Genomic DNA, 55909 nt, shown 5'->3' with positions numbered 1-55909 from the left:
GAGGTGGTGGTCACCGGCGCGGAGCCCTCGGTCGACGCCGACGCCGTGCGAGCGCTGGTGCTCGAGGAGTCCGGGACGCCGTTGCCGCGGGTGGACACCGGGGCGCTCGACGAGCAGATCCTGCAGGTGCCGGGCGTCAAGGACGTGGCGGTGGACCGGTCGTGGCCGCGCGGGATCACGGTGTCCCTCACCTCCCGCGTGCCGGTGGCGGCGGTCCCGGACGACGGGCGGTACGTCCTGCTCGACGACGAGGGCGTCCGCCTGGACGAGCTGTCGGGCGCGCCCGAGGACCTGCCGGTGGTCTCCGTCCCGCTCGACGGCTCGGCGGCGACCCTTCGCGCGGCGCTGGCGGTGGTGTCGGCGCTGCCGCCGAAGCTGGCCGGTCAGGTCGAGGAGGTCAGCGCCCGGACCCAGGACGACGTCCAGACGGTGCTGCAGGACGGTGCGAGCGTGCGCTGGGGCGGTGCTGACCGACTGGAGCTCAAGGTGGAGGTCGTGCGCAGCCTGCGCAAGATCGCCGACGGCGCGAGCGTCATCGACGTGTCCTCGCCGGAGATGCCGGTGACCCGGTGACGGGGTGAGTGTGGGACGTCCGCACGCGACACGCCGGGGCACGTGCGGCCGCGGTCGCGATCCGCGACCTACCGTCGTGGACAGCAGCAATCTGACATAACTCTAACCCTCAACTATAACCTGAAGGTTGGGGCGGTCAGGACCCGAACGACCCGAGAGGCAACGACGTGGCAACTCCGCAGAACTACCTGGCAGTGATCAAGGTGGTCGGCATCGGCGGTGGCGGCGTGAACGCCGTGAACCGCATGATCGAGGTCGGCCTCAAGGGTGTCGAGTTCATCGCCATCAACACCGACGCCCAGGCGCTGCTGATGTCGGACGCCGACGTCAAGCTCGACGTCGGGCGCGAGCTCACCCGGGGACTCGGGGCGGGCGCGGACCCGGAGGTCGGTCGCAAGGCCGCCGAGGACCACGCCGAGGAGATCGAGGACGTCCTGCGCGGCGCCGACATGGTCTTCGTCACCGCCGGCGAGGGTGGCGGCACGGGCACCGGCGGCGCACCGGTCGTCGCGAAGATCGCCCGCTCCCTGGGCGCGCTGACCGTCGGGGTGGTGACCCGGCCCTTCACGTTCGAGGGACGTCGCCGCTCGGTCCAGGCCGAGCAGGGCATCGAGGCGCTCCGCGAGGAGGTCGACACCCTCATCGTCATCCCGAACGACCGCCTGCTGTCGATGTCGGACCGCAACGTGTCCGCGATCGCGGCGTTCCACTCCGCCGACCAGGTGCTGCACTCCGGCGTCCAGGGCATCACCGACCTCATCACGACCCCGGGCCTGATCAACCTCGACTTCGCGGACGTCAAGTCCGTGATGCAGGGGGCGGGGTCCGCCCTGATGGGCATCGGCTCGGCCCGCGGCGAGGACCGCGCGGTGCAGGCCGCCGAGCTCGCCATCTCCTCGCCGCTGCTCGAGGCCTCGATCGACGGTGCGCACGGCGTGCTGCTCTCGATCCAGGGCGGCAGCGACCTGGGACTGTTCGAGGTGCACGAGGCCGCCCGGCTCGTCCAGGAGGCCGCCCACCCCGAGGCGAACATCATCTTCGGCACCGTCATCGACGACGCTCTCGGCGACGAGGTCCGGGTCACCGTCATCGCGGCCGGGTTCGACGGCGGTTCGCCCAAGCAGCGGGAGGACTCCCGCGCGCTCGGTCAGGTCGCCGGCGCCGCGCCGGCACGCGTCGTGCCCACGATGTCCGACGCCGGCGGGCGGCCCCCGGCGCCGCCGAGCGGTTCCGGCCACGGCGCCTCGCCCGCCACGGCCCCCGTCCCCGCGGCGGACCCGGTCCGTCCGCGGCCCATCCCCGCCGAGCCCGACGACGTGCCCGCGAGCCTCGAGCCCGTGGGTGCCCACGCCCGCCCCGCCTTCACGGTCGTGGAGGACGGCGTGGGAGAGGGCGTCACCGTCGAGCGTCCGGTCGACGTCCCGCGCGTCGTCGACCAGGCGCGGCCCGCCGAGGACCTCGACGTCCCCGACTTCCTCAAGTGACCTCGTCGGCCACCTGGGACCAGGAGGCGCTCTTGCCCGCCGATCTCGGTGCAGGCCTGCTCCGCGTCGACCTGGGCCCGGGCGTCGTGGCCGGCTTCACGACCCGCCACGGCGGGGTCTCGCCGGCGCCCTGGGCGTCGCTCGACCTCGCCACCTCCACCGGCGACGAGCCGGCCCGGGTGCGCCGCAACCGCGACCTGCTCGAGGGGTGGGTCGGTGCGCCCGTGGCGTACTCCACCCAGGTGCACGGCGACGACGTCCTGGTCCTGGGACCCGAGGAGCGTGCGGAGTGGACCGCCGCGCCGCCGTCGAGCGCGGGCGAGGCGGACGCCCTGGTCACCGCCGAGCCGGGCCTCGGGCTCGGTGTGCTGGTGGCGGACTGCGTTCCGGTCGTGCTCGCGGACCCTGTCGCCCGGGTGGTCGGCGTCGCGCACGCGGGACGTCGCGGGCTCGTCGCCGGGGTCGTCGACCGCGCGGTGGACGCGCTGCTCGCCCAGGGCGCGAGCACGACGGGGCTGCGTGCCGCCGTCGGGCCCGCGGTCTGCGGGACGTGCTACGAGGTCCCCGAGGCGATGCGCGACGAGGTGAGCGCCGTCGTGGCGCAGACGTGGTCGAGCACCGAGCACGGCACTGCGGCGCTCGACCTGCCGGCGGGCGTTCTCGCCCGGCTGGCCGCTCGGGGGGTCGCTGCGGTGCGGGTGGACAGGTGCACCCGTACGGACCCGGACTTCTTCTCCCACCGCCGAGCCACCGCCGCGGGTGAGGTCACCGGGCGTCAGGCCGGTGTCGTCGTCCTCGGGTGACCTCGGCGTGTCGCGCACCGCTTACCGCGCCGGCGTCGCTACCGTCAAGTCACTGACGTACCGACGAACGGAGCAGGGCGATGGGCGGAGCGCTTCGCAAGACGATGCTGTACCTGGGGCTGGCGGACGACCAGCGCCCCGACGGGGAGTACCTCGAGGAGTACGACGAGGAGCTGGAGCCGGTGCGTGACGACGACTACCAGGCCGAGGTCACGCCGCTGCACCGTGACGGTGCGCCGGCCGGGGCCTACGCCGGCGGGGACCTGCGTCGGATCACCACCATCCACCCGCGCTCCTACAACGACGCGCGGCTCATCGGCGAGGCGTTCCGCGGCGGCACGCCCGTCATCATGAACCTCTCGGACATGAACGACGCCGACGCCAAGCGGCTCGTCGACTTCTCCGCCGGCCTGATCTTCGGCCTGCACGGGTCGATCGAGCGCGTGACGAACAAGGTCTTCCTGCTGTCTCCCGAGCACGTGGAGATCGCCAGCGAGGAGCAGGTCGCCACCAAGCGGCCCGACGGTCGCACGGGCGCCTTCTACAACCAGAGCTAGCTGTCCACGCATCACGACGCGCGGTCCGGGCACGCCCCCCGGGCCGCGCGTCGTGCGTCCGGTAGGTTGCAGGCGTGAGCGTGATCTTCGGCCTCGTCGCCCTCGTCCTCCTGCTGTTCATGATCTGCCTGATCGTGCGCCTCGTCTTCGACTGGGTGCAGGTCTTCGCGCGCGACTGGCGCCCGCGTGGACTGGTGCTGGTGATCGCCGAGGCGGTCTACACCGTCACCGACCCGCCGCTGCGGCTGCTGCGCCGGCTGATCCCGCCACTGACCCTCGGTCGGGTGCGCCTCGACCTGGCCTTCCTGGTCCTGTTCCTCGCCACGTCGATCCTGCTGCAGATCGCCAACGGGCTCTCGCGCTGAGCCCGACCGCCGCCCGCGTGACGCAGGCCACCCGAGTCGAGCGCGTCGGGGGACCGAGGTGTGAAGACACCGTGTGCGCCCGGATTCGAAAAGGCCGCCTCGACGGCGGTCCGCTACCGTGGTCATCCACGGACGCTCCGGGTCCGTGCACTGGACCGCGCAACCGCAACGAGGTGACACGATGGCACTGCTGACGGCAGAGGACATCCTCAACAAGAAGTTCTCGGCGACGAAGTTCCGTGAGGGCTACGACGTCGAAGAGGTCGACGACTTCCTCGACGAAGTGGTGCGGACGCTCACCTCGGTGCAGGAGGAGAGCGAGGACCTTCGCTCGAAGCTCGCCGCCGCCGAGCGGCGCGTGGCGGAGCTGAGCCGCAACGAGGCCGCCCAGCAGTCGACGGAGAAGCCCGACCTCTCCCCGCAGGTCGCCCCCGCGCCGGTGGCGGCCGCGGCGGAGAAGCCGCACGCCGAGCCCGAGTCGGCGACCGGCATGCTGCAGCTCGCCCAGAAGCTCCACGACGACTACGTCCGCTCCGGTCAGGAGGAGGGCGACCGCCTCATCACCGAGGCGAAGACCGAGGGCAGCCGCATCGTGCGGGAGGCCGAGGAGACCAGCCACCGCACGCTGTCGCAGCTCGAGCAGGAGCGGTCGCTCCTCGAGCGCAAGATCGACGAGCTGCGACTCTTCGAGCGGGACTACCGCACGCGCCTCAAGAGCTTCCTGCAGAACCTGCTCGGCGACCTGGACGCCCGGGGCTCGGCGCTCCCGCCGCAGCGCCAGAACGCCGGCGCAGGTCGCTCGAAGGACCTCTGACCTCTCGGATCACACCGCGCACGGTCCGGCCCGCACCGCCCATGCGCCCCTCGTGGCGCGTGCTGTTGTGCGGGCCGCTGTGCGCCCTTACGCTTCGGGCACCTCGACGAACTGAAGGGCTGCGAATGGCCAAGATCTCCACCACCCAGCGGGCGACCGTCCGCGAGGAGTTTCCCGACCTCGCGCGGGACGTCAAGCAGTTTCCCGTGCGTCCGGGCGAGGAACCGTGGACCCTCGCCGAGGTGACCGAGCTCGCGGTGCTCCTCCTCGACGACAAGGACCGGCTCACCGAGGAGCTGGCCGCGGCGGACGCCGAGCTGAGCGACCTGCTGCGCAACTCCGGGGACGGCGCCGGCGACGACCAGGCGGACTACGGTTCGAGCGCCCTCGAGCGCGAGCAGGAGCTGACGCTGGTCAACAACCTGCGCGACCTCCTGGCCCAGACCACGCACGCGCTGGCGCGCATCCGCAGCGGCACGTACGCGACGTGCGAGATCTCGGGCGCGCCGATCGGCAAGGCCCGGCTGCAGGCCTTCCCGCGGGCGACCTTGTCGGTCGAGGCGAAGGCGCGCGAGGAGCGTCGCTAGAGCCGTAGACTCGCCCCCGATGTCCACGAGTCCTGCCGGCGGCGAGCCGGCCCACGAGACCTCTCCCGACACCCCCCGGGTGACCTCCCACGATCTGCCCGGCGACGGTGCGCGCACCGAGCACGACCGGGCGACGGCACCGGCCGGCGTCTCCGCGGCGCGGCGTCGCCGGCTGGGTGCCGCGGCGTTCGGCCTGGCCGCCGTCGTCCTCGTCATCGACCAGCTGACCAAGTGGTGGGCCCTCGAGGCGCTCACCGTGGGGGAGCGCATCTCGCTGGTCGGGGACCTGCTCGGTCTCACGCTGGTCTTCAACGAGGGGGCGGCGCTCGGGATCGCGGGCGGGTACACCTGGATCCTCACCCTCGTCGTCGTGGGTGTCGTCGTCGTCATCGTCCGGGCGATGCGACGCATCGGGTCCGTGGGGTGGGCGGTGGCGCTGGGCCTGCTGCTCGGTGGCGCGCTCGGCAACCTCCTCGACCGGCTGTTCCGGGAGCCCGGGTTCGCCAAGGGCGAGGTGGTCGACATGATCGCCTACTACGACTTCTTCGTCGGGAACGTCGCCGACATCGCGATCGTGGTCGCCGCGGGCCTGATCATCCTGCTCTCGTTCCGGGGGGTCGCGCTCGACGGCACCCGCCACGGCGACCCCGACGACCCTGACGGCGGTGCCGACGGCGACCCGGTCGGCCGTCCTGACGACGGCCCTGACGACGGCCCTGACGACGAGCCCGGGTCCTCGGACGGCCCGGACGGGGGAACCGCCCGGAGCGGGGCGACGTCATGAGCCTGCGTGCGCTGCCCGTGCCCGACGGTCTGGCCGGCGAGCGCGTGGACGTCGCGCTGGCGCGCATGCTGGGCTTCTCGCGCACCCAGGCCGCCGAGCTGGCCGCCGCCGGTGCGGTGCGGGTCGACGGCCGGCCGGCCGGCAAGTCCGACCGCCTCCTGGCCGACGCCTGGCTCGAGGTCGACGTCCCCGACGCCAGGTCCCCGGTCGAGGTCGTGCCCGAGCCGGTCGAGGGCATGCGGATCGCCTACGAGGACGACGACGTCGTCGTGGTGGACAAGCCGGTCGGGGTCGCCGCGCACCCGTCGCCGGGCTGGACCGGCCCGACGGTCGTGGGGGCGCTGGCCGCGGCGGGCTACCGGATCTCCACCTCGGGCGCGGCCGAGCGGCAGGGCATCGTGCACCGCCTCGACGTCGGCACGTCGGGTCTGATGGCCGTCGCCAAGAGCGAGGCCGCGTACACCGGCCTCAAGCGGGCCTTCAAGGAGCGCACGGTCGACAAGGTCTACCACGCGCTCGCGCAGGGGCACCCGGAGCCGACCACGGGCACGATCGACGCCCCGATCGGCCGGCACCCGCACCACGACTACCGGTTCGCCGTCGTGGCGGACGGCAAGCCGTCGGTGACCCACTACGAGGTCCTCGAGATGCTGCCGGCCGCCTCCCTGCTGGAGGTGCACCTGGAGACCGGGCGCACCCACCAGATCCGCGTGCACCTCGCGGCGCTGCGCCACCCGCTGGTGGGCGACCTCACCTACGGTGCGGACCCGGTGCTCGCCTCGCGCACGGGGCTGGGACGGCAGTGGCTGCACGCCGTCCGGCTCGGGTTCACGCACCCGGTCACCGGCCAGGACGTGGTCGTCGGGTCGACGTACCCGCAGGACCTGGAGCAGGCGCTGGAGACGGTGCGCTCGGCCTACCGCTGAGCCCGCGGGCGCGGGTGAGCCTTGCCACGGTGAGGCGATCCCGGGTCGTCGGTGGGTCGGCCTAGACTCGCTGCCATGCCGGACGCCGCTGCACCCACCGACGACTTCGTCCACCTGCACGTCCACACCGAGTACTCCATGCTCGACGGTGCGGCGCGGATGAACGACCTGTTCACCGAGGTGGACCGGCTCGGCCAGAAGGCCATCGCGATCACCGACCACGGCTACCTGTTCGGTGCCTTCGACTTCTGGAGCACCGCGCAGAAGTTCGGTGTGAAGCCGATCATCGGCGTCGAGGCGTACGTCACCCCGGGCACCAGCCGCCAGGACCGCACCAAGGTGCTGTGGGGCGAGCAGCACCAGCGGCGCGACGACGTCTCCGCCGGTGGCGCCTACACGCACATGACGCTGTGGGCCCGCGACAACGTCGGGATGCACAACCTGTTCCGGGCGGCGTCGCTGGCGTCCCTGGAGGGCCAGATGGGCAAGTGGCCCCGCATGGACCGTGACCTGCTGCAGACGTACTCCTCGGGGCTGATGGCCACCACCGGGTGCCCGTCGGGCGAGGTGCAGACGCGGCTGCGGCTCGGGCAGTGGGACGAGGCCGTCCGCGCCGCCGGGGAGCTGCAGGACCTGTTCGGCAAGGAGAACTACTTCGTCGAGCTGATGGACCACGGCATCGAGATCGAGCAGCGGGTCACCAAGGACCTGCTGCGGCTCGCCGAGCACATCGGCGCGCCGCTCGTGGCGACGAACGACCTGCACTACACCAAGCAGGACGACTCCCACGCGCACGAGGTGCTGCTCGCGGTGAACTCCGGCTCGACGCTCGACGAGCCCACCTACGACCAGGGCGGCAGCCGCTTCGCCTTCAGCGGTGACAGCTTCTACGTGCGGTCCGGCGCCGAGATGCGCCGGCTGTTCGCGGAGATGCCCGAGGCCTGCGACAACACCCTGCTCATCGCGGAGCGCTGCGAGGTCTCGTTCGACACGGGCGCCAACTACATGCCGAACTTCCCGGTCCCCGAGGGCGAGGACGAGATCTCCTGGTTCGTCAAGGAGGTCGAGAAGGGGCTGCACGTGCGCTACCCCGCCGGGATCCCCGACGACGTGCGCAAGCAGGCGAAGTACGAGACCGAGGTCATCATCCAGATGGGCTTCCCGGGGTACTTCCTCGTGGTCGCGGACTTCATCAACTGGGCCAAGGAGCAGGGCATCCGCGTGGGACCCGGCCGCGGCTCGGCCGCCGGGTCGATGGTCTCCTACGTCATGGGGATCACCGAGCTCGACCCGATCGAGCACGGGCTCATCTTCGAGCGCTTCCTCAACCCGGAACGCGTCTCCATGCCCGACGTCGACGTCGACTTCGACGAACGTCGCCGCGCGGAGGTCATCCGCTACGTGACCGACAAGTACGGCGACGACCGTGTCGCGATGATCGTCACGTACGGCTCCATCAAGGCCAAGCAGGCGCTCAAGGACGCCTCGCGCGTGCTCGGCTTCCCGTTCGCGATGGGGGAGAAGCTCACCAAGGCGATGCCGCCGCCGGTCATGGGCAAGGACATCCCGCTGTCGGGGATCTTCGACCCGCAGCACCCGCGCTACTCCGAGGCCGCGGAGTTCCGCAGCGTCCACGACACGGACCCCGAGGCGCAGCGCGTGGTGGAGACCGCGCGCGGCATCGAGGGCCTCAAGCGTCAGTGGGGCGTGCACGCAGCGGGCGTCATCATGTCGAGCCACCCGCTGATCGACGTCATCCCGATCATGCGCCGCCCCCAGGACGGTGCCGTCATCACGCAGTTCGACTACCCGACGTCCGAGGGCCTCGGCCTGATCAAGATGGACTTCCTGGGCCTGCGCAACCTGACGATCCTCGACGACGCGCTCGAGAACATCACGATGAACGGCAAGGACGCCGTCGAGATCGAGACGGTGCCGCTGGACGACCCGGCGACGTACGGTCTGCTCGCCCGCGGCGAGACCCTGGGCGTGTTCCAGCTCGACGGCGGCCCGATGCGGGCGCTGCTGCGCCAGATGCGGCCCGACAAGTTCGACGACCTGTCCGCCGTCATCGCGCTGTACCGCCCGGGCCCGATGGGCATGAACTCGCACACCAACTACGCACTGCGCAAGAACGGCCTGCAGAAGATCGAACCGATCCACCGCGAGCTGGCCGAACCGCTCGCGGAGGTCCTCGACGAGACGTACGGCCTGATCGTCTACCAGGAGCAGGTGCAGCGCGCCGCACAGATCCTCGCCGGCTACACGCTCGGCCAGGCCGACCTGCTGCGTCGCGCGATGGGCAAGAAGAAGCCCGAGGTGCTCGCCAAGGAGTTCGTGAACTTCGAGGCGGGCTGCAAGGAGCGCGGCTACTCGGACGCCGCGATCAAGGCCGTCTGGGACGTCCTCGTCCCCTTCGCCGGGTACGCGTTCAACAAGGCGCACTCGGCGGGCTACGGCCTGGTCGCGTACTGGACGGCGTACCTCAAGGCGCTCTACCCGACCGAGTACATGGCGGGCCTGCTCCAGTCGGTGCGGGACGACAAGGACAAGATGGCGCTGTACCTCGGCGAGTGCCGCCGGATGCGCATCACCGTCCTGCCGCCGGACGTCAACGAGTCCGCGGCGAAGTTCACGGCGGTCGGCACGGACATCCGGTTCGGCCTGACCGCGGTGCGCAACGTCGGGGCGAACGTCGTGGACGCGATCATCACGGCGCGCGAGGAGCAGGGCGACTTCACCTCGTTCACCGACTTCCTGGACAAGGTGCCCGCGGTGGTGTGCAACAAGCGCACGATCGAGTCGCTCATCAAGGCCGGAGCGTTCGACTCGCTCGGTCACCCGCGCCGGGCGCTGCTGGTCGTGCACGAGCAGGCCGTGGACTCGGTGATCTCGGTCAAGCGCAAGGAGGCAGAGGGGCAGTTCGACCTCTTCGCCGACTTCGGGGGGCCCGCCGACGACGCCGTCAGCTTCGCCGTCGACGTGCCGGACCTGCCGGACTGGGACAAGAAGCAGCGGCTCGCGTTCGAGCGCGAGATGCTCGGCCTCTACGTCTCCGACCACCCGCTGTCGGGGCTGGAGCACGTCCTGGCGCGCGCGGCCGACACCTCGATCGCGAACCTCATGGCCGACGAGGGTCGCGCCGACGGTTCGATGGTGACGGTGGCCGGACTGCTGACCTCCGTCCAGCGACGCATGAGCAAGAACGGCAACCCGTGGGCGGCCGTGACCATCGAGGACCTCGAGGGAGCGGTCGAGGTCATGTTCTTCGGCGAGACGTACCTCGCCTACTCCACCGTGCTGGCGGAGGACCAGGTGGTCACGCTCAAGGGCAGGGTGCGACGCCGCGACGACCAGATGCAGCTGCAGGCGCAGGAGGTGACGCTGCCGGACACCTCGGCGGTCGCGGACTCGCCGGTGCAGGTCACCGTGCCGCACACCCGCTGCGTCGAGCCCGTGATGGTCCGTCTGCGCGAGGTCCTGGCCACCCACCCGGGATCGGCGGAGGTGCACGTGCACGTCGCCGAGCCGGGCAAACGGACCCTCGTGCGCGCGTCCGACGCCCTGCGCGTGGAGAAGTCCCCGGCCCTGTTCGGCGACCTCAAGGCCCTCCTCGGTCCGGCGTGCCTGTCATGACCGGCGCACCGGCGTCGTCGGCCGCGTGGGACGACGGCAGCGCCGACGACCGGTTCCGGGTCGTCCCGGCGGCCTACCTGTTCCTGCGGCGCGAGGGCCAGGTGCTCCTCCAGCTGCGGGCGCCGGAGCTGTTCATGGGCGGCCACTGGGCGGCCGGCGCCGCCGGTCACGTCGAGGCGGGGGAGTCGGCGCTCGCGGCCGTGGTCCGGGAGGCGGCCGAGGAGCTCGGCGTCGTCGTCGACCCCGCGGACGTGGTACCGCTGACCGTGCAGCACCGCGGCATCCCCGGCGGGCCGGCGCTGGAGCAGCGCGTGGACTTCTTCTTCGCCGCCACCCGCTGGGAGGGCACGCCGGAGCTGCAGGAGGCGGACAAGGCCACCGACCTGCGCTGGTTCCCCCTGGTCCGCCTGCCGCACCCGGTCGTCCCGCACGAGCTCGTGGTGCTGCGCGACCTGCACGACGGCGCCGTCGCGCCGATCCGCACCTTCGGGTTCTGACGGGGGACCGCCGCGCCGCGGGCGGCGGCGGGACGACGACGTAGGCTCGCACCCGTGATGCGCCTCAACCCCGAGCAGCTCGTGTTCGTCACCGAGCGGCACCTGGCCACGTTGACCACCCTGCGGGCCGACGGCACGCCGCACGTGGTGCCGGTGGCGTACACCTGGGACGCGGGCGAGGGCGTCGTGCGCATCACGAGCCGGCGGACTGCCGTCAAGGCACGCAACGCCCGACGCCGCGGTGCGGACGACGCCCCGGCCCGCGCCGCGCTGTGCCAGGTCGACGGCGGGCGGTGGCTCACCCTCGAGGGGACGCTGGAGGTGGCCGAGGACCCGGACGAGGTGGCCGAGGCCGTGCGCCGCTACGCGCTGCGCTACCGCACGCTCGAGCACGACCCGCAGCGCGTCGTGCTGCGCCTGACGCCCGACCGGATCATGGGCTCGGCGTACATGACGTCCTGACCGGTTCGCCCCCGCCGGGCCACGTGCCCGGGCTCACGGGGCCGGGACCCTGGAGATCATGCGACGACGACGGTCTCGTCCCCCTCGGGCGTGGCGACCGTCACCTGCGCACCGCGCTGGAGCTGCCGGCCGCGCCGGGTCTCCACCTCGCCGTCGACCCGGACGTCGCCGTCGGCGACGAGGTCGCGGGCGTGCGTGCCGGACTCGGCGAGCCCGGCGAGCTTGAGGAACTGGCCGAGCCGGATGACGTCGTCGCGGATCGGGACCTCGATCGGGGTGTGCATGGTGCCCATTGTCCAAGACGCACGGCCCGGGCGCCGACGGCGGACCTAGACTGGCCGGGTGATCCGACGCATCGACCTGAGGGGTCGCTCCTTGTCCCGCTCCGAGCTCACCGCGGTGCTGCCGCGCCCCGAGCTCGGTGTGCAGGAGGCGACCGCGACCGTGGCTCCGCTCATCGCCGACGTCCGCACCCGTGGTGCTGCCGCGCTGCGCGACCAGGCGGAACGTCTCGACGGGGTCCGGCCGGAGCATCTGCGGGTGCCCGCCGAGGCGATGACCACGGCGCTCGCCGACCTCGACCCGACGGTTCGCGCGGGACTGGAGGAGGCGATCGTGCGTGTCCGCACGGTCCACGCTGCCCAGGTGCCGACCGAGCACACCACGTCCCTGGCGGACGGCGCGCAGGTGCGCCAGCGCTGGATCCCGGTGCAGCGGGTGGGTCTGTACGCCCCGGGCGGTCTCGCGGTCTACCCGTCGTCGGTGATCATGAACGTGGTCGCGGCCCAGGAGGCCGGCGTCCTGGCGCTGGTGGTGGCCTCACCGCCGCAGAAGGACTCGGGCGGTCTGCCGCACCCGACGATCCTGGCGGCCTGTGCGCTGCTGGGGGTCGAGGAGGTCTACGCCGTCGGCGGCGCGGGCGCGGTGGCGATGTTCGCCTACGGCGCGGCGGGCAGCGAACCCGTCGACGGCGAGGTCCTGTGCGAACCGGTGGACGTCGTCACCGGTCCGGGCAACGTCTACGTCGCGGCGGCCAAGAGGCTCGTGCGCGGTGTCGTGGGCATCGACGCCGAGGCGGGGCCCACGGAGATCGCCGTCCTGGCCGACGGCGCGGCGGACCCGGACCACGTGGCGCTCGACCTCATCAGCCAGGCCGAGCACGACCCGCTGGCGGCCGCGGTGCTGGTGACTCCCTCGGTCGAGCTCGCGGGTGCCGTCGAGGCACGCCTGGTCGACCGGGCGGAGGCCACGAAGCACACCACGCGGGTGACCACGGCGCTGTCCGGTCCGCAGTCGGCGGTCGTCGTCGTCGACGACGTCGAGCAGGGGCTCGCCGTGGTGGACGCCTACGGCGCCGAGCACCTGGAGATCATGACGGCCGACGCCGCGGACCTGGCCGAGCGGGTGACCTCGGCGGGGGCGATCTTCGTGGGACCGTACTCGCCGGTGTCGCTGGGCGACTACATGGCCGGGTCGAACCACGTGCTGCCGACGGGCGGGACGGCACGGTTCGCGAGCGGGCTGGGTGTGCACGCGTACCTGAGGTCGGTGCAGGTCGTCGAGTACTCCCGGGACGCGTTGGCCGAGCTCGTGGACCGGATCGTCGCCGTCGCGGACGACGAGGACCTCCCGGCGCACGGCGAGGCGGTGCGCGGCCGGTTCTGACGCCACGGGCGGCCACCGGGGTCGTGGGCCCCGGTGGCCGCGCGGTCGAGGCCGCGTCCTGGGACCGAATAGTGTGCCAAGCGCCCCGCACCAGTGCCTCGACGCGGTGACGCGGGCCCGTCGGGGTCCGTCGGGGGTCCGTGGCAGCATGGACCTTGTGCCCGCCCCGCCCCGCATCGAGCCCCTGGTCGTGGGCGGCATCGTCGGTGCGACGACGTTCCGCCGGGCGCAGGGGTACCACCGCTCCGGGATGGTGTCGTCGTGGCGCTGGGACGCCGACGAGCTGGTGCTGCGCGGCACCGTGGCGGGGAGCGGTCCGCGGCCCTACACCTGCCGGATCTGGTTCGCCGTCGACGGTGGACGGTACGTGTTCGAGGACTCCGCCTGCACCTGCCCGGTCGGCATCGACTGCAAGCACGTCGCCGCGACGCTGCTGCACGTCGGGGCGCACGGCGTCGCCGGCCCCGACGCCGGCCCGGTCGACGACGGATGGCGCAGCCGCCTGTGGGCATTGACCGGTCCGGGTGCGGGGGACGGCCCGACGCCGGCCACCGGGGGAGTGCTGCCGGTGGCGCTGCGCTTCCGGCTGGACGGCACGTTCGGCGACGCGCCCGCCGAGCTGTCGGTGCGGCCCGTGGTCCCGGCGCGCTCCGGAGGGTGGAAGGTCGCCCCGGAGGCGAGCTGGGACGCGCTGACGCGGGGGCTGTACGCGTTCGCCGACGTCCGGGCCACGCCCGCGCCGCAGGTGCGGCGCTGGTTCGCGGACCTCGGTGCCGTGCTCGCCGGGTCGAGCGGGTCACGGGAGGCGTGGCGTCCGCTCGCCGCCGGTGGCCGTGCGGTGTGGCCCCTCCTGGCGGAGGCCTCCGAGCTGGAGATCCCGTTGGTCGGCCATGGCGCGCAGGACGACGTCCGGCTCGCGGGTGCGGCGGCGGTGCGTCTCGAGGCGGCCGCGACCACCCAGGGCGTGCGGCTGCGTCCGGTGCTCACCTTCGACGACGACGACGTCGAGGCCACGCCGGTCGGCACGGTGGGTGACACGGGGTTCTTCGCGGTGGCCGGGCGTCGCGGCGGCACGGTGCTGCACCTGGGGCCCGCACCGCGGCGGCTGCGCGAGGGCGTGGCCGACCTGCTGGCGGTCGGGGCGCTCGAGGTGCCGACGGCGGACCTCGACGAGCTGTACGCCGACCACCTGCCCGCGCTGCGTCGAGTGACCCCGGTGGTGTCGGACGGCAGCGTCACGCTGCCGCCCACCCCGCGCCCGGTCCTCGTCGCGACCGTCCGGTACGACACTCCCGAGCACGCCGGGCTGACCTGGACGTGGGAGTACCCGCGTGCCGGGGGCGAGGCCCGCCGGGTGCCGCTCGACGGCGCGTCGGGCGACGTCGCCCGGGACCCGCAGGCCGAGACCGAGATCCGTGACAAGACGGTCGCCGCCGTGCGCGCCGTCCCCGGGTTCGCGGGGTTCGACCTGTCGCGCGAGGGCTGGACGGGGCTGGACGCCCTCGACCTCGCTCACGGGGCGCTGCCCGCGCTGGCCGCCGCGTCGGACGTGCGCCTCGACGCCGAGGACGTCCCCGACTACCTCCACCTGGACGGAGAGCCCCGCGTCGTCGTCGACGGCGCGCCGTCGGGCGGCTCGGACTGGCTGGACCTCGGGATCTCGGTGACCGTCGACGGCAGGACGATCCCGTTCGCCCGCCTCTTCACCGCCATGGCCCAGGGCCGCAAGCGGCTGCTGCTCGTGGACGGTTCCTGGCTCCGCCTCGACCAGCCGGTGCTCGCCCGGCTCCGTGAGCTCATCGACGAGTCCGCGTCGCTGAGCGACCGCGCCGGGCAGGTCCGGGTGAGCCGGTACGACGCGGACCTCTGGCACGACCTGGAGGACGTCGCCGACTCGGTCGCCGTCGACGAGCGGTGGCGCCGCACGCTCGCCGGCCTGCGGGCCTTCGCCGACGGGCAGGAGCGGCCCGCACCGGTACCTCTGCCGGACGGGGTGCGTGCCGACCTGCGCGACTACCAGCGCCAGGCGTTCGACTGGTTGACCTTTCTGTGGCGTCACGACCTCGGCGGGATCCTCGCCGACGACATGGGGCTCGGCAAGACGCTCGAGGCCCTGACCTTCCTCGCCCACGCGCGCACCGAGCGACCCCACGACCCGCCGTTCCTCGTCGTGGCCCCCGCCTCGGTCGTCGCGAACTGGGTGCTGGAGGCCGACCGGTTCACACCGCACCTGCGCGTCGTGGCGATGGCCTCGACGTCGAAGAAGCTGGGGACCACGGTCGCCGACGTCGCGGCCAGCGCCGACGTCGTGGTCACCTCCTACGCCGTGCACCGCCTGGACGCCGACGCCTTCGGCGCCCAGCGCTGGTCCGGCCTGCTGCTCGACGAGGCACAGTTCGCCAAGAACCCGCGCACCCGGACGAACCGCGTGGCCCGCGCCGTCGACGCCCCCTTCAAGCTGGCGCTCACCGGCACGCCGTTGGAGAACGACCTCGTCGAGCTGTGGGGGATCCTGGCGATCGTCGCACCGGCGCTGTACCCGTCGTTGGCACGGTTCCGTGAGGCGACGGTCCGGCCCGTGGCGGCGGCTGCCGCCGACGACGACCCTGCGGTGGTCGCGGCGGGCAACCGTGCCTTGGCCCGGTTGAAGCGTCGGATCCGGCCGCTCATGCTCCGCCGCACCAAGGAGCAGGTCGCCCCCGAGCTCCCCGAGCGCACCGAACAGGTGCTGCGGGTCCCGCTGACCGCCGACCACCGCAAGGTCTACGACACCCACCTGCAGCGCGAGCGGCAGCGCCTCCTCGGGCTGCTGGACGACTTCGAGGCGAACCGTGTCGCGATCTTCCGTTCGCTGACCACGTTGCGCCGGCTCGCCCTGGACGCGTCGCTGGTCGACGACGCCTACGCCCGGGTCGGCTCCGCGAAGCTCGACCTGCTCGCCGAGCAGCTCCCCGAGATCGCCGCCGAGGGGCACCGGGTGCTGGTCTTCAGCCAGTTCACCTCGTTCCTGCGGCGGGTCGCGGCCCGTTGCGACGACGCCGGTCTGGCCTACGCGTACCTCGACGGGTCGACGACGCGTCGCGCCGACGTGGTGGCCGGGTTCAAGGCGGGCACGGACCCGGTGTTCCTCATCAGTCTCAAGGCGGGTGGCTTCGGCCTGAACCTCACCGAGGCGGACTACGTGTACCTGCTCGACCCGTGGTGGAACCCCGCTGCCGAGGCGCAGGCCGTGGACCGCACGCACCGCATCGGTCAGACACGGCCCGTCGTCGTCACGCGGCTCGTGGCCGCCGACACCATCGAGGAGAAGGTCATGGCCCTCGCCCGGCGCAAGGCCGCACTGTTCGACGCCGTCCTGGACGACGAGGCAGGCACCTTCGCCGGGACGCTCGCCGTCGACGACGTGCGCGGCCTGCTGGAGGCGTAGAACGGCCTCGGGGCCGGTGGCGGACCACCGACCCCGAGGCCGTTCGGATCTGCCCGACGCGTGGCGTCAGGCGGTGCGGGTCACTCCGCGGCGGCGTCCGCCATCCAGCCCACGTTCTCCACCGGCTGCAGGCCGAAGAGGTCGAGACCGGTGTAGGTCTCCGGGGTGAGGTTGGCGAGACCCTCGGTCGCCATGGCGATGTTCGGGCCCTGGTACAGGGGCAGGATGCCCCAGGTCTCGGCGATGATCTCCGACTCGAGGGCCAGGCCGGCAGCGGTCTGCTCCTCGGCGGTCGGCAGCGAGGTCACCTGGTCGGCGATCTTGGCGTCGATCTCCTCGGTGCCGGTCGCCGACAGGTTCAGGCCGCTGTCGGAGCAGTACAGCTGGCACATGTAGGCCACGCCGTACGGGTCGGAGGACGAGAAGCCGAGACCGACGAGGTCCCAGTCCTTCGTGGTGAGGACCGTCGAGAAGTCCGAGGACGGACGCTTGTCGATCTCCATCGAGAAGCCGATCTCGGAGAGCTGCGACTGGATGACCTTGGCGCGGGCCTCGGTGATCGGGTCGTCGCCGAAGATCGGCATCCGGCCCTCGAAGACCATGCCGTCCTTCTCGCGGACGTCGCCGTTGAGGGTCCAGCCGGCCTCGTCGAGGAGAGCGTTGGCCGCCTCGACGTCGTAGGCGTAGCCCGCCTCGCTCAGCGCGTCGACGTAACCCTCCTGGAACGGGAAGAGGTTCAGCGAGCCGGCCTCGGGCTCGGTGTAGTTGAGGCCGTTCCAGACGACCTCCTTGATCTGGTCGCGGTTGATGGCCTTGAACATGGCCTCGCGGACCGCGACGTCCTCGAACTGCGGGTACTCGGCGTTGAGCTCGAGGAGGTTCGTCGCGGTGCGCTGGGCGCGGTAGGTGACAGCGCCCTCGACGTCGGCGAGCTGCTCCAGGTTGTCGGCGGTCAGAGCGTCGACGTAGTCGATCTCACCGTTCTGGAAGGCGTTGACCGCGGCGGTCGCCTCCAGCACGCGGAACGTCACCTTGTCGAGCATCGGGGCGTCGCCCCACCAGTTGTCGTTCGGCACGAACGAGATGACGCCGCCGTTGAGGTCGAACTCGTCGATCATGTACGGGCCGGTGCCCCAGTCCGCGTTGGGCTCCTCGAGGTAGCCCTCGTTGAACACCTCGGGCGAGTCGACCGCGGGGTTCATGAGGTTCCAGAAGAGGCCCTCGGTCCACGGGTACTCCGAGTCGAAGGTGATGACGGCCTGGCGGTCGTCCTCGCCCTGCTCGACCGACTCGATCTTCGAGTAGCCGTCGGTCGTGTTCGGGACGTAGCCCTCGTCGACCGAGCGGTTGGCGACCCAGGTCTGCTCGTACGACTCCCACGTGATGGGGGAGCCGTCGTTCCAGACGGCCTCGGGGTTGATCGTGTAGGTGACGACGGTCTTGCCGTCGACGACCTCGGTCGTCCAGTCCGAGAGGTAGGCCGGGTTCGCCGACGCCTCGCCCTCGGGGCTCATGAGCACCGGCTGGGCGTTGTACCAGGCCCAGATCGTCGCGGTGTCGACCGAGCCGTCGGAGTGGTTGGCGTTCATCTGCGGGGTGATCTCACCGATGGGGAAGGTCACCTCGCCACCCTGCTCGAGCGCCTCGCGCGGCTGCGGGTTGTAGTCCGCGCCCTCGATGGTCTGCGCCTCGGTCTCCTCGGGGGCTGCGTCGCCCTCGTCGCTGTCCGAGCTGCACGCGCTCAGCGTGAGGGCGAGCGCGGCAGCTGCGGCGACGCCGGTCGCAAGTCGGTGTTGCGGCCTCATGGGTGCTCCTTTCGCGCCTCGCGGCGCATTCCTTGTGGGGTGGAGGGGTGGTGCAGGGACGTCACCGGAAGTGGCAGGCGTTCACGTGGACGCCGTCACGACCGGTGAGGACGGGGACCTCCGAGGTGCAGCGGGACTGCTGCGACTCGTCGAGGGTCTGGTAGAGGGGACAGCGGCTGACGAAGGCGCAGCCGGTGATCGTGTCGGTCGGGCTCGGCAGGTCGCCGGTGAGCACGATGTGCTCGCGGCCGCGCTCCTTGGCCGGGTCCGGGATGGGGATCGCGGACAGCAGCGCCCGGGTGTAGGGGTGCTGCGGGTCGTCGAACACGGCGTCGACCTCCCCGTGCTCCACGAAGCTCCCCAGGTACATGACGGCCACACGGTCGGCGATGTGCCGGACGACGGACAGGTCGTGAGCGACGAACAGGTAGGACAGACCCAGGCGTACCTTGAGCTCGTCCAGCAGGTTGATGACCCCGGCCTGCACCGACACGTCCAGCGCGGACACGGGTTCGTCGAGGACCACGAGCCGGGGGTTCGTGGCGAGCGCTCGGGCGATCCCGATGCGCTGGCGCTGCCCGCCGGAGAACGCGGCCGGGAAGCGGTCGCTGTGGGCGGGGTTCAGCCCCACGAGGTCCATGAGCTCGTCGACCCGGGTGCCGACCACGTCGGAGGACGTCCCGACGGCGCGCATCGGTTCCGCGATGACGTCGAAGACGGTCATGCGCGGGTCGAGCGAGCCCACGGGGTCCTGGAAGACGATCTGGACGTCGCGGCGCAGGGTCCGCTCGGCGCGGGGCGTGCTGATGGTGTTGACGTCGGTCCCGCCGATCCGGATGGATCCGTCGTCCTGCGGGGCGAAGTCCATGATCTGCAGCAGGGTCGTGGTCTTGCCCGAGCCGGACTCGCCCACGATCGCCATCGTCTCGCCCTCGCGGATGTCGAAGCTGACGCCCTTGACGGCGTGCACCTCCCCGACCTTCCGCTTGAGGAACGCGCCCTTGGTCAGCGGGAACGACTTGGTCAGGTTCTCGACCTCGAGCGTGGCCGTGCGCTGCTCGCGCGGGACCGTCTCCAGCGCCGAGACCGGCACCTCGGGGACCGGGTAGACGGGTGCGCCGTCGATGAACCCGTCACGGATCTCGTCGCTGCGGATGCAGGCGGCCAGGTGGTCGGGCCGCTCCCCGACGGCGACGAGCTCGGGCTCGGCGGCGCGGCACTTGTCGATCGCGATCGGGCAGCGGTCCGCGAACGGGCAGGCGTCCGGGAGGTCGACGAGCAGGGGAGGAGTGCCCGTGATCGGGACCAGCGGCGTCTTCTCGGTCTTGTCGACCCGAGGGATCGCGCCGAGCAGGCCGATCGTGTACGGCATGCGGGTGTGGGCGAAGAGCTCCTCGACCGGGGCCTGCTCGATGGGTCGCCCGGCGTACATGACCAGCACGTCGTCGGCGATGTTCGCGACCACGCCCATGTCGTGCGTGATCATCATGACCGCCGCGCCGGTCTCGCGCTGGGCCGTCTTGATGAGGTCCAGGATCTGCGCCTGGATGGTGACGTCGAGCGCCGTCGTCGGCTCGTCCGCGATGATCAGCTGCGGGTCGTTCGCCATCGCGATGGCGATCACCACGCGCTGGCGCATGCCGCCGGAGAACTCGTGCGGGAACGAGCGCACCCGCTCCTGGGGGCGGGGGATGCCGACGAGCTTGAGCAGCTCGACGGCCCGGTCCTGCGCCGCCCGTCGGGAGAGCTTCGGGTCGTGGATCGTCAGCGCCTCGACGATCTGGTCGCCCACGGTGAACACCGGTGTGAGAGAGGTGAGCGGGTCCTGGAAGATCATCGCGATGCCGTTGCCACGGATCCTGGACATCTGCGCGTCGGTCTTGCCGAGGAGCTCGTCGCCCTGGAAGGTGATCGACCCGTCGATGCGCGCGTTGTCGTCGAGCAGGCCCATCACGGCCAGCGACGTCACCGACTTCCCGGAGCCGGACTCGCCGACGATCCCGAGGGTGCGTCCCGGCTGGAGGTCGAACGAGACCCCGCGGACGGCGTCGACCCGGCCGGCTTCCGAGGGGAAGCTGACGGTGAGGTCACGGACGGAGAGCAGAGGGCTGGTCATGCGTGGCCTCCCGCGGCGGAGGTGGGGTCGAGGGCGTCGCGCAGACCGTCGGCGATGAGCGCCATGGAGACGGTCAGCAGGGTCAGCGCGGCGGCGGGGAAGTAGAACATCCACGGCGCGCTGGAGATGCTCGAGGCGCCGATGCCGATGAGGGAACCGAGCGAGACGTCGGGCAGCTTCACACCGAAGCCGAGGAACGACAGGCCGGTCTCGGCCATGACGGCACCGACGACGCCCAGGGTGAAGTTGATGACGAGCAGCGACCCGATGTTGGGGATCATGTGGCGTACGACGATGCGCAGGCCGGGGACGCCCATGTAGCGCGCGGCGTGGATGAACTCGCGCTCGCGCAGCGACAGGGAGAGCGTCCAGATGGTGCGGGCCTGGAAGAACCAGCTCACCAGGATGAGGACACCGGCGATGACCCTCCAGTCGCCGCCCGAGTCGTTCGACATCATGGCGAGCAGCAGGAACGTGGGCGTCACCATCAGGAAGTGGATGACGAACAGCGAGACGCGCTCGACGCGCCCGCCGAAGTAGGCCGCCGCGGTCCCGACGAGGGCCGACAGGATCGTGGTGCCGACCGCGACCACGACCGCGATGAGCAGCGAGCGCTGCAGACCGACCACGACCATGGCGTACAGGTCGTTGCCCGAGTTGTTCGTGCCGAACCAGTGGTCAGGGCTCGGCGGGTCGGACAGCGCGAGGAAGTCGAGCTCGACGTGGTCGTACTTGGCGAAGAACGAGCCGAACAGCGCGAAGGTGACGAGCAGGGCGAAGATGACGACGCCCACGAGCGCGGGGCGGTTGCGGGCGAACCGGCGGCTGTACAGCCGCCACTTCGACAGGCGCTTGCGCTCGCCGGGGGTGGCTCCACGGCCGGCGGGTTGTCGCCCGACTCGAGCGGGTCGATCATGGAGGACTTGTCGGTTGCCATGTCAGCTCACCCGCACTCGGGGGTCGAGGACGACGACCGCGATGTCGGCGAGGATCGCGCCGAACGCGGTCATGACCGCGCCGAACGCCGCGACCGCGACGACGCCGTGGATGTCGTTCTGGGAGATCGTCTCGATGAAGTACTGGCCCATGCCGTTCCAGGCGAAGATCGACTCCGTCAGCACCGCGCCCGTGAAGATCGCGGGGATCGAGAAGGCGACCTGGGTGGTCACCGGGATGAGCGAGGTGCGCAGGGCGTGCTTGCGGATGGCCTGCGCCTTGGTCAGCCCCTTGGCGCGTGCCATGCGCACGAAGTCGGACTTGATCGTGTCCAGCAGCAGGGTGCGCTGCAGGAAGTGGTACTGGGCGTAGCCGACCAGGACGAGCGCGATGGTGGGCAGCGCGAGGTGCTGGATCGTGTCGATCAAGGTGGGGAAGAACCCGGTCACCCCGGGGCTCGACGCGCCGGTGACGTAGAAGACGGTGGTGCCGACGGCCCCGTTGAACGCGATGGCCAGCAGCACGAGCCCCAGCGCTGCGACGACGATCGGGATGTTCATCGTGATGATCGAGGTGCCCAGGGCGATGCGGTCACCCAGCTTGTACTGACGCGAGGCGCTGTAGACGCCCAGCGCGATGCCGATCACGGTGAGCAGGATCGTGGCACCGAGCATGAGCTCCGCGGAGATCCACATCCGGTAGGCGACCTGGTCGTTGACGGACTGTCCGGTGGGGCTGACCCCCCAGTCCCAGTGGAAGACGATCCCGCTGAACCACGACCACCAGCGTTCGAGGAGGGGAACGCCGTCATAGAGCCCGCGCGGCTCGAGGAGGGCGTCGATCTGGGTCTCGCTCAGCGGCGGACGACGTCCCACGTAGTTGCTGCGGGGGTCGAGGTAGGCCCAGGCGAGGAAGTACGTCAGGTTGATGACGGCCACGACCATGAGCAACCAACCGGCAGAGCGGCGGAGCAGGTATCTGATCAAGGGTGGGGGGCTTTCGTTCGGACCTTGTCGGTTTCGCGAGGCTACTACGCGTCGATCGACCCCCTTGACCGTCCGATGACACCGATCTCGGATCGTTACGATTTCGTGGCCGCGACGAACAGAGCCGGCAACGTGCTCGTATCGGTCGCGCAACGTCCTCGCGACGGCCCTCCAGGGCCGTCCTTCGTGACCGTCCCTGTGACCTGCGCCGAGAGGTCAGCGCACGCCGAGGACGAACGGGTGCACCGCCGTGGCACCGGCCTCGCGCAGGAGCCGAGCAGCGACGGTCAGGGTCCATCCGGACTCGGTCCAGTCGTCCACCAGCAGCACGGCACGGCCCGGAAGCCCGGCGAGCGCCGCGTCGGGGAGCTCGAGGCGCAGACGCCGGGCGACGCCCGCCAGTCGCTGTGCCGAGTTCACGTCGTGACGGTCGGGCTGCTCGCGGCCCTGGACGGGACCCACCGCACCGATCAGCGGGACGCCCAGGTAGGAGGCCAGGCCGTTCGCCAGGTGATAGGTGAGGCGAGGCCGGGTCACCGACCGCACCGCCACCACTCCCTGCACCCGGAGGGCGCCCGCCTCCTCGCCGTCGGCCACCTCGTCACGCAGCGCCGCCCAGTCGTCGAGGACGCGGGCGGCCGCGCTCCGCAGCGCGACGGGCGTCTCCTGGTCGGGCGACGACGGGGCGAACAGGTCGCGCACGGGTCCGGACCAGCCGAGGCCGTCGAACCGCGCGACGGCACGGCCGGGCTCGGCCCTCTCGCCGTCACCGATCTTGCCCTTGAGCTCCAGGCCGAGCGTCGCCAGCCCGGAGGGCCACATCTTGCGGGGCTCGACCTCCACCCCGGGCCGGTCCATCTCGGACCGGGCCTCCGCGACGCTCTCGTGGGACGGCGGGGGCGGCAGCGCGACGCCGCCGCAGCGGTCGCACCGACCGCACGTCCAACCGTCGGCCAGAGCGGGGTCGTCGAGCTGCGCCCGCAGGTACCGCATCCGGCAGCCGTCGGTGGCGACATAGCCGCGCATCGCCTGCTGCTCGGTGCGCCGCGTCGCCTCCACGCGCTCGTAGCGGGCGGCGTCGTAGCTCCACGGCACGCCGGTGGAGACCCAGCCGCCCTGGACACGACGCACCGCGCCGTCGACGTCGAGCACCTTGAGCATCGTCTCCAGACGCGAGCGCTTGAGGTCGACGTGCGTCTCGAGCGCTGCCGTCGACATCGTCGCGCCCGTATCGGCCAGCGCCGACAGGGTCGCGCGCACCTGTTCCTCGGCCGGGAACGCCTGGGAGGCGAACCACTCCCAGATCGCGGCGTCCTCCTGGCCGGGGAGGAGGACGACGACGGCGGAGTCGACGCCACGGCCGGCGCGGCCGACCTGCTGGTAGTACGCGATGGGTGACGACGGAGCGCCGAGGTGCACGACGAAGGCCAGGTCGGGCTTGTCGAAGCCCATGCCCAGCGCCGACGTGGCCACGAGCGCCTTGACCCGGTTGGCCTTGAGGTCCTCCTCGAGCTGTTCACGCTGGGTCGGGTCCGTGCGACCCGTGTACGCGGCGACGGCCAGACCGGCGGTGCGCAGCTGGGAGGCGACCTCCTCGGCGGCCGAGACCGTCAGGCAGTAGACGATGCCGGACCCGTCGATCTCCTGGAGGGCCTCGACCAGCCATGCCACGCGGGTGGGCTGGTCCGGCAGCTCGAGGACGGCCAGGTGCAGCGACTCCCGGTCCAGGGCACCCCGCAGGACCAGGACGTCGTCGTTGCTCGCGAGGTCCGCGGCCGTGGGTGTGCCGGTCGCGCCGCGCAGCGCGAGCTGCTCGGCGACGTCGCGCGTGACGCGCTCGTTGGCCGTCGCCGTGGTCGCCAGCACGGGGATGCCCGGCGGCAGGTCGGCGAGCAGCGTGCGGATCCGCCGGTAGTCGGGACGGAAGTCGTGGCCCCAGTCGGAGATGCAGTGCGCCTCGTCGACGACGACGAGTCCTGCGTCGGCCGCGAGCCGGGGCAGCACCTCGTCGCGGAAGGCGGGGTTGTTGAGTCGTTCGGGGGAGCACAGCAGCACGTCCACCTCGCCGGCGGAGATCTGGGCGTGCACCTGGTCCCACTCGGTGACGTTCGAGGAGTTGATCGTCACCGCACGGATCCCCGCCCGGGCGGCGGCGGCCACCTGGTCGCGCATCAGGGCGAGCAGGGGGGACACGATGACCGTCGGGCCGGCACCCCGCGATCGCAGCAGGCTGGTGGCCACGAAGTACACGGCCGACTTGCCCCAGCCGGTGCGCTGCACCACCAGGGCGCGGCGGTGGAAGGCGACGAGGGCCTCGATGGCGGTCCACTGGTCGTCGCGGAGCTCGGCGTCCTCGCGGCCGACCAGCGCACGCAGCGCGACACCCGCCTGCTCGCGCAACGTGCCGCCCTCACCGCCCGCGGTGTCCATCAGGCCGCGCAGCATCGCGAGCTTCGCGCGCTTGGCGGCCTCGGCGCGCTCCGTGCCGGCGCCGTCGCTCGCGGCGGGGTGCGACGTCGCAGGTCCCGTCGGTCCCGCGCCCGCCGGCCCTGCGCCCGCCGGTCCCGCGTGCGGCCCGACCGGGACGTCGTCCGGCGGGGGCGCCACGTCGTCGTCCGGAGGGACGTCCGCGTCGGTCCAGGTGGGCACGAGGTCCGCGTACGGGTCGTCGGAAGAGGTCACCCTGCGATCGTAGGGGCAGGGCACGACACCCGTCGGCGCCCGTCCACAGGTCAGCGCGACTGCTCGCGCAGCAGCGCCGCGGTGGCGGCCACCACGGCGAGCACCTCGGCCGTCGCCGCGATCCACACCGTCTCGCCCGTGAACCTGCTCGTCACGCCGAGAAACCCGACGGTCGTCGAGGCGACGAAGGCGAGCAGGGTCGCCGCCCCGAGCCCGACGGCCCCGACCAGGGGCAGCCAGTGCCGCCACGTGACCAGCAGCACCGCGAGCACGAGACCGGCCACGGAGTTCAGCAGGAACAGCCCGCCCACCCACGGGATGTCGCGATAGCCACCGAACCACTCCACCAGGTGGACCGCCGCGGAGGCGAGGACCCCGAGCGCGGCCATCGACCGCCACACCCACGCCGGGCGCGGCGCGTGCACGGCTGGCACCTGTCCGGTCCGAGCGTCCATGATGGACATGCTGCCACCGCAGTCCGAGACTCGTCCGCCGAGGAGCCCCCGCATGACCGAACCCGTCGTGACCGACCGTGCCCTGATCGACACCCTCCGGCCCGACGCGTTCCGGTCCGACGACGCCCGGGCCGACGCCTTCCTGCCGGGCGACGCCCGGCTCGGCGACGCCGGTGCCGGCACTGCCCGGTCCGGTGACGCGGTGAGCGTCGCCCAGGGCTGCTGCACCCGCCGCCAGGTGCTCCGTGGCGTGACGATCACGGCCGGGACGCTCGCCTCCGCGACGGCGCTCGCTGCCTGCGCCGAGGGCTCGGGTCCCAACGGTTCGGCCGCGGAGGCGTCCTCGGCGTCCGGGGAGGTCGTCGTCGCGCTCGCGGACGTCCCCGTCGGCGGCGCGGTGAGCGCGCAGGTGGCCGGTGCCGACGTGCTGGTGACCCAGCCGGTCGAGGGCGAGGTGCACGTCTTCAGCGCTGTGTGCACCCACCAGGGCTGCGCCGTCGTCCCCGGCGAGGGGGTGCTGGAGTGCCCGTGCCACCGGTCGGTCTTCTCGCTGACGGACGCCTCCGTGCAGTCCGGGCCGGCGCCCGAGCCGCTGGGCGAGGTGCCGGTCGAGATCTCGGACGGCGACGTGGTCGTCGCCTGACGGTGCGGCGCCCTTCACCTGGGGCGTCGGTCACGCGAGCCTGCTTGGCATGACCATGTCCCGGGGCAACCCCGTGCCGGACGACGCGGTGCCCGAGGATGCCGTGCCCGAGGATGCCGGGCGGCCGGACGACGACGTCCCACCGGTCCGCCCGAGGTGGCGTCGGCTGCCGACGTGGGCCGTGCTGGTGGTCTCCGCCACGGCCTGGGTCGTGGTCGGTTTCGGCGTCGACCTGCTGGACCTGCTGACAGGGGCGGACCGCTCGATGCCCACGTCGATCTCTCGGGTGTCCGCCGACGCTCTCGTCGGCGGAGCCGCCGGTGGGCTCGTCGCCGCGCTGGGCGCGCGCCGCGTGCCGGCGGCGTTCGCCGCGGCCGCCGGGCCGCTCCTGGCCGCCCTGGTCATCGCGTTCCTCGGGGCTCCCGCGCTGGGGTTCACGTCGCCGTCGGCCGGTGTCGCCCTGGTCCTGGAACGCGCGCCCCTCATCGCCACGGTGCCGGGCCTGGCCTGCGGTCTGCTCGCGGCCCTCGGGCCGACGGTGCTGCGCGCCACGGCGCTCGTCGTGCCGATCGTGCTCGTGCAGGGCATGAGCCCGCTGCTGGTCCCCGACCTGCTGGTCACCACCGGCGACTACCGGCTCGTGCGGGTCGCCACGAACGTCCACCTGTTCCTCACGGCGGCGCTGCTGGGGGTCGCGCTGGGCTGCAGCGTCACCCGCCGCTGGTGGACCTACGCGATGTGGATCGTCCCGCTCGCCCTGGTGCCCGTGGCCACCGCCCTGCGCATCGGCGTGGGCACCGCGGGCGACCTGATCAGGCCGGGCGCCTCCTTCCTGGCGGACGACCCGTTCGAGCTCGTGCGGGTCGCCGGCGAGTACACCCGGGCCGCGCTGTCCGTGGGCGCCGCGCCACCGTGGCCGTGGTTCGTGAGCGCGGTCGCCGTGGGTGCGCTGGTGGCCTGGTGGCGACGACGACCGACCGGTTCACGACGGACCGGTTCACGGACGCCGGACCCCGGCGCCGGCCACAGTTCGTAGACTGGGGCGGTGACCACCCCCGACGCTCCGGCGCTGCCGCTGCGCCCCGAGCTCGCCGACGAGGTGCCCTACGGCGCACCTCAGCTCGACGTGCCCGTGCTGCTCAACGTCAACGAGAACCCGTACCCGCCGTCCGACGAGGTCGTGGCGACGATCGCCGCGCACGTCGCCGACGCCGCCCGGCGGCTCAACCGCTACCCGGACCGCGACTTCCCGGCGCTGCGCGCGGACCTGGCGGACTACCTCGCCCTCGAGTCGGGCGTGCACCTCGGTGCGGAGCAGATCTGGGCGGCGAACGGGTCGAACGAGGTCATGCTCCACCTGCTGCAGGCGTTCGGTGGCCCGGGACGCACGGCCCTGTCGTTCGCGCCCACCTACTCGATGTATCCCGAGTACGCGCGTGACACCCACACCCGCTGGGTCGTCGGCCGCCGCGCCGAGGACTTCACGGTGGACCCGGAGCACGCCGTGGCGACCATCGAGGCGGAGCGGCCGTCGGTCGTCCTGCTGGCCAGCCCGAACAACCCCACGGGCACGGCGCTTCCGCAGGCCACCGTCGAGGCCGTGCTCGAGGCCGCTGCCCGGATCCCGGCCGTGGTCGTGGTCGACGAGGCGTACGCCGAGTTCCGGCGCGCAGGCACACCCTCCGCGCTCGAGCTGCTGGACCGCCACCCCCACCTGGCCGTGACCCGCACCATGTCCAAGGCGTTCGCGGCCGCCGGTCTGCGCCTGGGATACCTCGCCGCGTCCGGGGCCCTGGTGGACGCGCTGCGCGTCGTCCGCCTGCCGTACCACCTGTCCGCCGTCACGCAGGCGACCGCGCGGGCCGCGCTGGCCCACCGCGACTCGTTGCTCGCCCAGGTCGCGGACCTGCGTGCGCAGCGGGACGACCTCGTGGCATGGTTGCGGCAGCAGGTGGTGGCAGGACGGCCCCTGAGGGTGGCCGACACCGACGCGAACTTCGTGCTCTTCGGCACGTTCGCCGACCGGCACGCCGTCTGGCAGGGCCTGCTCGACCGTGGCGTCCTCATCCGGGAGACCGGACCCGAGGGCTGGTTGCGGGTCTCGGTGGGAACGCCTGCCGAGACGGCAGCGTTCAAGGACGCGTTGACCGACGTCATCGTCGAACAGGAGCAGTGATGACAGGGCGTACCGCACGCATCGAACGCACCACCAGCGAGTCCAGCGTGGTCGTCGAGCTCGACCTCGACGGCACGGGCCGCACCGACGTCTCCACGTCCGTTCCGTTCTACGACCACATGCTCACCGCGCTCGGCAAGCACTCGCTCGTCGACCTGACGGTGCGGGCCACGGGTGACACGCACATCGACGCCCACCACACCGTCGAGGACACCGCGATCGTGCTGGGCCAGGCGCTCAAGCAGGCCCTCGGAGACAAGGCGGGCATCGCCCGGTTCGGCGACGCGCTCGTGCCGCTGGACGAGGCGCTCGCCCAGGCCGTCGTCGACGTGTCCGGCCGGCCCTACCTGGTGCACACCGGCGAGCCGCCCGGCCAGGAGTACCACCTCATCGGCGGGCACTTCACGGGATCGTTGACCCGGCACGTGCTGGAGTCCCTCGCCCACCACGCCGACATCTGCCTCCACGTGCGCGTGCTCGCGGGCCGCGACCCGCACCACGTCGTCGAGGCACAGTTCAAGGCCCTGGCGCGCGCGCTGCGGGCCGCCGTAGCCCTCGACCCCCGCGTCGACGGCATCCCGTCCACGAAGGGTGCACTGTGACCGCTGCGCCTGGTCAGCCCGACCAGCCCGAGCTCCCCGACGTCCCGGAGCTCCCCGAGGACTTCGAGGTTCCCGACGACCTCTCGTCCCTCGGCGGGACACCGGACCCGGCCCTCGCCGCACTGATCACGCAGGTCGCCGACGCCGAGGCGCTCGCCGCCGCGTGCTCGCTGGCCGGCATCGAGATCGACGCCGTCCCCACGCCCGTCGGCGCGCTCGCCATCCTGCGCGACCGCTCGGGCGAGGCGCCGCAGCGTGCCGCGGCCGCTATCTCCCAGGTGGTCAAGGCAGTGCCCTTGATCCTGGTCACCCGCCAGGGCGAGCAGCTCACCTGCCACCGGTACCTGGACGGTGCGGACGAGGGCAAGCTCCCCCGGGCCTGGTGCTGGGTGGTGCGCCCGACGCGCTGGAGGACCTGCTGACCGGCCACCTCACGCTCGACGACCTCCCCGGTGTGGTGACGTCGGCCGGGATCGGCCGACTCAAGGCGGTGCGGATGCTGTCCGCGGTGTCGCGCAAGGCCCGGAAGAAGAAGTGATGGCGGCGTCCGACGTCCCCGAGCTCCTGCCCGACGGCGGCGCCGCCGCCGACCTGAACCCCCGGCCCGTCGCGACGCCTCGCGTCGACGGCCGCCCGCGCGTCGTCGTGCTCGACTACGGCTTCGGCAACGTCCGCTCCGCGGTGCGCGCCCTCGAGCGTGTGGGCGCCGACGTCGAGCTGACGGCCGACCGGCAGGCCGCCTCCGAGGCCGACGGCCTCGTCGTGCCCGGTGTCGGGGCGTTCGCCGCCTGCATGGACGGGCTGCGGGCGGTCCGCGGCGACCAGGTCGTCGACCGTCGCCTCGCCGGAGGGCGACCCGTGCTGGGCATCTGCGTGGGCATGCAGGTGATGTTCGACGCCGGGGTCGAGCACGGCGTGCGCGCCGACGGCCTGGGCGAGTGGCGCGGCGTCGTCGACCACCTCGACGCCCCCGTCGTGCCCCACATGGGATGGTCGACGGTCGACGCCGCGCAGGGCAGCACGCTGTTCGCCGGCGTCGAGGACGAGCGCTTCTACTTCGTGCACTCCTACGCCGCGCAGACCTTCACCCAGGGGCACGACGACGCGGCCGACCCGCGCTACGTGCCGCCGCGCGTCACCTGGTCCGACCACGGACCCCAGGGGTCGGCGGTGCGCTTCGTCGCGGCCGTCGAGGACGGCCCGCTGGCCGCCACGCAGTTCCACCCCGAGAAGTCCGGCGACGCCGGAGCCACCCTGCTCGAGAACTGGGTCCGCTCGCTCTGAGCGCCCCCGCCCGAACCGACTGGAGACTCGATCCATGACCGAACGCCTCGTGCTGCTGCCCGCCGTCGACGTCGCCGACGGCCAGGCCGTCCGCCTCGTCCAGGGGGAGGCCGGGTCCGAGACCTCCTACGGCGAGCCCCTGGCGGCCGCGCTCGACTGGCAGGCGGGCGGGGCGGAGTGGATCCACCTCGTCGACCTCGACGCGGCCTTCGGGCGTGGCACCAACGCCGACCTGCTCGCGCGCGTCGTGGCGGAGCTCGACGTGCAGGTCGAGCTCTCCGGGGGCATCCGGGACGACGCCTCGCTCGAGCGGGCGCTGGGCACGGGTGCCCGCCGGGTCAACATCGGCACCGCGGCGCTCGAGGACCCCGAGTGGACCGCCCGCGTCATCGCCGAGCACGGCGACGCCGTCGCCGTCGGCCTCGACGTGCGGGGCACCACGCTGGCCGCTCGGGGCTGGACCCAGGAGGGCGGTGACCTGTGGGAGGTGCTGGCCCGCCTGGACGACGCCGGTTGTGCCCGCTACGTGGTCACGGACGTCACCAAGGACGGCACGCTGCGCGGTCCCAACGTCGAGCTCCTGCGCCAGGTCGCGGAGCGCACGCCGGCCAAGGTCGTCGCCTCCGGCGGCATCTCCTCCCTCGCCGACCTGGAGGTCCTGCGGGCCCTGGTGCCGGACGGCGTGGAGGGAGCCGTCGTCGGCAAGGCGCTGTACGCAGGGGCGTTCACCCTGCCCGAGGCCCTCGACGTGGCGGGACGCCCGTGAAGGACATCCAGCCCACCAGCCAGTTCGCCGGGGACGACGGCGCCGCCGACGCCGAGCTCGTCCGCCTGCTCGAGGGGCTGCGGGCGGGGACGACACCGCTGCGCGACGTCGTGCACCGCCTCGCCGCGACCCGGGTGCTCGTGCCGGTCCTCGCCGAGGTCGAGGCTTCCGCCACGGTGGAGCACGACGGGACCGAGCTCCAGGTCGACAAGGAGGCGTCCGCGGGCGTCGTCGCGCTCGAGGCGCCGGACGGTCGTCGTGCGCTGCCGATCTTCAGCTCGGTGGCGGCCATGACGGCGTGGCGTGCCCACGCCCGTCCCGTGCCGGTCGAGGCCGCCCGGGCGGCGCTCTCCGCCGTCGCCGAGAAGTGGTCGCTGCTGGTGCTCGACCCGGCGGGCCCGGTGACCGTGCTCGTCCCACGGCCCGCGGTGTGGGCGCTCGCGCAGGGCCATCCGTGGGTCCCGGCGCTGACGCCCACCGCGGACGGGCTCGTCGTCGACGACGAGGTGGCCCGCGCGGTGGCCGACGCGGCCGCCCCGGTCCAGCACGTCGTGCGGGCGCACGCCGAGCCGGGCCGCAAGGCGGAGGTCGCCGTGGTGCTGGCGCTCGACCCCGGCCTGGACCGGGCGGGGCTGGACACCGTGCTCGGGCAGGTCAACGCCCGCCTGGCCGCCGCGAAGGTCGTCGCCGACCGTGTGGACTCGCTCGAGCTGCGCATCGGCGCCGCGCGCTGACCGTGGCCGCGCGCCGACCGTGGCCGCGCGCCGAGTCGGTCAGCAGGGCGGCAGGTCGGTGAACGCCGCGCCGTCGTCGAGCAGCGCGCGCAGGGTCGACGCCGGCACCACGAGCGAGCGACCGTCGGTGGTCTTGGCGTAGACGACGCCGATGACGCGACCCTGCTCGTCGAGCGCGGCCGACCCCGACGACCCCGGCTCCACCGGCGCGTCCGTGATGAGCACCTCGCCGAGGTTCTCGTTCAACGGGTCCGTCGTGGAGCCGATGACCTCGCCGTCGGTGACGGTCAGCTCCCCGCCGGACGGGTAGCCCACGACCGTGACGCGGTCGCCCTGGCGCGGGTCGGACTCGGCGATCTGCGGGGAGGAGGGCAAGGGGTCCTCGGTCCTGACGACGGCGAGGTCGGCCAGCGACGCGGCGCTCGCCGTGGCGACGTCGATGTCACGGCCGTCGTAGGTGTTGACCTCGAGCGTCTCGGAACCGGCCACGACGTGCCGGTTCGTGATCAGGGTGTGCTCGTCGATGGCGAACCCCGACCCGGTCGACAGGTTCTCGCAGCCGACGTTGCGGACGCGGACGGCCATGCGCTGGACGGCGTCGAAGCCGTCGGGGGAGAGCTGCTCGGAGTGCTCGGCGCCGAGCGAAGGGCTCACCGGGCTGGGGGCGATGTCGGCCGGCACGGGCGGGGGCATCTCGGGCAGCACCCCGCAGGACGTGGTGAGGACCGCCCCCGCGGCCGCGAGCCCCACGACTGCCCGCCGGGTGCGGCGGCTCACTGGGTCAGCTCCTGCTGGAGCTGGTCGTTGGCGTCGACGGCCTCGTCGCAGAGGGCCTGGACGTCGCCGGCGAAGCGCTCGAGGTCGGCCGGGTCGTAGGCCTCGGGCTCCTCGAGGTAGCCGATGAGCTCGGCCTGCGAGCGGATGCACTGGCCGAGCGCGGTCGCCACGGCGCCCGCGGCCTCGCTGACGCGTCGTTGGTAGTCGAGGTACTGCTGGCTCACGACGTTCTCGTCGCCGAGCTGTGCCTTCTCGTCGGCGAGCTCGGTGATGCGGGACGTCGCCGTGCGGAGCTGGTCGCGGGCGCCCACCAGCTCGGCCGACACGCCGTCCAGCTCGGTCCGGAGCGAGGCGGCCTGGCCGGCCTGCTCGCGGGCCTGCGTCTCCCACTGGGCGGCGTGCTCCTGCCACGCGGTCGTGGTGCGCCACAGGTGGACCGACGTGACGGTCGTGAGCACGAGGAGGACGGCGAGCACGACCACGGCCGCCGTGGTGCCTCGTCCGGTCCGGCGGCGCTCCGGGCTGCCGGCGGCGTCGGACCCTGCCGGCGTCGTCGGCGGTTCCCAGGGCGCGGAGGTCATGTCAGACGACGGAGCCCGTGTACTTCTCGCCAGGGCCCTCGCCGGGGGCGTCGGGCACGAAGGACGCCTCGCGGAAGGCGAGCTGGAGCGTCTTGAGCCCGTCCCGCAGGGAGCGGGCGTGCTGGTTGCCGAGGTCGGGCGCGGAGGCGGTGACCAGGGCGGCGAGGGCGGTGATCAGCTTGCGGGCCTCGTCGAGGTCGAGGTGCGAGCCCTCGTCGGCGTCCTCGGCGAGCCCGCACTTGACGGCGGCGGCGCTCATGAGGTGGACGGCGGCGGTCGTGATGACCTCGACGGCGGCGACGTCGGCGATGTCGCGGGTCGCGGCGGCGGGGTCGTTCCCGGTGCTGGAGCTCATGGGACCATCTTGGCACCTCGGTGCGGCGTCGCGGCAGGGTCGGCGGCGTGACGTGACGTACCCGACGGGGAGACGCACCGGGCGGGGTGACGTACCGCCGGACGGCGCGGCCTCCCGGTCGACGTGACGTACGAGACACGCTCCACCTCGGACCGTGCGGACCTGCTCCGCCGCGGTCGTGCTAGCCTTATGAGCTGACCGACCCGACCGACCGCCTGACGGCTTTCGGCCGGGTGTCGCAAGTGGAGATCATCCCACCCGAGTTCCGACTGGTGCACGCACCGACAGGATCCGGGTCCGGTCGGACGGCGTCGCTCGCCGTCCTGCTCGTGTCGTGGCCGTGTGCCGTGGCGCGTCCGGATCATCGTGGCCTCCACCTGTCTCTCAGGTCGGGGGCCTTTCCCGTTCCTGGCGGTCCTGACGACGAGTTCCTAGGAGCATCACCATCAGCGAGCCTCGCATCAACGACCGGATCCGTGTTCCCGAGGTCCGGCTCATCGGCCCGGGCGGGGAACAGGTCGGCGTGGTCGCCACAGGCGTCGCCCTGAAGCTTGCCCAGGACGCCGACCTCGACCTGGTCGAGGTCGCTCCCGACGCGCGACCCCCGGTCGCCAAGCTCATGGACTTCGGCAAGTTCAAGTACGAGTCGGACATGAAGGCGCGCGAGGCGCGCCGCAAGCAGGCGAACACCCTGCTCAAGGAGATCCGGTTCCGCCTCAAGATCGACCCGCACGACTACGAGACCAAGAAGGGCCACGTCGTGCGCTTCCTCTCGGCGGGCGACAAGGTCAAGGTCATGATCATGTTCCGCGGTCGCGAGCAGTCCCGCCCCGAGATGGGCGTGCGGCTCCTGCAGCGGCTCGCGGACGACGTCGCGGAGCTCGGCTTCGTGGAGTCGATGCCCAAGCAGGACGGGCGCAACATGACCATGGTGCTCGGCCCCGTGAAGAAGAAGGCCGACGCCAAGGTGGAGCAGCGCAAGCGCTCGGCCGAGGTCAACGCACAGCGCAAGACCAAGTCCGAGGTCAAGGCCGAGGCCCGCGCCCAGGCCGGCCAGAGCGACGAGCCGCAGGAGCCGGTGGTCGAGACGCCGAGCGAGCCGGTGGCCCAGCCCGCGAAGCAGGAGACGCCGAGCGAGCCGGTGGCCCAGCCCGCGAAGCAGGAGACGCCGAGCGAGCCCGCGAAGCAGGAGGCACGCAGCGAGCCTGCGAAGCAGGAGGCGCCGAGCACACCCGCGAAGCAGAAGGTGCCGAGCGAGCCGGCGAAGCCGAAGGCCGCCGCCGCTCCGGCACCGCGGCCGCGCACGCCGCGTCCGGCGCCGCAACCCGGGCCCCGCACGAGCTGAGAGCACGCCAGACCATCTGACACCGGGACGGCCCACCGGCCCTGGTCAGCACCACGTCCCCGCCCGACCGGGCGGGTGACCGACACGAGGAGAGACGGCAGTCATGCCGAAGAACAAGACGCACTCCGGCGCCAAGAAGCGCTTCCGGGTCACCGGCAAGGGGAAGGTCATGCGCGAGCAGGCCAACCGCCGGCACCTGCTCGAGCACAAGTCGACCCGTCGCACCCGCCGCCTGGCGCTCGACCAGGAGGTCGCGCCGTCGGACGTCAAGAAGATCAAGAAGCTGCTCGGCAAGTGAGTCCCGCCGGTGACCTCGGTCACCGGGACCCCCTTCCGACCCGAACTGCAAGGAGCATCACGTGGCACGCGTGAAGCGGGCGGTCAACGCCCACAAGAAGCGCCGTACGACCCTCGAGCGCGCCAGCGGTTACCGCGGCCAGCGTTCGCGTCTCTACCGCAAGGCCAAGGAGCAGGTCACCCACTCCTTCGTCTACTCGTACCGCGACCGCAAGACGAAGAAGGGCGACTTCCGCAAGCTGTGGATCCAGCGCATCAACGCTGCTTCCCGCGCGCAGGGTCTGACCTACAACCGTCTGGTCCAGGGCCTCAAGGCCGCCGGTGTCGAGGTCGACCGTCGCATGCTCGCCGAGCTCGCGGTCAACGACATCGCCGCGTTCAACGCGCTGGTGCAGGTCGCGAAGGACGCCCTCCCCGAGGACGTCAACGCCCCGAAGGCCGCCTGAGCCTCGCGCACCCGGACGCCCGGACACCCCTGACCTCGATGCAGCGCATCCCCGACGTCACGCTCGCCAACCCGCGGGCTGACCGGGTCAAACAGGTCAGGGCGCTGTCCGGGCGTTCTGCACGCGCCAAGCACTCCCAGTTCCTCGTCGAGGGACCGCAGGGTGTCCGCGAGGCGGTGCGGCACGCGACGGACGACGTCCGTGACGTCTACCTGACCGAGGCCGCCGCCGCCCGGTACGACGAGATCCTGGACGACGCGCTCGATCAGGGGCTCCGCGTCCACGTCGGCGCGCCCGAGGTGCTGGATGCCATGAGCGCCGACGCCCAGGGTGTCCTCGCCGTCGTGCGGTCGCGGTCGTGGCCGCTGGACGACGTCCTGACGACGCTGGCGTCATCCCGCCGGGACGCGGCGCGCCCGCTGCTGGTCGCCGTCCTCGCCACCGTGCGCGACCCCGGCAACGCAGGCACGGTGATCCGTGCCGCCGACGCCTCCGGTGCCGACCTGGTGGTCCTGGCCGGGGAGAGCGTGGACGTCCACAACCCCAAGGTCGTGCGGTCCACCGCCGGGTCGCTGTTCCACCTGCCGGTCGCCACCGGTCCGTCGCTGCCGGAGACGGTGGCGGCGATGCGGCGAGCGGGCTGCACGGTGCTGGCGGCCGACGGCGCGGGAGACCACGATCTCGACGACCTGCTCGACGTCGTCGGAGCGCAGGGCCGGCCTGCCGGGGTCCCCGACCTGGCGGCCTCCACCGCCTGGGTGCTCGGCAACGAGGCGTGGGGGCTGCACGAGGCGGACCGCGCACTCGCGGACGCCGTCGTGCGGGTCCCGATCCGGGGGAGGGCGGAGTCGCTCAACCTCGCCACAGCCGCCACGGTCTGCCTCTACGCGTCCTCGCGCGCACAGCGCTGACGACGTGTCGCCCACGGCCGTAGCATCGTCGCCGTGCGACTCTTCACCGCGGTCTATCCGTCCACCGAGGCCCTGGCACATCTCGACCTGGCGCTGAGCGGCGTCGGTGCCGACGTCCTCGGCCCGGGTCTGCGGCGGGTGCCGCCGTCCCAGCGGCACGTCACGCTCGTCTTCCACGGCGAGGTGTCCGACGGCGCGGTGGACGACTACGTCGAGGACCTCACCTCCGCGCTGCAGGACGTCGGACCCTTCGACCTCGAGGCCGCCGGCTGCGGTTCGTTCGGCGGCCGCACGCTGTGGATCGGGCTGGGGGGCGGGGTCGACCGGCTGCGCGAGCTCTCCCACCGGGTCGCGCGCACCGCGGAGGACGCGGGGGTGGCCGGAGCGGAGCGTTCCGGCGGTCGCCCCCACCTGACCGTCGCGCGCGCGTCGTCGTCGCTCGTGGGTGCCGACCGTGCCCGCGCCCGCCGCGCACGACGTCGCGGCGAGGCGGACCAGGAGGGTCCGGCGTCGCCGTTCGGCGCCTGGGCGCGCGCCCTGTCCGTCTACCGCGGGCCCGCGTTCACCGTCACCGAGGTGCGGGTGGTCGCCTCGCGTCTCGGTGCCGGTCCCGCAGGCGGCCCCGCGCACGACGAGGTCGCCGTCGTCCCGCTGGGCGGCCTCCGCTGACGGCGTGCCGGGGCACATAGACTGGCTCCTGCCGCCACGCTCCTGACCAGGAAGACACGCATGACTGCATCCGACCTGCCCGATCCCCTCGACGTCGTCGCGCTCGACGCCGCCGTCGACGCCGCACTGGCCGACATCGCCGCCGCCGGCGACCTCGAGGCGCTCCGGGCCGTCCGCACCCAGCACACCGGCGAGAAGAGCGCCCTCGCGCTCGCGAACCGCGCCATCGGCGGCCTGCCCGGCCCCGACAAGGCGGCCGCGGGCAAGAACATCGGCCCTCGACGCGGTCGGGTGAACCAGGCGCTGGCCGCCCGGCAGGTCGAGCTCGAGGCCGAGCGCGACGCCCACGTGCTCGTTGCCGAGACCGTGGACGTCACGCTGCCGACGGAGCGTTCGGCGCGCGGTGCGCGTCATCCGATCGAGCTCGTCCAGGAGCGCGTCGCCGACTTCTTCGTCGGGCTCGGCTGGGAGATCGCCGAAGGGCCCGAGGTCGAGGCGGAGTGGTTCAACTTCGACGCCCTGAACTTCGGCCCGGACCATCCCGCGCGGCAGATGCAGGACACGTTCTACGCGCTGTCGCCGTCGGGCGAGGCCAACAACCTGGTGCTGCGGACGCACACGTCCCCGGTGCAGGCCCGGTCGATGCTGTCGCGCGGGGTGCCGCTGTACATCGCGTGCCCGGGCAAGACGTTCCGCACCGACGCGCTCGACGCCACCCACACGCCAGTGTTCCACCAGGTCGAGGGTCTCGCCGTCGACGAGGGCCTGACGATGGCGAACCTGGTGGGGACGCTGGACGCGTTCGCCCGGGCGATGTTCGGACCGGACGCCAGGACGCGGCTGCGCCCGTCGTTCTTCCCGTTCACCGAGCCGAGCGCCGAGCTCGACCTGTGGTTCCCGCAGAAGAAGGGCGGCGCCGGCTGGATCGAGTGGGGCGGCTGCGGCATGGTCCACCCGAACGTGCTGCGCGCGGCCGGCGTCGACCCCGACGTGTACTCGGGGTTCGCCTTCGGGATGGGGATCGAGCGCACGCTCATGCTGCGCCACTCCATCGCTGACATGCACGACATGGTGGAGGGCGACGTGCGCTTCTCCACCCAGTTCGGGACGGAGATCTGATGCCCCGCATCGTCGCAGACTGGCTCGGTGACCACGTCGAGCTCCCGGCGGACCTGACCGCCGACCGCCTCGCCGCCGACCTCGTGAAGGTCGGTCTCGAGGAGGAGGAGATCCACCCCGCGTCCGTCACGGGCCCGCTCGTGGTCGGCCGGGTGCTGGCGCTCACGGGCGAGCCGCAGAAGAACGGCAAGACGATCAACTGGTGCCTCGTCGACGTGGGCCCGGAGCACAACGCGACGCAGATCAAGGGCGTGGACGACGCCGACGTGCCGGCGGGCGGGGCACGCGGGATCGTGTGCGGTGCCCACAACTTCGGCGTCGGTGACCTGGTGGTCGTGTCCCTGCCGGGCACGGTGCTGCCGGGCGGGTTCGCGATCGCGGCCCGCAAGACGTACGGCCACGTGTCGGACGGCATGATCTGCTCCGTGCGCGAGCTCGGGATCGGCGACGACCACGACGGCATCCTCGTGCTGACCGAGGCGGGCTTCGCCGCCGAGGACCTGACGCCGGGCCGGTCGGCCACGGAGCTGCTGGGCCTCGGTGACGAGGTGCTCGAGATCAACGTGACCCCGGACCGCGGCTACGCCTTCAGCTATCGCGGTGTCGCGCGCGAGTACGCGCACTCCACGGGTGCGTCGTTCACCGACCACGGCCTGCCGACCGGCGCGGAGCCGACAGCGACGCCGGACGGTTTCGCCGTCGAGGTGGACGACGCCGCACCGATCGACGGGCGCACGGGATGCGACCGGTTCGTCACGCGGATCGTGCGCGGCATCGACCCGGCCGCCACCACGCCGGCCTGGATGAAGCGCCGGCTCGAGGGCTCGGGGATGCGCGCGATCTCGCTGGCCGTGGACGTCACGAACTACGTGATGCTCGACCTGGGCCAGCCGCTGCACGCCTACGACCTCGCGAAGGTCGCCGCGCCGCTCGTGGTGCGGCGGGCCCTGCCGGGCGAGCGGCTCACGACGCTCGACGACGTCGACCGAGCCCTGGGCGCGGAGGACCTGCTGATCACCGACTCGCCCGACGGCGAGCGCGGGTCGCGCGTGCTCGGCCTGGCCGGGGTGATGGGCGGTGCGTCCTCGGAGGTCTCCTCGACCACCACCGACGTGCTGGTCGAGGCGGCACACTTCGACGCCGTGAGCGTGGCGCGCACGTCGCGGCGCCACAAGCTGTCCTCCGAGGCCGCGAAGCGGTTCGAGCGCGGAGTCGACCCGCGCCTGCCCGCCGTCGCGGCCCAGCGCGTCGTCGACCTGCTGGTCGAGCACGGTGGCGGGACGGCGGACGTCGCGGTCAGCGACCTGGACACGACGACGCCACCGACGCCGATCGACCTCGACGTCACGCTGCCGTCGCGGACGGCCGGCGTCGACTACACCCGCGCCCAGGTGGTCGGCATCCTGGCGCAGATCGGCTGCGAGGTCTCGGGCGACGGCGAGGTCGTGGTCGTCACGCCGCCGTCCTGGCGGCCGGACCTCACCGAACCCGCCACCCTCGTGGAGGAGGTCGTGCGGATCGCCGGCTACGACCAGATCCCCTCGGTCCTGCCCGCTGCACCCGGTGGCCGCGGGCTCACGCCCGAGCAGCGGGTGCGCCGGTCGGTGGCCCGCACGCTCGCGGACGCCGGCCTGGTGGAGGTGCTGTCGTACCCCTTCATGGGGGCGGCAGACCTGGACGCCCTGCACCTGCCGGCCGACGACCAGCGCCGCACCGCGCTGCGACTGGCCAACCCCATGGCCGACGACCGGCCGCTGATGCGCACGCACCTGCTGGTCACGCTCCTGGAGACGGCGCGGCGCAACGTGTCCCGCGGCCTGGAGGACGTGGCCGTGTTCGAGCTCGGCCTGGTGACCCGTCCCACCGCGGACGCCCCGGTCGCCCCGCAGCTGCCGGTCGGTGTCCGTCCGGACGAGTCCGACCTGGACGCGCTCGCCGCCGCGGTGCCCGCCCAGCCGCGGTTCGTGGCCGGTGTGCTCAGCGGTCGTCGCAGCCCTGCCGGCTGGTGGGGCGCCGGGCGGCCGGCCGACTGGTCCGACGCGCTCGACGTCGCACGCCAGGTCGTGGGGCACACGGGTGCCGACGTCACGATGGTGAACGACCCGGACCGGATGCCGTGGCACCCCGGTCGCTGTGCTCGGTTCGAGCTGGCGGACGGTCGCACGGTGGGCCACGCGGGCGAGCTGCACCCGAAGGTCGTGGAGTCCCTGGGGCTGCCGTCCCGGGCGGTGGCGTTCGAGCTCGACCTGTCGCTGCTCGTCGACGCGGCACCCGGCGCCCCGGTCGCCGCCACGCCCGTCTCGGCGTTCCCTGCGGCCAAGGAGGACTTCGCGTTCGTCGTGGACGCGGACGTGCCGGCGGCGGACGTCGAGGCGGCGGTGGTCGCCGGTGCGGGCGAGCTGCTGGAGGATGTGCGGCTGTTCGACGTCTTCACCGGCGAGCAGGTCGGGGTGGGCAAGAAGTCGCTCGCGTACTCGCTGCGGCTGCGTGCCGCGGACCGCACGCTGAGCGCCGACGAGGTGCGTGGCGTCCGTGACGGCGTGGTGGCTGCGGCCGCCGAACGTGTCGGGGCGGTGCTGCGTGGCTGAGTCCACCGACGCGCAGCCGTCCGGGCCGGTGCAGGTCGCGCCGGCCCGGACGGCGCTCGTCACCGGCGCGTCCCGCGGCATCGGTCGCGCGGTCGCGCTGGGTCTGGCGGGGGCGGGGCTCGATGTCGCACTGCTGGCACGCGACGCCGAACGTCTCGCCGAGGTTTCGCGCGAGGTGCGCGCCCTCGGGCGTCGCGCCCTTGAGCTGGTCTGCGACGTCACGGACGCCGACGCCGTGGCGGACGCCGTCCGGCTCGCCGAGGCTCCTGCGGCGGAAGGCGGCCTCGGCGGCGTCGACCTCCTGGTGAACAACGCCGGCCGCATCGACGCCGAGGTCCCGGTCTGGGAGGCCGACCCGGACGAGTGGTGGCAGGTCATGGAGACCAACGTCCGTGGCCCCTTCCTGCTGGTGCGCCACGTGGTGCCGGGGATGCTGGCCCGTGGTGGTGGCCGGGTGATCGACCTCAACAGCGGGTCCGGGTCGCACGACATGACGTACTCCAGCGCCTACAACCTCTCCAAGACGGCGCTGATGCGGCTGGGTCACCACCTGCACGCGACGGGCTTCGCACGGGGGCTGCGCACCCTGGAGCTGGCACCGGGTGTGGTGACGACGGACATGACGGCCTCGATGCGCGCCCACGACGGCCGCACGGAGTGGACTCCGGTGGAACGTACCGTCGAGGCGGCCGTGGAGTTCGCCCGCGGGGACCTGGACGCGTGCTCGGGCTGGTTCGTGCGCGTCTCCGACGACACCCCGGAGTCGCTGCGCGCCCTCGCGGTGGCGCGCGACGTCGTGGCGGGCGACGTGGCGGCGCCCCGGCACCTGCGGGTCCTGCCCGCCGGTGACGCCGACCCGATGACCGACGTGCTCACCGGACGCTGAGCGTCACACCCGACAGACGACCTCGCCGTGCAGGATGGAGATCCAGCCGTCGGGGTCCTCGGTCCAGCGTTGCCATGCTGCCGACATCTTCTGCAGGTCCTCCCGGCTCCCCAGCCCGGTCTCGACGACCTGGTCGGCCATGCGCGAGTCGAGGATGCGTGCCGCCCACATGCGTCCCCAGTACTCCCGGTCCTCGGGCGTCGCGAAGCACCACACCGACGCACTCGGGGTCACCTCGGTGAAGCCTGCCGCCCGTGCCCAGGCCAGCAGCCGCCGTCCGGCGTCGGGCTCGCCACCGTTCGCCCGGGCAGTGGACTGGTACAGGCCCATCCAGGTGTCCAGCTCGGGCAGGCGCGGATACCAGGTGAATCCCGCATAGTCGCTCTCGCGAGCCACCACGACGCCACCGGAGCGGCACACACGTCGCATCTCCTTCAGTGCCAGCACCGGTTCAGCGAGGTGCTGCAGCGTCTGGTGAGCATGGACGACGTCGAAGGTGCCGTCGTCGTAGGGCAGCGAGTAGACATCCTGGGCGGCGAACGTGAGGTTCTCGGCACCGACGTCGCGGGCGTGCCGGGTCGCCTCGACCAGGACGTCGGCGGCCCGGTCGACACCGATGACGGCACCCGGCGCTACGCGCACGGCGATGTCAGCCGTGATGGTGCCTGGTCCGCAGCCGACGTCGAGGACGGTCGTGCCGGGAGTCAGGTGGTCCACGGCGTAGGCCGCCGAGTTCTCGACGGTGCGCCAGCGGTGGGAGCGCAGCACCGAGTCGTGATGCCCGTGGGTGTAGGTCTCTGTCATGCCGCGATCCTGGCATTCTGTCCGCAGAATGGGAAGGACCGTACTGATGGGTAAGACGCTGCGCGGTTCGGGCTGGTCAGCGGCGCTCGTCGCGCCAGGCGATCCACTGTGCTGCGGTCGACAGGTCGTAGTCCGGCCCGTTGACGCCGATCGTGAGCAGTGTGGCCCCGGCGGCGAGGATCGCGTCCCCGGTCTCGGACGGCGGCCCGTCGACCCCGACGGACCGCTCGACGAGGGTGCTGGTGTCGCGCCCGACGTCGGCGCCGTGCTCGTCGAGGATCGCCGACTTGCGCTGCAGGGTCTCCGCGTCGCCGAACGAGTGCCAGATGTCGGCGTGCTCGGCCACGAGGCGCAGCATCTTCTTCTCGCCGCCGCCACCGATGAGCAGCGGGACGTCACGGGTGGGTGCGGGGTTGCCCACGGCGGTCCGACGCCGGATCCGGGGAAGGGCCTCGGCGAGCGCCGCGATGCGGGACCCGGCCGTGCCGAACTCGTACCCGAACTGGTCGTAGTCCTTCTCGTTCCAGCCGGCGCCGATGCCGAGGATCAACCGCCCACCCGAGATGTGGTCGACGGTGCGGGCCATGTCGGCCAGCAGGTCGGGGTTGCGGTAGCCGTTGCCGGTCACCAGCGCGCCGATCTCGACCCGCTCGGTCTGCTCGGCCCAGGCGCCCAGCATCGTCCAGCACTCGAAGTGCTTGCCGTCCAGGTCGCCCGTGAGCGGGTAGAAGTGGTCCCAGTTGAAGACGACGTCGACGCCGAGGTCCTCGGCGCGCAGGACGGCGTCGCGGATCTGGCCGTAGTCGGCGTGCTGGGGCTGGAGCTGGACGGCGATGCGCACCGGACGTGCCTCAGGTGTGGTCATGTCTTCAACCTAAGCGCTGCGCCGGGCAACGGTGAAGACCTGCCGGTGCCGGTCAGGGGATCATCAGCACCTTGCCCGTGGTCGCGCGCCCCTCGAGCGCCGCATGGGCCGCGGCGGCGTCGCCCAACGGGAACCTCGCACCGATGCGGACGTCGAGGTCGCCGTCGGCCGCGGCGCGGAACACCTCGCCGGCGCGCCACTCGAGCTCGGACCTCGTGGCCGTGTAGTGGGCGAGCGTGGGGCGGGTGACGAACAATGAGCCGGCGCCGTTGAGGCGCTGCAGGTCGAACGGCGGCACCTGTCCGGACGCGCCGCCGAACAGCACGAGCGTCCCGCGCCGGCGCAGGGAAGCCAGCGACGCGTCGAACGTCGCGGCACCGACGCCGTCGTAGACGACGTGCACCCCGTCGCCGTCGGTGCGGTCGCGCACGACGGCGGGCAGCTCGGTGCCGATGTCGTTCATGCGGGCGTAGTCGATGGTGTGCGCGGCGCCCGCGGCGGACGAGAGCGCGGCTTTCTCCGGGTTCGAGACGGTGGTGAGCACGCGGGCCCCGCGCGCGACGGCCAGCTGGGTGAGGAGCAGCCCGACGCCGCCGGCGCCGGCGTGCAGCAGGACGTCGTGGCCGGCTCGGACCTCGAACGTCGAGGTCACGAGATAGTGCGCGGTCATGCCCTGCAGCGGCAGCGCGGCGGCGGTCTCCAGGTCCAGCTCGTCCGGCACGACGACGGCCTCGCTCGCGGGGACGACGACGAGCTCGGCGTACGAGCCCGGGGCGGAGGCCCACGCGACCCGGTCGCCGACGGCGAAGTCGGTCACCTCCTCGCCGACCGCCTCGACGACGCCCGCGCCCTCGGAGCCGACGACGTGGGGGAACTCCATCGGGTAGACACCGCCGCGGCGGTAGGTGTCGATGAAGTTGACCCCGGCGGCCGCGAGCCGCACGAGCAGCTGGCCGGGACCCGGCGTCGGGTCGCCGAGCTCGGTGAGGGACAGGACTTCGGGACCACCCGCGCTGCGGGCCACGACGGCATGCATCACCCGAGCGTATCGAGGCGGGCGGGACGCCGCCGGGACCGCGTCGGAGCGGCGTCGGAGCGGCGCCGGAGCGGCGCCGGAGCGGCGCCGGGCCTGCGCCGGGCCTGCGCAGGTCGGTGCCGTCAGGTGCGGGCGAGCTCGGCGATCAGGGCCAGGCTGCCGCCGGGCAGGTCGACGTGCTGGTGCCGGGTCAGGTGCAGGCCTGCCTCGCGGGCGGCGTCCGCGACGAGCTCCGGCGTGCGGAAGTCGTCGTGGCGGGTCGGGAAGTCGTGCGGGTTGCCCGGACCGCCGAAGGCCGCGAAGGTCGCGGTCACGACGACACCGGTCGGGGCGAGCACGCGCGCCCACTCGCGCAGGGCGGCGCCGCTGTCGGCGAACAGGTGCAGCGCCGTCACGCACGTCACGAGGTCGGCGGAGCCGTCGGGCAGGGGGAGGTCGGCGGCGTCCGCCAGGACCAGCTCGGCGCGCAGCGCCGCGATCCCGGCGGTCTCGCGCCGGGCGACGTCGAGCATCCCGGTCGAGAGGTCGCACCCGGTGGCCTGCAGGACCCGTCCGCGCTCGGCGAGGCGGCGGGCGAGGGCCCGCAGGGCCAGCGCGGTGCCGGTCGCGACGTCGACGACGGCGTCGCGTCGTTCGAGTGCGCCGTCGACGTCGCAGAAGGCGGCCACGGCGTCCGCGAGCGCCACGTGCATCTCGTTGTCGTAGGTGGGTGCGCGACGGTCGTACTCGGCGCTGACGGCTCGGCGGTGCTCTTCGGTGGTGGTCACGGCGGCGACCCTACCGACGCGTCTAGGGTGACCCGGTGAGCATCACGATCCGCGCAGCGAGCGCGGCGGACTGGCCGGCGCTGTGGCCGATCGTCGAGCCCGTCGTCCGCGAGGGCGAGACGTACACGTACCCCCCGGACGCCACGAGCGAGCAGGCCCGAGACCTCTGGCTCGCGGAGCCGCCCGGTGAGACGGTGCTCGCGGAGGACGGCGGCGTCGTCCTCGGGACGGCGCGGCTGGGTCCGAACAAGCCGGGCCACGGCGACCACGTCGGGACGGCTGGCTTCATGGTGGCGCCGGCGGCCCGGGGCAGGGGAGTGGCCCGGGCGCTCGCGCTGCACGCGATCGACTGGCACCGCGAGCTTGGCTACCGGGGAATCCAGTTCAACGCGGTCGTGGAGACCAACGTGGCGGCCGTTCACCTGTGGCAGTCGCTCGGGTGGCGGATCGTGGGGACGGTCCCGGGGGCGTTCCGCAGCCCGCAGCACGGCTTCGTGGGGCTGCACGTCATGTACCTCGATCTCACTGCGGAATAGGTTACGGGCCAGGCGCATAGGTATGTATAGTGGCGCCATGCCGCACACCACCTCACCGCACCTGCGCGTCGCCGTCGCCGGGGCCTCCGGCTATGCCGGCGGTGAGTTCCTCCGGCTCGCGTCCCACCACCCGCACCTCGAGATCGGGGCGCTGACGGCCCACTCGAACGCGGGCAGCCGGCTCGGCGAGCTGCAGCCGCACCTGCGCTCCCTGGCCGACCGGGTGCTGGAGCCCACTACGGCCGGGGTGCTCGCCGGCCACGACGTCGTCGTCCTCGGCCTGCCGCACGGGGCGTCCGGCGAGATCGCCGCCCAGCTTCCCGACGACGTCCTCGTGCTCGACCTCGGTGCCGACCACCGGCTCGTCTCCGCCGCGGACTGGACGGCCTTCTACGGCTCCCCGCACGCGGGCACCTGGCCCTACGGCCTGCCGGAGCTGGTCCACGCCGACGGCAGCGGCCAGCGCGACCACCTCGCCGGCGTCCGGCGCATCGCCGTGCCCGGCTGCAACGTCACGGCCGTCACCCTCGGGATCCAGCCCGGGATCGCCGCCGGGCTGGTCAGCCCGCTCGACCTCGTGGCCGTGCTGGCGAACGGGTACTCCGGGGCGGGCAAGGCGCTCAAGGCGCACCTGCTCGCCGCCGAGGGACTCGGCTCCGCCGTCCCCTACGCCGTCGGGGGCACCCACCGGCACATCCCCGAGATCACCCAGAACCTGCGCGTCGCCGGCGTGCCCGAGGTGTCGATCAGCTTCACCCCGACCCTCGTGCCCATGTCGCGCGGGATCCTCGCGACCGTGACCGCCCGGCTGGCGCCCGGCCACGAGGGCACGAGCGCCGCCGAGGTCCGCTCCGTCTGGGAGCAGGCCTACGCCGGGGAGCCGTTCGTCGAGCTGCTCCCCGAGGGGCAGTGGCCCACGACGGCTGCGACGCTGGGAGCCAACACCGCGCTGGTCCAGGTGGCGCTCGACGCCGCCGCCGGGCGGGTCGTCACCGTCACCGCCCTGGACAACCTCGTCAAGGGCACCGCGGGCCAGGCCCTGCAGGCCATGAACCTCGCCCTCGGCCTGCCGGAGACGGCCGGCCTGCTCACCGAAGGAGTCGCACCATGACGACCATCGCCAGCACCTCCGGCGCCGAGGCTTCCGGCGCCGTGACCGTGCCCGCAGGGTTCCGGGCCGCCGGCGTCGCCGCCGGGCTGAAGTCGACCGGCGCCCGCGACGTCGCCCTGGTCGTCAACGACGGTCCGCTGTCCACGGCGGCCGCCGTCCTGACGTCGAACCGGGTGCAGGCCGCGCCCGTGGTGTGGACCCGCCAGGCTGTGTCCGACGGCGCCGCCCGCGTCGTCGTCCTCAACTCCGGCGGTGCCAACGCCTGCACCGGCCCCGACGGCTTCGCCGACACCCACCGCACGGCCGAGCACGTCGCGGACGTGCTCACGTCGGTCGCCGCGTCGCCCGACGACGAGGTCGGCGCGGGCGACGTCCTGGTCTGCAGCACCGGGCTCATCGGCCTGCGCCTCGACCTCGACGCGCTCCTCGGCGGCGTCGACGCCGCGGCGACGGCGCTCACGGCCGACGGCGGCGACGACGCCGCACTCGCCATCATGACCACCGACACCGTGCCCAAGGAGGCCGTCGCCGGGCGCGACGGCTGGAGCGTCGGCGGCATGGCCAAGGGCGCGGGCATGCTCGCCCCGGGGCTGGCCACGATGCTCAGCGTGGTCACGACGGACGCCGTCGTGGACGCCGAGACCGCCGACGCCGCCCTGCGCGCCGCGACGGCGACCACCTTCGACCGCGTCGACTCCGACGGCTGCATGTCGACCAACGACACGGTGATCCTGCTCGCCTCCGGCGCGTCCGGCGTCGAGGTCTCGCTCGACGACCTCACCGCGGCCGTGACCGAGGTCTGCGCCTCGCTCGCCCGCCAGCTCGTCACGGACGCCGAGGGCGCCAGCCACGACGTCGCCGTCACCGTGCGCGGCGCCACCACCGAGGACGCCGCCCTCGCGGTCGCCCGCGCCGTGACACGGTCCAACCTGTTCAAGGCCGCCGTCTTCGGCAACGACCCCAACTGGGGCCGCATCGTGTCCGCCGTCGGCACCGTGCCCGAGGACGTCGCCCCGTACGACCCGCTGGCCCTCGACGTCACCGTCAACGGCGTCCAGGTCTGCCGCGCCCAGGGCGTCGGCGAGCCCCGCGAGCTCGTCGACCTCGCCGCGCAGCGCGAGGTGGTCGTCGAGATCGACCTGCACGCCGGCGACGCCACCGCGACCGTGTGGACCAACGACCTCACCCACGACTACGTCCACGAGAACAGCGCGTACTCCTCATGAGCGACTTCCACTTCGACACCCGCACCGACCTGCGCCCCGACCAGAAGGCCGAGGTGCTCATCGAGGCGCTGCCGTGGCTCCAGGAGTTCGCTGGAGCCGTCGTCGTCGTCAAGTACGGCGGCAACGCGATGGTCGACGACGAGCTCAAGGCCGCCTTCGCCGAGGACATGGTGTTCCTGCGCCAGGTGGGCGTGCGTCCCGTCGTCGTGCACGGGGGCGGGCCGCAGATCAGCCGGATGCTCGACCGACTCGACATCGCCAGCGAGTTCCGCGGCGGCCTGCGCGTCACGACGCCCGAGGCGATGGACGTCGTGCGCATGGTCCTCACCGGGCAGGTGCAGCGCGAGCTCGTCGGCCTGCTGAACTCCCACGCCCCGCGGGCGGTCGGCCTCTCCGGCGAGGACGGCGGCCTCTTCGGCGCGGTGCGCCGCCATGCCGTCGTCGACGGCGAGCACGTGGACGTCGGCCTCGTCGGTGACGTCGTGCGCGTCACCCCGTCCGCCGTGCTCGACCTGCTGGACGCCGGCCGCATCCCCGTGGTCTCCACCGTCGCGCCCGACGTCGACGACCCCACCCAGGTGCTCAACGTCAACGCGGACACGGCGGCCTCGGCGCTCGCCGTGGCGCTCGGCGCGAAGAAGCTCATCGTGCTCACCGACGTCGAGGGCCTCTACACCGGCTGGCCGGACAAGGACTCGCTGGTCGAGGAGATCACCGCCTCAGACCTGGCCACGCTGCTGCCCAGCCTGCAGTCGGGGATGGTCCCCAAGATGGAGGCGTGCCTGCGGGCGGTGCAGGGCGGTGTGCCGCGCGCGTCCGTGATCGACGGACGTCAGCCCCACTCCGTGCTGCTCGAGGTCTTCACCACCCGGGGCAACGGCACCATGGTCGTCCCCGACGCGACGGGAGCAGAAGCATGAGCGAGATCACCGAGCGCAGCGAGCTGACCGGCCAGGGCTGGACCCAGGCCTACACCTCGGCGGTCATGGACACCTTCGGGCCACCGCAGCGGATCCTCGTGCGCGGTGAGGGGGCGTACGTCTGGGACGCCGACGGCAAGCGCTACCTCGACCTGCTCGCCGGGATCGCGGTCAACGCCCTCGGGCACGCCCACCCGACCCTCACTGCCGCCGTCAGCGCCCAGCTCGGCACCCTGGGCCACGTGTCGAACTTCTTCGGCACGCCCGCCCAGATCACCCTCGCGGAACGCCTGCTGCGCCTCGCCGAGGCGCCGGACGGATCACGGGTGTTCTTCACGAACTCGGGCACCGAGGCCAACGAGGCCGCCTTCAAGATGACCCGCCGCACCGGGCGCACCCGGGTGCTCGCCCTCGAGGGCGGGTTCCACGGACGCACCCTCGGAGCGTTGGCGCTCACGGCCAAGGAGGCCTACCGCGAGCCCTTCGAGCCGCTGCCCGGCGGGGTGGAGCACCTGCCGTTCGGCGACACCGGCGCGCTGGAGCAGGCGTTCTCGCCCGACGTCGTCGCCGCACGGGGCGAGGTCGCCGCGCTCGTCGTGGAACCGATCCAGGGCGAGGCCGGGGTGCGCGAGCTGCCCGCCGGCTACCTCGCCCTCGCGCGCCGCCTCACCACCGCGGCGGACGCCCTGCTCGTGCTCGACGAGGTCCAGACGGGCATGGGCCGGACCGGCTCGTGGCTCGCCCACCAGCAGCCCGAGATCGGCGGCGGCGTCGTGCCCGACGTCGTCACCCTCGCCAAGGGCCTCGGCGGCGGCATCCCGGTCGGAGCGGTCATCGCCTACGGGGACCGCGCCGCCGGACTGCTCGGACGTGGCCAGCACGGCACGACCTTCGGGGGCAACCCGGTCGCCGCCGTCGCCGCCCTGGCGACCATCGGCGTCATCGAGCGCGACCGCCTCCTGGCGCACGTCGTCGAGGTCGGCGAGGTCCTGCGCCGCGCGATCGAGGGCGCCGGCAACCCGCTGGTGGCCGAGGTGCGTGGCCGCGGCCTGCTGCTGGCCGTCCGGCTCACGCGGCCCGTCGCACCGGAGGTCGCCGCCGTCGCCCTCGAGGCGGGCTTCGTCGTCAACGCCGTCGCGCCCGACGCGATCCGCCTGGCCCCGCCCCTGGTGCTCACCATCGACCAGGCCCTTGACGCCGCGCGGTTCTTCGCCGACGTCGTCGTCCCCGACTCCTCGAAGGAGAGCTGACATGCCCCGCCACTTCCTGCGCGACGACGACCTCGCCCCCGCGGAGCAGCGCGAGGTCCTCGAGCTCGCCTGGGCGTTCCGCGAGGACCGGTTCGTGCGCACCCCGCTCTCCGGGCCCCGCGCCGTGGCGCTGCTGTTCGACAAGCCCACCCTGCGCACCCAGGTGTCCTTCTCCGTCGGCGTCGCCGAGCTCGGCGGCTTCCCGACGCTCGTCGACGGTCGGCTCGCCCAGGTCGGCGTGCGGGAGTCGGTCGCGGACGTCACCCGCGTCCTCGACCGCCAGGTCGCCGCCGTCGTGTGGCGCACCTTCGGCCAGGACCGCATCGAGGAGATGGCCGGCGTGTCCCGCGTGCCCGTCGTCAACGCGCTCACCGACGACTTCCACCCCTGCCAGATCCTCGCCGACCTGCTCACCGTCGCCCAGCACCGCGGCGGCCTCGACGCCCTGCCCGGGCAGCGCCTCGCCTACGTGGGCGACGCCGGCAACAACATGGCGGCGTCCTACCTGCTGGGTGGCGTGACGGCCGGGATGCACGTGGCCGTCGCCGGACCGGAGGGCTACCTGCCGCCGGCCGACATCGTCGCGCGGGCCGAGGAGATCGCCGCCACGACCGGCGGGTCGGTCACCGTCACCACGGACGTGCGCGCGGCGGTCACCGGCGCGGACGTCGTCGCCGCTGACACCTGGGTGTCCATGGGCGACGAGGACGAGGCGACCGAACGCCTCGCCGCGCTCGCGGGCTACCAGGTCGACGGCGCGCTGCTGGCCGTCGCGAAGGACGACGCGATCCTGCTGCACTGCCTTCCCGCCTACCGCGGCAAGGAGGTCACCGCAGAGGTGATCGACGGCCCGCAGTCCGTCGTGTGGGACGAGGCGGAGAACAGGCTTCACGCCCAGAAGGCCGTGCTGACGTTCCTCCTGGAGCAGCGATGAGCTCCACCGCCGGCCCCGCACCGTCCACCAAGGCCGCCCGCCAGGCGCGCATCGTGGACATCGTGCGGCGCACCGCCATCCACTCCCAGGCCGAGCTCGCCCGGGCGCTCGCGGACGAGGGCCTCACCGTCACCCAGGGGACGCTGTCGCGCGACCTGGTCGAGCTGCGTGCCGAGAAGGTGCGCAGCTCGGCCGGTCCGCTCGTCTACGCGGTGCCCGGCGAGGGCGGGGACCGCAGCGTCCAGGGTGCCGGCGTCGGCGACCACGACGCGGGCTACCTCGCGGCGCGCCTGGCCCGCCTGTGCGCGGACCTGCTCGTCTCGGCCGAGGCGTCCGGCAACCAGGTGGTGCTGCGCACCCCGCCCGGGGCGGCGAACTACCTGGCCTCGGCGATCGACCACTCGGTCTTCCCCGGCGTCCTCGGCTGCCTCGCCGGCGACGACACGATCCTGGTGATCTCCCGGGACCCCTCCGGCGGCGACGACCTCGCCCGCCGGTTCCTCGAGCTCACGGCGTCCCACGACGCCTGAGCCGCACGAACCCTGTCAGACTCGACACGTACCGCACCACAAGGAAGAAGAAACCCATGACTGAACGCGTCGTGCTCGCCTACTCGGGCGGCCTGGACACCTCCGTCGCGATCGGCTGGATCGCCGAAGCCACCGGCGCCGAGGTCGTCGCCGTGGCGGTGGACGTCGGCCAGGGCGGCGAGGACATGAACGTCATCCGCCAGCGTGCGCTGGACTGCGGCGCGGTGGAGGCCTACGTGGCCGACGCGCGCGACGAGTTCGCGACCGAGTACTGCATACCGGCCCTCAAGGCCAACGGCCTCTACCTCGACCGCTACCCGCTGGTCTCGGCGATCTCCCGGCCGGTCATCGTCAAGCACATGGTCCGTGCGGCGCGCCAGTTCGGTGCGACGACGGTCGCGCACGGCTGCACTGGCAAGGGCAACGACCAGGTCCGTTTCGAGGTGGCCACGACGTCGCTCGCACCCGACCTGCGCTCGATCGCCCCGGTGCGTGACCTGGCCCTGACGCGTGAGAAGGCCATCGACTACGCCGAGAAGCACGACCTGCCGATCGCGACGACGAAGAAGAACCCGTTCTCCATCGACCAGAACGTGTGGGGCCGGGCCGTGGAGACGGGCTTCCTCGAGGACATCTGGAACGAGCCCACCAAGGACGTCTACTCCTACACCGACGACCCCACCTTCCCGCCCGTCGCCGACGAGGTGGTCGTGACGTTCGACCAGGGCGTGCCGGTCGCGCTCGACGGCGTCGCGGTGACCCCGCTGCAGGCCATCCAGGAGATGAACCGTCGTGCCGGTGCCCAGGGCGTGGGCCGGATCGACATCGTCGAGGACCGCCTGGTCGGCATCAAGTCCCGCGAGGTCTACGAGGCGCCCGGTGCGATCGCGCTGATCGCCGCCCACCAGGAGCTCGAGAACGTGACGCTCGAGCGCGAGCAGGCCCGGTTCAAGCGGGGCGTGGAGCAGCGCTGGACTGAGCTCGTCTACGACGGCATGTGGTTCAGCCCGCTGAAGAAGAACCTCGACACCTTCGTCGACGACACCCAGAAGTACGTCTCCGGCGAGGTGCGTCTGGTGCTGCACGGCGGGCGGGCCACCGTGACGGGCCGCCGGTCCGAGGCCGCGCTGTACGACTTCAACCTCGCGACCTACGACGAGGGCGACACCTTCGACCAGTCCCACGCCAAGGGCTTCATCGAGATCTACGGTCTGGCCGCCAAGCAGGCCGCGGCGCGTGACGAGAAGTTCGGCAACGGCGTCGACTTCGGCGTGGGGACGTTCTGATGGCCGACGTCGACGAGCGCGGCGGCGACGACGCCGAGACGACGGCCGACGCGCCGTCGGTGAGCCTGTGGGGCGGCCGGTTCGCCGGCGGGCCGTCGCCGGAGCTGCAGGCGCTGTCGCAGTCGACCCACTTCGACTGGGCGCTCGCGTCGTACGACATCGCCGGCTCGCGGGCGCACGCCCGCGTGCTGGCGGGTGCCGGCCTGCTCGACGACGACGAGCTCGCGGGCATGATCGACGCGCTCGACCGGCTCGAGGCCGACGTCCGGTCCGGGGACTTCCGTCCGGTGCTGGCCGACGAGGACGTGCACACGGCCCTCGAGCGCGGCCTCCTCGAGCGGGCCGGGGACGACCTGGGCGGCAAGCTGCGTGCGGGGCGTTCGCGCAACGACCAGATCGCCACGCAGGTGCGCCTCTACCTGCGCGAGAACGCACGGCTGATCGCCCGCCAGGTGCTGACGGTCGTGGACGAGCTCATCACGCAGGCGCAGGCGGCCGGCGAGGCGGTCATGCCGGGGCGCACGCACCTGCAGCACGCGCAGCCGGTCCTGCTGGCCCACCACCTGCTCGCCCACGCGTGGCCGCTGCTGCGTGACGTCGACCGCATCGTCGACTGGGACGTGCGGGCGGCGCACTCGCCGTACGGTTCGGGCGCGCTGGCCGGGTCGTCCCTCGGGCTGGACCCGGTGGCGGTGGCGACCGAGCTGGGCTTCGACGGCCCGGTCGAGAACTCGATCGACGGCACCGCGTCGCGTGACGTGGTGGCGGAGTTCGCGTTCGTCGCGGCGATGATCGGCATCGACCTGTCGCGGTTGTCCGAGGAGATCATCCTGTGGAACACCAAGGAGTTCGGATTCGTGCGGCTCCACGACTCGTGGTCCACCGGGTCGAGCATCATGCCGCAGAAGAAGAACCCGGACATCGCCGAGCTCGCGCGCGGCAAGTCGGGTCGTCTCGTCGGTGACCTCACGGGGCTGCTGACCACCCTCAAGGGCCTCCCGCTGGCGTACAACCGCGACCTCCAGGAGGACAAGGAGCCGGTCTTCGACCAGGTCGCCACCCTGACGGTGCTGCTGCCGGCCTTCGCGGGGATGGTGCGCACCCTGACCTTCGACACCGATCGGATGGCCGAGCTGGCACCGCAGGGCTTCTCGCTCGCCACGGACATCGCCGAGTGGCTGGTCCGCTCCGGCGTGCCGTTCCGTGTCGCGCACGAGGTCTCGGGCTCCTGCGTGCGGGTCTGCGAGGAGCGTGGCATCGAGCTGTGGGACCTCACGGACCCCGACCTCGCCGCGATCTCGGAGCACCTCACCCCGCAGGTGCGCGAGGTGCTGTCCGTCGAGGGGTCGGTGGCGTCCCGCGACGGCGTCGGCGGCACGGCCCCGGCCCGGGTGGCCGAGCAGCTCGACGCGGCGAAGGAGCGCGCCACCGAGTTCCGCTTCTGGGCCGAGGGCTGACCGGATGAGCGTCGGACCCGACGTGCTCGCCGCCGTCGTGCAGCGGGTGCAGGCCGCGCCGGCGCGGCTGCCGGGTCCGGGTGCGTCGTCGCCGTGGCGGCGCACCCGGCTCGTGTGCGTCGACGGACCGGCCGGCTCGGGCAAGACGACCCTGGCCACCCAGGTCGCCGTCGAGCTGTGCTGCCAGGTGGTCCACATGGACGACCTCTACGAGGGCTGGGAGGCGGGCCCCGGCGGGGGATCGGCGCGGCTGGCACGGCGGGTCCTCGCACCCCTGGCCGAGGGGCGGACGGGGGAGTACCGGCGTTACGACTGGGTCGCCGGTGACTGGGCCGAGACGCACCGGGTCGAGCCCGCGCCGTTCCTGGTGGTCGAGGGGTGCGGCGCCGCGGCCCGGACGGTCGACCCCTGGGTCGCGCTGCGGGTGTGGGTCGAGGCCGACGACGGCGAGCGTCTGCGTCGTGGCCTGGCGCGCGACGGCGAGCACGCGCGGCAGCACTGGCTGCAGTGGATGCGGGACGAGTCCGCGCACTACGCTGCCGAGCAGACGCGCGAGCGGGCGGACGTCCTCGTGGACGGGTTCGGCCGCCTGGGCGCACCGGGCGAGCAGCGAGGTGGTGGGTGATGACGTCACCGACGGAGAGCCGGACGGCACCGGGGGTGCCCTGGCAGGTGCCGGGGGCGTCCTGGTACGCCAGGAGCGTCCACGACGTGGCGCGCGATCTGCTCGGTGCGCACCTGGTGAGGCGCCACCACGACGGCGACGTCGTCCTGCGGATCACCGAGGTCGAGGCCTACGGCGGCGACGACGACCCGGCCTCGCACGCCTTCCGTGGGCCGACGGAGCGCAACCGTTCCATGTTCGGGCGCCCGGGGCGCCTCTACGTGTACCGCCACCTCGGCCTGCACCACTGCGTCAACCTGGTGTGCGGGCCGGTGGGTGAGGCGTCGGCCGTCCTGCTGCGGGCGGGGGAGGTCGTCGAGGGCTCCGGGCTCGCCCGGTCCCGGCGCGAGAGGTCGGGGCGGTGCGACTCCGACGGGCAGATCGCGCGCGGCCCGGCGCGGCTGGCGGTCGCGGCGGACCTGGACCGGAACGACGACGGCACCGACGTGACCGATGCGGGCGGAACCGTCGTGGTCCAGCTGCCGATCGACCCGTTGCCGCGCACCGTCGCCACCGGCCCGAGGGTGGGCGTCGGTGGCGACGGCGCCGACCCGGCACGCTTCGCGTGGCGGTCCTGGCTCGTCGACGAGCCGACGGTGTCGGCCTACCGTCCGGTGGCCCGTCGGGCGCGCTGATCCTGGACGTCCCGACGCGCCAGGTCGGACGATCCCTGGGCAGGCGCGACGGATGTCGCGTCAGCGTCCTCGGCCCCGTCGCTCCCGCGCAGCCGGTCCCGCCAGGCGTCGAACTCGCGGTCGGCCCGGACCTCGCCGGGCGCGCGCGC

General features: G+C 72.9%; 57 protein-coding genes (2 of these 57 cut by a window edge). 42 read left to right on the top strand and 15 right to left on the bottom strand.

Going from position 1 to position 55909, the window contains the following annotated elements; genetic code table 11:
* The 12 genes from ACNHYB_RS04570 to ACNHYB_RS04515 form a co-directional block, all read left to right on the top strand.
* Positions 1–573 carry the 3' portion of a cell division protein FtsQ/DivIB gene (locus tag ACNHYB_RS04570; RefSeq protein WP_418277206.1) on the top strand. 315 nt of this gene lie to the left of the window's left edge, so 573 of the gene's 888 nt are visible here — the last part of the coding sequence; its start codon lies beyond the left edge, outside the window; its stop codon occupies positions 571–573.
* Between the two features lie 167 nt (positions 574–740).
* A complete protein-coding gene (ftsZ, locus tag ACNHYB_RS04565) occupies positions 741–2057 on the top strand; it encodes a cell division protein FtsZ (protein WP_418277205.1) in 1317 nt (438 codons plus the stop codon).
* Positions 2054–2860: a peptidoglycan editing factor PgeF gene (gene pgeF, locus ACNHYB_RS04560; RefSeq protein WP_418277204.1), complete on the top strand. Its 807-nt coding sequence runs from the start codon at positions 2054–2056 to the stop codon at positions 2858–2860. Before ftsZ ends, pgeF begins: the two co-directional genes overlap by 4 nt.
* Before the next feature lie 80 nt (positions 2861–2940).
* The gene (locus ACNHYB_RS04555; protein ID WP_418277203.1) at positions 2941–3417 is read left to right on the top strand and encodes a cell division protein SepF; all 477 of its coding nucleotides are present in this window, start codon (positions 2941–2943) and stop codon (positions 3415–3417) included.
* A gap of 74 nt (positions 3418–3491) precedes the next feature.
* Positions 3492–3782 carry a YggT family protein gene (locus ACNHYB_RS04550; RefSeq protein ID WP_418277201.1) on the top strand — a complete coding sequence of 97 codons (291 nt, stop codon included), beginning with the start codon at positions 3492–3494 and terminating at the stop codon, positions 3780–3782.
* A 181-nt stretch (positions 3783–3963) separates the two neighbouring features.
* Positions 3964–4596, top strand: coding sequence for a DivIVA domain-containing protein (locus tag ACNHYB_RS04545; protein WP_418277200.1), 633 nt, complete (start codon positions 3964–3966; stop codon positions 4594–4596).
* A 125-nt stretch (positions 4597–4721) separates the two neighbouring features.
* Complete coding sequence (locus tag ACNHYB_RS04540; RefSeq protein WP_418277199.1) at positions 4722–5183, top strand: TraR/DksA family transcriptional regulator; 462 nt, start codon at positions 4722–4724, stop codon at positions 5181–5183.
* A 19-nt stretch (positions 5184–5202) separates the two neighbouring features.
* Complete coding sequence (lspA, locus tag ACNHYB_RS04535; protein ID WP_418277198.1) at positions 5203–5967, top strand: signal peptidase II; 765 nt, start codon at positions 5203–5205, stop codon at positions 5965–5967.
* Positions 5964–6893 carry an RluA family pseudouridine synthase gene (locus tag ACNHYB_RS04530; RefSeq protein WP_418277197.1) on the top strand — a complete coding sequence of 310 codons (930 nt, stop codon included), beginning with the start codon at positions 5964–5966 and terminating at the stop codon, positions 6891–6893. The genes lspA and ACNHYB_RS04530 overlap by 4 nt, the downstream gene beginning before the upstream one ends.
* A gap of 75 nt (positions 6894–6968) precedes the next feature.
* On the top strand, positions 6969–10529 hold the full coding sequence (gene dnaE, locus ACNHYB_RS04525; protein WP_418277196.1) for a DNA polymerase III subunit alpha: 3561 nt from the start codon (positions 6969–6971) through the stop codon (positions 10527–10529).
* Complete coding sequence (locus ACNHYB_RS04520; protein WP_418277195.1) at positions 10526–11026, top strand: NUDIX domain-containing protein; 501 nt, start codon at positions 10526–10528, stop codon at positions 11024–11026. The genes dnaE and ACNHYB_RS04520 overlap by 4 nt, the downstream gene beginning before the upstream one ends.
* A gap of 57 nt (positions 11027–11083) precedes the next feature.
* Complete coding sequence (locus tag ACNHYB_RS04515) at positions 11084–11488, top strand: pyridoxamine 5'-phosphate oxidase family protein (protein WP_418277993.1); 405 nt, start codon at positions 11084–11086, stop codon at positions 11486–11488.
* A gap of 56 nt (positions 11489–11544) precedes the next feature.
* Here the strand turns inward: ACNHYB_RS04515 and ACNHYB_RS04510 are convergent, their stop codons facing one another.
* Positions 11545–11781 carry an RNA-binding S4 domain-containing protein gene (locus ACNHYB_RS04510; RefSeq protein WP_418277193.1) on the bottom strand — a complete coding sequence of 79 codons (237 nt, stop codon included), beginning with the start codon at positions 11779–11781 and terminating at the stop codon, positions 11545–11547.
* A gap of 49 nt (positions 11782–11830) precedes the next feature.
* Here ACNHYB_RS04510 and hisD point away from each other — a divergent pair, with 49 nt between their 5' ends.
* Complete coding sequence (hisD, locus tag ACNHYB_RS04505; RefSeq protein WP_418277192.1) at positions 11831–13153, top strand: histidinol dehydrogenase; 1323 nt, start codon at positions 11831–11833, stop codon at positions 13151–13153.
* Between the two features lie 148 nt (positions 13154–13301).
* Entirely contained in the window at positions 13302–16580 is a 3279-nt protein-coding gene (locus ACNHYB_RS04500; RefSeq protein ID WP_418277190.1) for an SNF2-related protein, read from the top strand.
* Positions 16581–16660: 80 nt separating this feature from the next.
* On the opposite strand, the gene ACNHYB_RS04495 is transcribed toward ACNHYB_RS04500, so the two are convergent.
* From ACNHYB_RS04495 to ACNHYB_RS04470, 6 genes are all read right to left on the bottom strand, one after another.
* Positions 16661–18385: an ABC transporter family substrate-binding protein gene (locus ACNHYB_RS04495; RefSeq protein WP_418277189.1), complete on the bottom strand. Its 1725-nt coding sequence runs from the start codon at positions 18383–18385 to the stop codon at positions 16661–16663.
* Between the two features lie 61 nt (positions 18386–18446).
* Positions 18447–20501, bottom strand: coding sequence for a dipeptide ABC transporter ATP-binding protein (locus tag ACNHYB_RS04490; RefSeq protein WP_418277188.1), 2055 nt, complete (start codon positions 20499–20501; stop codon positions 18447–18449).
* Positions 20498–21295, bottom strand: a complete 798-nt coding sequence (locus ACNHYB_RS04485) for an ABC transporter permease (RefSeq protein WP_418277187.1) — start codon at positions 21293–21295, stop codon at positions 20498–20500. Before ACNHYB_RS04485 ends, ACNHYB_RS04490 begins: the two co-directional genes overlap by 4 nt.
* Positions 21296–21439: 144 nt before the next feature.
* Complete coding sequence (locus ACNHYB_RS04480; protein ID WP_418277186.1) at positions 21440–22381, bottom strand: ABC transporter permease; 942 nt, start codon at positions 22379–22381, stop codon at positions 21440–21442.
* Between the two features lie 258 nt (positions 22382–22639).
* A complete protein-coding gene (locus ACNHYB_RS04475; RefSeq protein ID WP_418277992.1) occupies positions 22640–24868 on the bottom strand; it encodes a RecQ family ATP-dependent DNA helicase in 2229 nt (742 codons plus the stop codon).
* Between the two features lie 287 nt (positions 24869–25155).
* A complete protein-coding gene (locus tag ACNHYB_RS04470) occupies positions 25156–25560 on the bottom strand; it encodes a hypothetical protein (RefSeq protein WP_418277185.1) in 405 nt (134 codons plus the stop codon).
* A gap of 52 nt (positions 25561–25612) precedes the next feature.
* Between ACNHYB_RS04470 and ACNHYB_RS04465 the strand changes: the two genes are divergently transcribed.
* Genes ACNHYB_RS04465 through ACNHYB_RS04425 form a run of 9 tightly spaced genes read left to right on the top strand, consistent with a single transcriptional unit; the run spans position 25613 to position 31765 of the window.
* A complete protein-coding gene (locus tag ACNHYB_RS04465; protein WP_418277184.1) occupies positions 25613–26203 on the top strand; it encodes a Rieske (2Fe-2S) protein in 591 nt (196 codons plus the stop codon).
* A gap of 49 nt (positions 26204–26252) precedes the next feature.
* Positions 26253–27239, top strand: a complete 987-nt coding sequence (locus tag ACNHYB_RS04460; protein WP_418277182.1) for a hypothetical protein — start codon at positions 26253–26255, stop codon at positions 27237–27239.
* Positions 27240–27248: 9 nt separating this feature from the next.
* On the top strand, positions 27249–28379 hold the full coding sequence (locus ACNHYB_RS04455) for a histidinol-phosphate transaminase (RefSeq protein WP_418277181.1): 1131 nt from the start codon (positions 27249–27251) through the stop codon (positions 28377–28379).
* The gene (gene hisB, locus ACNHYB_RS04450; RefSeq protein ID WP_418277179.1) at positions 28379–28981 is read left to right on the top strand and encodes an imidazoleglycerol-phosphate dehydratase HisB; all 603 of its coding nucleotides are present in this window, start codon (positions 28379–28381) and stop codon (positions 28979–28981) included. Before ACNHYB_RS04455 ends, hisB begins: the two co-directional genes overlap by 1 nt.
* On the top strand, positions 28978–29403 hold the full coding sequence (locus ACNHYB_RS04445; protein ID WP_418277178.1) for a hypothetical protein: 426 nt from the start codon (positions 28978–28980) through the stop codon (positions 29401–29403). Before hisB ends, ACNHYB_RS04445 begins: the two co-directional genes overlap by 4 nt.
* Positions 29364–29519, top strand: a complete 156-nt coding sequence (locus ACNHYB_RS04440; protein WP_418277177.1) for a hypothetical protein — start codon at positions 29364–29366, stop codon at positions 29517–29519. The genes ACNHYB_RS04445 and ACNHYB_RS04440 overlap by 40 nt, the downstream gene beginning before the upstream one ends.
* Positions 29519–30265 (top strand): imidazole glycerol phosphate synthase subunit HisH, encoded by a 747-nt coding sequence (hisH, locus tag ACNHYB_RS04435; protein ID WP_418277176.1) that lies wholly within the window; start codon positions 29519–29521, stop codon positions 30263–30265. Before ACNHYB_RS04440 ends, hisH begins: the two co-directional genes overlap by 1 nt.
* Positions 30266–30299: 34 nt before the next feature.
* Positions 30300–31031, top strand: a complete 732-nt coding sequence (gene priA / locus ACNHYB_RS04430; protein ID WP_418277175.1) for a bifunctional 1-(5-phosphoribosyl)-5-((5-phosphoribosylamino)methylideneamino)imidazole-4-carboxamide isomerase/phosphoribosylanthranilate isomerase PriA — start codon at positions 30300–30302, stop codon at positions 31029–31031.
* Positions 31028–31765 (top strand): SseB family protein, encoded by a 738-nt coding sequence (locus tag ACNHYB_RS04425; RefSeq protein WP_418277174.1) that lies wholly within the window; start codon positions 31028–31030, stop codon positions 31763–31765. Before priA ends, ACNHYB_RS04425 begins: the two co-directional genes overlap by 4 nt.
* 39 nt (positions 31766–31804) lie before the next feature.
* Here the strand turns inward: ACNHYB_RS04425 and ACNHYB_RS04420 are convergent, their stop codons facing one another.
* The 3 genes from ACNHYB_RS04420 to ACNHYB_RS04410 are packed head-to-tail and all read right to left on the bottom strand — an operon-like array spanning position 31805 to position 33478.
* On the bottom strand, positions 31805–32542 hold the full coding sequence (locus ACNHYB_RS04420) for a S1C family serine protease (RefSeq protein WP_418277172.1): 738 nt from the start codon (positions 32540–32542) through the stop codon (positions 31805–31807).
* The gene (locus ACNHYB_RS04415; protein ID WP_418277171.1) at positions 32539–33123 is read right to left on the bottom strand and encodes a hypothetical protein; all 585 of its coding nucleotides are present in this window, start codon (positions 33121–33123) and stop codon (positions 32539–32541) included. The genes ACNHYB_RS04420 and ACNHYB_RS04415 overlap by 4 nt, the downstream gene beginning before the upstream one ends.
* 1 nt (position 33124) lies before the next feature.
* The gene (locus tag ACNHYB_RS04410; RefSeq protein ID WP_418277170.1) at positions 33125–33478 is read right to left on the bottom strand and encodes a DUF1844 domain-containing protein; all 354 of its coding nucleotides are present in this window, start codon (positions 33476–33478) and stop codon (positions 33125–33127) included.
* A 439-nt stretch (positions 33479–33917) separates the two neighbouring features.
* Here ACNHYB_RS04410 and infC point away from each other — a divergent pair, with 439 nt between their 5' ends.
* From infC to ACNHYB_RS04370, 8 genes are all read left to right on the top strand, one after another.
* Positions 33918–34823, top strand: coding sequence for a translation initiation factor IF-3 (infC, locus tag ACNHYB_RS04405; RefSeq protein ID WP_418277991.1), 906 nt, complete (start codon positions 33918–33920; stop codon positions 34821–34823).
* A gap of 103 nt (positions 34824–34926) precedes the next feature.
* Entirely contained in the window at positions 34927–35121 is a 195-nt protein-coding gene (rpmI, locus tag ACNHYB_RS04400) for a 50S ribosomal protein L35 (RefSeq protein WP_418277169.1), read from the top strand.
* Positions 35122–35182: 61 nt separating this feature from the next.
* A complete protein-coding gene (gene rplT, locus ACNHYB_RS04395) occupies positions 35183–35566 on the top strand; it encodes a 50S ribosomal protein L20 (RefSeq protein WP_418277168.1) in 384 nt (127 codons plus the stop codon).
* A 38-nt stretch (positions 35567–35604) separates the two neighbouring features.
* Complete coding sequence (locus tag ACNHYB_RS04390) at positions 35605–36477, top strand: TrmH family RNA methyltransferase (protein WP_418277167.1); 873 nt, start codon at positions 35605–35607, stop codon at positions 36475–36477.
* A 33-nt stretch (positions 36478–36510) separates the two neighbouring features.
* Positions 36511–37146, top strand: a complete 636-nt coding sequence (gene thpR, locus ACNHYB_RS04385; RefSeq protein WP_418277166.1) for an RNA 2',3'-cyclic phosphodiesterase — start codon at positions 36511–36513, stop codon at positions 37144–37146.
* 60 nt (positions 37147–37206) lie between these two features.
* A complete protein-coding gene (gene pheS, locus ACNHYB_RS04380) occupies positions 37207–38265 on the top strand; it encodes a phenylalanine--tRNA ligase subunit alpha (RefSeq protein ID WP_418277165.1) in 1059 nt (352 codons plus the stop codon).
* A complete protein-coding gene (gene pheT, locus ACNHYB_RS04375; protein ID WP_418277164.1) occupies positions 38265–40853 on the top strand; it encodes a phenylalanine--tRNA ligase subunit beta in 2589 nt (862 codons plus the stop codon). The genes pheS and pheT overlap by 1 nt, the downstream gene beginning before the upstream one ends.
* Positions 40846–41739 carry an SDR family NAD(P)-dependent oxidoreductase gene (locus tag ACNHYB_RS04370; RefSeq protein WP_418277163.1) on the top strand — a complete coding sequence of 298 codons (894 nt, stop codon included), beginning with the start codon at positions 40846–40848 and terminating at the stop codon, positions 41737–41739. Before pheT ends, ACNHYB_RS04370 begins: the two co-directional genes overlap by 8 nt.
* 3 nt (positions 41740–41742) lie before the next feature.
* Here the strand turns inward: ACNHYB_RS04370 and ACNHYB_RS04365 are convergent, their stop codons facing one another.
* The 4 genes from ACNHYB_RS04365 to ACNHYB_RS04350 all read right to left on the bottom strand — a co-directional run bounded on the left by ACNHYB_RS04365 (position 41743) and on the right by ACNHYB_RS04350 (position 45211).
* Positions 41743–42543, bottom strand: a complete 801-nt coding sequence (locus tag ACNHYB_RS04365; RefSeq protein ID WP_418277161.1) for a methyltransferase domain-containing protein — start codon at positions 42541–42543, stop codon at positions 41743–41745.
* 76 nt (positions 42544–42619) lie between these two features.
* Positions 42620–43408 (bottom strand): LLM class F420-dependent oxidoreductase, encoded by a 789-nt coding sequence (locus tag ACNHYB_RS04360; RefSeq protein ID WP_418277160.1) that lies wholly within the window; start codon positions 43406–43408, stop codon positions 42620–42622.
* Positions 43409–43460: 52 nt separating this feature from the next.
* Entirely contained in the window at positions 43461–44444 is a 984-nt protein-coding gene (locus ACNHYB_RS04355) for a quinone oxidoreductase family protein (RefSeq protein ID WP_418277159.1), read from the bottom strand.
* A gap of 122 nt (positions 44445–44566) precedes the next feature.
* On the bottom strand, positions 44567–45211 hold the full coding sequence (locus ACNHYB_RS04350) for a class I SAM-dependent methyltransferase (RefSeq protein WP_418277158.1): 645 nt from the start codon (positions 45209–45211) through the stop codon (positions 44567–44569).
* 35 nt (positions 45212–45246) lie between these two features.
* On the opposite strand from ACNHYB_RS04350, the gene ACNHYB_RS04345 reads away from it, so the two are divergent.
* The 11 genes from ACNHYB_RS04345 to ACNHYB_RS04295 are packed head-to-tail and all read left to right on the top strand — an operon-like array spanning position 45247 to position 55760.
* The gene (locus ACNHYB_RS04345) at positions 45247–45747 is read left to right on the top strand and encodes an N-acetyltransferase family protein (protein ID WP_418277157.1); all 501 of its coding nucleotides are present in this window, start codon (positions 45247–45249) and stop codon (positions 45745–45747) included.
* Positions 45748–45784: 37 nt separating this feature from the next.
* Positions 45785–46858, top strand: coding sequence for an N-acetyl-gamma-glutamyl-phosphate reductase (gene argC / locus ACNHYB_RS04340; protein WP_418277156.1), 1074 nt, complete (start codon positions 45785–45787; stop codon positions 46856–46858).
* The gene (argJ, locus tag ACNHYB_RS04335) at positions 46855–48084 is read left to right on the top strand and encodes a bifunctional glutamate N-acetyltransferase/amino-acid acetyltransferase ArgJ (RefSeq protein ID WP_418277155.1); all 1230 of its coding nucleotides are present in this window, start codon (positions 46855–46857) and stop codon (positions 48082–48084) included. Before argC ends, argJ begins: the two co-directional genes overlap by 4 nt.
* Positions 48081–49004, top strand: a complete 924-nt coding sequence (argB, locus tag ACNHYB_RS04330) for an acetylglutamate kinase (RefSeq protein ID WP_418277154.1) — start codon at positions 48081–48083, stop codon at positions 49002–49004. Before argJ ends, argB begins: the two co-directional genes overlap by 4 nt.
* Positions 49001–50254: an acetylornithine transaminase gene (locus ACNHYB_RS04325; protein WP_418277153.1), complete on the top strand. Its 1254-nt coding sequence runs from the start codon at positions 49001–49003 to the stop codon at positions 50252–50254. Before argB ends, ACNHYB_RS04325 begins: the two co-directional genes overlap by 4 nt.
* A gap of 1 nt (position 50255) precedes the next feature.
* Complete coding sequence (gene argF / locus ACNHYB_RS04320) at positions 50256–51188, top strand: ornithine carbamoyltransferase (RefSeq protein ID WP_418277152.1); 933 nt, start codon at positions 50256–50258, stop codon at positions 51186–51188.
* The gene (locus ACNHYB_RS04315) at positions 51185–51718 is read left to right on the top strand and encodes an arginine repressor (protein ID WP_418277151.1); all 534 of its coding nucleotides are present in this window, start codon (positions 51185–51187) and stop codon (positions 51716–51718) included. Before argF ends, ACNHYB_RS04315 begins: the two co-directional genes overlap by 4 nt.
* A 56-nt stretch (positions 51719–51774) precedes the next feature.
* Positions 51775–53004, top strand: a complete 1230-nt coding sequence (locus ACNHYB_RS04310) for an argininosuccinate synthase (protein ID WP_418277150.1) — start codon at positions 51775–51777, stop codon at positions 53002–53004.
* Entirely contained in the window at positions 53004–54461 is a 1458-nt protein-coding gene (argH, locus tag ACNHYB_RS04305) for an argininosuccinate lyase (protein ID WP_418277149.1), read from the top strand. Before ACNHYB_RS04310 ends, argH begins: the two co-directional genes overlap by 1 nt.
* A 4-nt stretch (positions 54462–54465) precedes the next feature.
* Positions 54466–55086 (top strand): uridine kinase family protein, encoded by a 621-nt coding sequence (locus ACNHYB_RS04300; RefSeq protein ID WP_418277148.1) that lies wholly within the window; start codon positions 54466–54468, stop codon positions 55084–55086.
* Entirely contained in the window at positions 55086–55760 is a 675-nt protein-coding gene (locus tag ACNHYB_RS04295) for a DNA-3-methyladenine glycosylase (protein WP_418277147.1), read from the top strand. The genes ACNHYB_RS04300 and ACNHYB_RS04295 overlap by 1 nt, the downstream gene beginning before the upstream one ends.
* Here ACNHYB_RS04295 and ACNHYB_RS04290 read toward each other — a convergent pair.
* A protein-coding gene (locus tag ACNHYB_RS04290; RefSeq protein WP_418277145.1) for an MHYT domain-containing protein crosses the window boundary here: on the bottom strand, positions 55730–55909 show its 3' portion. 717 nt of this gene lie beyond the right edge of the window; 180 of the gene's 897 nt are visible here — the last part of the coding sequence; the start codon falls outside the window, past its right edge; it ends in the stop codon at positions 55730–55732. The two genes, ACNHYB_RS04295 and ACNHYB_RS04290, sit on opposite strands and share 31 nt — an antisense overlap.

This window comes from Isoptericola jiangsuensis, assembly GCF_048320105.1.
GTDB lineage: Bacteria > Actinomycetota > Actinomycetes > Actinomycetales > Cellulomonadaceae > Isoptericola > Isoptericola jiangsuensis_A.
Note: the sequence above shows the minus strand (reverse complement) of the source record. Positions and strands in the feature narration are given on the sequence as shown.

Coding starts and splice junctions, on each gene's coding strand:
- dnaE (WP_418277196.1), top strand. CDS start 6,969: ATGCCGGACGCCGCTGCACCCACCGACGACTTCGTCCACCTGCACGTC.
- argH (WP_418277149.1), top strand. CDS start 53,004: ATGGCCGACGTCGACGAGCGCGGCGGCGACGACGCCGAGACGACGGCC.
- ACNHYB_RS04355 (WP_418277159.1), bottom strand. CDS start 44,444: ATGCATGCCGTCGTGGCCCGCAGCGCGGGTGGTCCCGAAGTCCTGTCC.
- ACNHYB_RS04365 (WP_418277161.1), bottom strand. CDS start 42,543: ATGACAGAGACCTACACCCACGGGCATCACGACTCGGTGCTGCGCTCC.
- ACNHYB_RS04495 (WP_418277189.1), bottom strand. CDS start 18,385: ATGAGGCCGCAACACCGACTTGCGACCGGCGTCGCCGCAGCTGCCGCG.
- ACNHYB_RS04465 (WP_418277184.1), top strand. CDS start 25,613: ATGACCGAACCCGTCGTGACCGACCGTGCCCTGATCGACACCCTCCGG.
- ACNHYB_RS04480 (WP_418277186.1), bottom strand. CDS start 22,381: ATGGTCGTGGCCGTCATCAACCTGACGTACTTCCTCGCCTGGGCCTAC.
- ACNHYB_RS04515 (WP_418277993.1), top strand. CDS start 11,084: ATGCGCCTCAACCCCGAGCAGCTCGTGTTCGTCACCGAGCGGCACCTG.
- argJ (WP_418277155.1), top strand. CDS start 46,855: ATGACGACCATCGCCAGCACCTCCGGCGCCGAGGCTTCCGGCGCCGTG.
- ACNHYB_RS04530 (WP_418277197.1), top strand. CDS start 5,964: ATGAGCCTGCGTGCGCTGCCCGTGCCCGACGGTCTGGCCGGCGAGCGC.
- rpmI (WP_418277169.1), top strand. CDS start 34,927: ATGCCGAAGAACAAGACGCACTCCGGCGCCAAGAAGCGCTTCCGGGTC.
- argB (WP_418277154.1), top strand. CDS start 48,081: ATGAGCGACTTCCACTTCGACACCCGCACCGACCTGCGCCCCGACCAG.
- ACNHYB_RS04300 (WP_418277148.1), top strand. CDS start 54,466: ATGAGCGTCGGACCCGACGTGCTCGCCGCCGTCGTGCAGCGGGTGCAG.
- ACNHYB_RS04490 (WP_418277188.1), bottom strand. CDS start 20,501: ATGACCAGCCCTCTGCTCTCCGTCCGTGACCTCACCGTCAGCTTCCCC.
- pheT (WP_418277164.1), top strand. CDS start 38,265: ATGCCCCGCATCGTCGCAGACTGGCTCGGTGACCACGTCGAGCTCCCG.
- ACNHYB_RS04500 (WP_418277190.1), top strand. CDS start 13,302: ATGGACCTTGTGCCCGCCCCGCCCCGCATCGAGCCCCTGGTCGTGGGC.
- ACNHYB_RS04510 (WP_418277193.1), bottom strand. CDS start 11,781: ATGGGCACCATGCACACCCCGATCGAGGTCCCGATCCGCGACGACGTC.
- ACNHYB_RS04410 (WP_418277170.1), bottom strand. CDS start 33,478: ATGAGCTCCAGCACCGGGAACGACCCCGCCGCCGCGACCCGCGACATC.
- argC (WP_418277156.1), top strand. CDS start 45,785: ATGCCGCACACCACCTCACCGCACCTGCGCGTCGCCGTCGCCGGGGCC.
- ACNHYB_RS04555 (WP_418277203.1), top strand. CDS start 2,941: ATGGGCGGAGCGCTTCGCAAGACGATGCTGTACCTGGGGCTGGCGGAC.
- ACNHYB_RS04540 (WP_418277199.1), top strand. CDS start 4,722: ATGGCCAAGATCTCCACCACCCAGCGGGCGACCGTCCGCGAGGAGTTT.
- ACNHYB_RS04545 (WP_418277200.1), top strand. CDS start 3,964: ATGGCACTGCTGACGGCAGAGGACATCCTCAACAAGAAGTTCTCGGCG.
- ACNHYB_RS04520 (WP_418277195.1), top strand. CDS start 10,526: ATGACCGGCGCACCGGCGTCGTCGGCCGCGTGGGACGACGGCAGCGCC.
- ACNHYB_RS04310 (WP_418277150.1), top strand. CDS start 51,775: ATGACTGAACGCGTCGTGCTCGCCTACTCGGGCGGCCTGGACACCTCC.
- priA (WP_418277175.1), top strand. CDS start 30,300: ATGACCGAACGCCTCGTGCTGCTGCCCGCCGTCGACGTCGCCGACGGC.
- ACNHYB_RS04390 (WP_418277167.1), top strand. CDS start 35,605: ATGCAGCGCATCCCCGACGTCACGCTCGCCAACCCGCGGGCTGACCGG.
- ACNHYB_RS04470 (WP_418277185.1), bottom strand. CDS start 25,560: ATGGACGCTCGGACCGGACAGGTGCCAGCCGTGCACGCGCCGCGCCCG.
- ACNHYB_RS04460 (WP_418277182.1), top strand. CDS start 26,253: ATGACCATGTCCCGGGGCAACCCCGTGCCGGACGACGCGGTGCCCGAG.
- lspA (WP_418277198.1), top strand. CDS start 5,203: ATGTCCACGAGTCCTGCCGGCGGCGAGCCGGCCCACGAGACCTCTCCC.
- ACNHYB_RS04295 (WP_418277147.1), top strand. CDS start 55,086: ATGACGTCACCGACGGAGAGCCGGACGGCACCGGGGGTGCCCTGGCAG.
- ACNHYB_RS04475 (WP_418277992.1), bottom strand. CDS start 24,868: ATGCTGCGCGGCCTGATGGACACCGCGGGCGGTGAGGGCGGCACGTTG.
- argF (WP_418277152.1), top strand. CDS start 50,256: ATGCCCCGCCACTTCCTGCGCGACGACGACCTCGCCCCCGCGGAGCAG.
- ACNHYB_RS04325 (WP_418277153.1), top strand. CDS start 49,001: ATGAGCGAGATCACCGAGCGCAGCGAGCTGACCGGCCAGGGCTGGACC.
- ACNHYB_RS04315 (WP_418277151.1), top strand. CDS start 51,185: ATGAGCTCCACCGCCGGCCCCGCACCGTCCACCAAGGCCGCCCGCCAG.
- pheS (WP_418277165.1), top strand. CDS start 37,207: ATGACTGCATCCGACCTGCCCGATCCCCTCGACGTCGTCGCGCTCGAC.
- hisB (WP_418277179.1), top strand. CDS start 28,379: ATGACAGGGCGTACCGCACGCATCGAACGCACCACCAGCGAGTCCAGC.
- ACNHYB_RS04360 (WP_418277160.1), bottom strand. CDS start 43,408: ATGACCACACCTGAGGCACGTCCGGTGCGCATCGCCGTCCAGCTCCAG.
- ACNHYB_RS04415 (WP_418277171.1), bottom strand. CDS start 33,123: ATGACCTCCGCGCCCTGGGAACCGCCGACGACGCCGGCAGGGTCCGAC.
- hisH (WP_418277176.1), top strand. CDS start 29,519: ATGGCGGCGTCCGACGTCCCCGAGCTCCTGCCCGACGGCGGCGCCGCC.